The sequence below is a fragment of the Bacillus cereus group sp. Bce041 genome (assembly GCF_052646455.1).
The window spans coordinates 1-57671 of the sequence record NZ_JBQXON010000009.1; the positions used below are offsets into that span (position 1 = coordinate 1).

Here is a 57671-nt window from a genome sequence, read left to right on the forward strand (position 1 = left end):
CAGCGTTCATCCTGAGCCAGGATCAAACTCTCCAATAAAGTTAGTTTGTCTAGCATCTAAAATAAAAATTGACGTTTCACGTTGTTTGTTTCGTTCAGTTTTCAAAGAACTTGTCCGCCGCTTCAGAAGCGACTTCATCATATTAACATCTTAATTTTTCGATGTCAACTAAGTTTTAAAATTTCTTTTTTGTCGTTTTCTGCGTTTCCGCATCAGCGACGTTTATTAATATACCATCACACTTTTTAAATAACAAGTGTTTTTTTTATAAAAATATAAAAAAATTATCTACCCTACTTTCTTCTATAGAAATAACTATTATCCTTACTACTGAAAATAGTTATTCTAATTGTATGCTAATACACTCCGTTCAACCAAATTGTATTTCACAATGCCTTCCCAAATTTTCATTCTCTTCTATATTAAAGCTTATAATCATTATCCTTCTATAAAATAACTATACAAATTAGCCTTAAGAAAAAATCCCGTCTACATTAAACAGCCACTCGCGCGCATTATCCCCTTCCTTCTCATTCAAAAATTTACCCCCTACAAATTAACAACATTCCAATCCTAATACAAACTTAAGGATATTGTTAGAATTTTTTTACATTTAATTAATGAAAAATATCCATTTTTTGTTATATAGTAAGAAAGGACGCACTCAACTATAAATAAACCAATGGAGGAATTATTTTATGGATAGGTTAACAAAGTTTTCATTAAAAAACCGAGCTGCCATTATCATCATGATTTTTCTCATTTCCATACTCGGTGTTTATTCCGGCTCTAAATTACCTATGGAATTTTTACCGAGTATCGACAATCCAGCAATTACCGTCACAACCTTATCTCAAGGACTCGACGCTGAAACGATGACAAAGGATGTAACTGATCCTCTCGAAAAACAATTTCGCAATTTAGAACACGTCGACACCATTACTTCTTCTACATACGAGGGATTATCACGTATCGACATTGCGTATACATCAAAAGCAAACATGAAAGATGCAGCACGCGAAGTCGAAAAAGCCGTCAATACAATTAAATTACCTAAAGATGTAACCAAGCCCGTAGTTAGTCAATTAAACACTTCTATGATTCCACTCGCCCAAATTACTATCCAGAAACAAAACGGTTTTTCAAAAGCAGATGAAAAACAAATTGAAAAAGAAATCGTACCACAACTCGAAAACATTGATGGTGTTGCCAACGTTATGTTTTTCGGAAAATCCACCTCTGAATTATCTATCGTACTTGATCCGAACCAATTAAAAAACAAAAACGTAACATCACAGCAGGTACTAACTGTTTTACAAGGAAAAGAAACTTCTACTCCAGCTGGGGCAATTACTGTTAATCAGGAAGAATACAACCTCCGCGTCATTGGGGACATAAAAAATGTAAATGACATTAAAAACATCACTGTGGCACCCCAAGTGAAATTGCAAGACATTGCTCAAATTGAAATCAAACAACACTACGATACAATCTCACATATAAACGGAGAAGAAGGCACAGGATTAATCATCATGAAAGAACCGAGTAAAAATGCAGTTGCCATTGGAAAAGAGATTGATAAAAAAGTTAAAGAGATAGATAAGGAATATAAAGATCAATTTTCCATTAAACTTTTGGCTTCAACCCATGAACAAGTTGAAAATGCTGTTACTAGCATGGGAAAAGAAGTAATACTTGGAGCAATCGCTGCAACTCTAATTATCTTAATCTTTTTACGTAACTTCCGAACAACACTCATCGCTGTTGTCAGTATTCCATTATCCATTTTATTAACACTCTTTTTACTACATCAATCTAACATTACGCTTAACATTTTAACCCTCGGTGGTTTAGCTGTTGCGGTTGGACGTCTCGTCGATGATAGTATCGTTGTCATCGAGAATATTTTCCGCCGTTTACAAAAAGATTCTTTCTCTAAAGATATCATTCTCGATGCAACGAAAGAAGTCGCAGTCGCAATTACTTCTTCTACTTTAACAACGGTCGCTGTTTTTTTACCTATCGGCCTCGTATCAGGAGCAATCGGAAAATTAATGTTACCTATGGTATTAGCAGTTGTATATTCTATATTATCATCCTTAATCGTTGCACTAACAGTTGTTCCACTTATGGCTTTTTTACTACTCAAAAAAACAAAGCATCGAAAGCCAAGTTCTTCATCACGATATGTCGCTACATTAAAGTGGGCTCTTTCTCATAAATTCATTATTCTACTTACTGCATTTTTATTATTTGTAGGATCAATTGCAGCTTATATATTACTACCGAAAGCAAACATAAAATCTGAAGACGACACAATGTTATCTATTAACATGACATTTCCAGCCGATTATAATGCTGAATCTCAAAAACAAAAAGCATTTGATTTTGAAAAGAAATTACTTTCTAATTCAGATATAACAGACGTTATTTTACGAATGGGATCTAGCGCAGAAGATGCACAATGGGGGCAAACAACTAAAAATAACCTCGCTAGTATATTCGTAGTCTTTAAAAAAGGTTCTGATATTGATCAATATATTAAAGAGTTAAAAAAGGAACATAAAACTTTTGAGCCTGCTGAACTTGATTATATAAAAACAAGTTATTCAAGCTCTGGCGGCGGCAATAACTTACAATTTAACGTAACAGCTACTAACGAAGCGGATTTAAAAGAGGCGGCTACTATCGTTGAAACAAAACTAAAAAGCATGGATGATCTTTCTAAAGTAAAAACAAATTTAGAAGATTCTAAGAAAGAATGGCAAATTCATATTGATCAAACAAAGGCTGAACAACTAGGTTTAACACCAGAAATAGCTGCGCAACAAGTAGCATTCCTTATGAAGAAATCACCTATTGGCGAAATTACAATTAATAATGAAAAAGCTACTATTATGATAGAACACAAAAAAGAAAACATTAATAAACAAGAAGATATTTTAAATACAAACATACTATCACCTATTAATGGACCAATACCTTTAAAAGACATCGCAACTATTTCAGAAAAACAAACACAAACAGAAATTTTCCATAAAGACGGAAAAGAAACAATCCAAATTACAGCCGAAGCTTCAAATGAAGATTTGAGTAAAGTAAACACAGCAGTAAATAAAGCGATGACTGACTTAGATTTACCTGGTGGTGCAAAAGTAAATATCGCAGGAGCTACTGAATCTATGCAAGAGAATTTTACAGATTTATTCAAAATTATGGGGATTGCAATCGGGATTGTATATTTAATTATGGTTATCACCTTCGGGCAAGCACGTGCTCCTTTTGCAATCCTATTCTCCTTACCATTAGCTGCTGTCGGTGGTATTTTAGGATTAATCATTTCACGAACACCTGTTGATGTAAATTCCTTGATCGGCGCATTAATGTTAATCGGGATTGTTGTTACAAACGCTATTGTATTAATAGAAAGAGTCCAACAAAATCGGGAACATGGAATGGAAACTAGAGAAGCCTTACTTGAAGCAGGTTCTACTAGACTACGCCCAATTATTATGACAGCTATTACAACAATCGTTGCTATGCTCCCACTCCTATTTGGCCAATCCCAAGCAGGAAGTATGGTATCAAAAAGTTTAGCCGTCGTTGTCATCGGCGGTTTGGCAGTCTCAACTGCTCTTACATTAGTAGTCGTTCCAGTTATGTATGAACTATTAGATAAAATCGGGAAAAAAAGACGCTCCCGTAGGAAAATAAGCACTTCTACAGAAACACCTGATATTTAAAAACAAAAGGCGTTATCTTCACAAATGAAGATAACGCCTTCTCTCTATTTAGTCATATAATCCATCATTTTTTCCACATATTGCTCTATAGGTTTACTAGAATCCACAATAAGGTATTCATTATTTGAAGGTCTTTTACTACCATTTAACCACTTTTTAAAACCTACTTCCGACTCCACCTTTTCAATTTGACTGATCATACGCTTACGTGTTTGCAGTCTCCTATTAATCTCTTCCATATCATTAAGATAACACTCAATATATTTATATTTCACACCATGTTTATTTGATAGTTCAATCCCTTTTTCAACCATTCCCTCATATAAACACGGACTATCCAATATAACACTATGCCCTTGTTCTAAATAAGAATCAATCAATACCCATTCGGCATCATACGCAAGCCCACCAACAATCGTTGATTCAATTCCTTTTACTTTTAACGATTTTAACAACGCGGATTTCAAAACATCATGATCTATAATTACAGCACCTGTTAATTTCGCTATATACTTAGAAACTGTCGATTTTCCTGACCCAGGAAAACCTGACATTTGCAGAAAAAACAAATTAAAACCCCTCTCTAAATTATATCTGTTCTTCTTTATAATTAATCAAAAATTCAACAATCATTACATCCATTCCTTCTATATTAAAATACAAAAGAACCCCCTACTTATAAATAGAGAGTTCTTCTTTATAATTTATGCCGCTTTTACCTTTTTCGTTGTTTTACTTTTTCTTTTCGTTCCTGTAAAGCGCTTGTGTAATATAGATGCTATCAAGCGTGAAATAACATTGAATAGTAATACCATAATAATTAATACAGCTGCAGATTTTGTCGCAATCAACTTCGCATCTGGAATAACTCCTTCAGAATTTAATTTCCAAATGTGAACCGCTAATGTTTCAGCTGGTCTAAACGGATTTAAAGGATGCGCAGGACTTGAGAAATCCGCTGCTGAATTTAAAATCGGGGATGTTAAACCCGCTGTGTAAATTAATGCTGCCGCTTCCCCAAATATACGACCCGCCGCTAAAATAATCCCTGTAATAATTTGTGGTAATGACGATGGGATAATAATACGAGCGATTGTTTGCCACTTCGTTGCACCTAATCCAAGACTTGCCTCTTTTACATTCTGAGGAACTTCTGAAATCGCATTTTCACAAACACGCGTTAAACCTGGTAAATTTAAAATAGTTAAAGCAAGAGCACCACCCATTACTGTGTATCCCCAACCTGTCATTGTAACGAACACTAACAAACCAAATAAACCAACAACAATAGAAGGTAAAGACGCCATCGTCTCTATACATAGACGAACAAAATTTAAAAAACGTCCTTGTTTTGCGTACTCTGCTAAATATATTCCAGCACCTAATCCAAGAGGAATAGATATAATAAGCGTTATAACAAGCATGTAGAATGAATTGAATAACTGCGGACCAATCCCACCACCAGCTCTTGTATTGCTTGGTTCTCCAAACAAGAAATTAGGATCCCAAAATCCCCATCCCTTTTGTAAAATCTCAAATACTAAGAACACTAGCAAAGCTACAACTAAAGCCGCAACCGCATAAAAGATACCTGTCCAAACTTTATTTACCGTTCTTGCATTCATTATTATCGCTCACCTCTTTGCCCAATCGCTCGAATCACTAAAATAAACAGGAATGAAATAACAAGTAAAATCATCGCTAAAGTCCATAGCGCATTGTTCCAAGCAGTTCCGTTCAATGTATTCGTCATGTCCATTGTTAAAATACCAGTTAACGTCGCTGTCGGACTATATATTCCTTCTGGTAATTTAATCGTATTCCCGATTACCATTTGAACCGCTAACGCTTCACCGAAAGCACGCGCTAAGCCTAAAACAACACCTGTTAAAATCCCTTTTTTCGCAGCAGGAACAATCACTCGGCTAATCGCTTGCCATTTCGTTGATCCTAGACCATAAGAAGCTTCTAAATAATCAAATGGAACAGAACGTATTGCATCAGAAGCGATACTAGCAATAGTAGGTAAAATCATAATACTTAATACAACAATACCTGCAATTAAACTAAAGCCTACTCCCCCAAACGAATCACGTAATAGCGGTACTAAAATCGTAACCCCTAATAATCCGTATACAACCGAAGGAATACCAACTAACAATTCTAGAACAGGCTTCAATACTTTATTTCCAAACTTTGGCGAAATTAAATTCATGAATATAGCAAGAGCTATAGCAATTGGTGCACTAATAATAACCGCACCTAACGAAACCACCGTTGAACCTACAATGAAAATTAAAGCCCCGAAGGATCCTTGATCAGCATTTGGATTCCATTTTGTCGATGTTAACATCTCAGTAAATGAGATACCACTTTGTGTAAAAGATTGAATACCTTTCCCACAAATAAACGCAATAATAGCTAATGTAATTAAAACTATAAAAATACCACAAAACGTAACAAGTGATCTTCCTATATATTCACTTTTCACGTAATTAATTTGTTTTTTCCCCTTCATCACAGGACAGACCCCACTTCACAGATTGAAATGAACAGGACTGGCCTTGCAGCCAGCCCCATAAAATTTTATTACTTATTTAATTTAGACATTGGAATGTAGCCCATATCTTCTACTTGCTTTTCAAAATCTTTACCTTTTACATAATCGATGTAAGCTTTCGTCGCTTCCTTCACTTCACCTTTTGTTACCATATATTCGTAAGACCAGAATGGATATTTACCAGACGCGATGTTTTCAACTTTCGGTTCAGCACCATCAATTTTCACTGTTTGTAGTGCGCCTTTTTTCTCGCCCACCATATAAGACATTGCTAAATAGCTCACCGAACCAGGAGTAGAGTTAATCGCTTGCTCTACTGCACCGTTAGAATCTTGTGTTGTACCAGTTCCATCATTAATTTTCGCGTCTTTCATAATCGTTTTTTCAAATGTAGCACGTGTACCAGATGAAGCTGGACGATTAATTACATTGATTTTTTCATCTTTTCCGCCAACTTCTTTCCAATTTGTTACTTTTCCAGTGAAGATATCTTGTACTTGTTGCATTGTTAAGTTATCAACTTTTACATCTTTATTTACGACAAGAGCGAATGCAATACCCGCTACCTTGTTATCTACTAATTCTTTCGCCTTTTCAGCATCTTTTATTTTATCTCCGGATGGAACATCTGAATTACCAATTTGTACTGCACCAGATGCTACTTGGTTAATCCCAGTTCCACTACCGCCACCTTGAACTTGAATAGAAACTTTTGAATTTTTCTCCATGAATTTCTTTCCAGCTTCCTCCGCAAGAGGTAGAAGAGCTGTAGAACCAGCCGCTGCAATCGTACCTGATAATTCTTGTTTTGTATTATCGCTTCCTTTAGCAGTGTCTTTACTAGTTGTATCTTCTGCTTTCCCACAACCAACTAATGCTCCTGCTACCACTAAAGCTGCTAAAGAAAATTTAATACCTTTTTTCATAACCATGTCTTGTACCCCCATTTGGATTATCACTTTTCGAATTCATTTTCTTTCGAACACAAATTCATTGTAGGACAACAATATTATGTGAGTGTTAAGCAATTTTTAATTTTAAGTAAATGGCGATAATAATCTTTAAAAGCTAGAAATCCCAACATTTATAGTTAAATAATCCAACAAAAACCACACTAACTACGCCGCAATGTAAATATATTCTTAACAATGTAAATTCAATGTAAATGTTTTTCTCTCTTTTTCCCTTTTCGTTAAAGTTACATTTACAATTCCGCTGTATTTTGTAATTTTTATACACCTAATTTATGCACATTAAAAATAATTTCAGTAATATTTTTTAGTACAACTAAATAAATTGGAACAATTCTAAAAATAAATGAATATTTTTAAAGTACTAATTGACAACATAATCCAATGTAGTCTACTATATTACTAACAAAAAGTTTACCTTAGGAAACTTTTTAAACTCAAACTAAAAATATAGAGATGAGGTAACTTTTATGGTATCGGCTAATATAAAACCACTTTCCGAATTTAAAATAGGAGAGTTTGTACAAATTGAGAAGATACAATTAGAAGGAACTATGAAACGACGTTTATTAGATTTGGGATTTATCCCAGGGGCGACGATTAAAGTATTGCAACGCAGTCCACTTGGAGATCCGGTCGCTTATCAAGTGAGCAACACAACTATTGCACTGCGCAAAGAAGAAAGCTCCCTTATTTTCGGGGTATTAATAGGAGATGATTTCAGATGAGCAAACATCGTATCGCTTTAGCTGGTAACCCGAATACAGGGAAAAGTACATTATTTAATACTTTAACAGGCTTAAAACAACATACTGGAAACTGGACGGGAAAAACTGTTTTAAAAGCTGAAGGAGAATATGAACATAACGGAAGTAATTATACATTAATAGATTTACCTGGAACTTACTCACTATACTCAAATTCCGCAGACGAAGAAGTAGCGAGGGATTATATTATATTTGAAAAACCAGAAGTAACTGTAGTTGTTATAGACGCAACTGCTATGGAAAGAAATTTAAATTTAGCACTCCAGGTGATGGAGATGACAAATAATGTAGTCATTTGCATTAACTTAATTGATGAAGCCGAGAAAAAAGGGATTGTTATCGATGAAAAGAAATTAGCAAAATCACTTGGTGTACCTGTCGTTAAAATTTCAGCACGTAACCGAGTAGGTATTGGTCATTTGCTAAATGTTATTGCAAAAGTAGCAAATAAAAAACTAATTCCAGCACCAATTAAAATTACTTACAGCGAAAAAATCGAAAATATGATTCAGGAATTAGAACCACAAATTTATAAAGTGTTCGGTGATACGTATCCAGCACGTTGGATTGCGTTACGTATATTAGATGGAGATAAAAATTTCTTAACTACACTTCAAAAACACCATAATGAACCACTTGTAAGGGAGGTCGTAATTAATGGAATCTCACTCAGCCAGTAAAGCTCTTCCATTAGACTATATTATTCAACATGCACAAACACTTTCAAAAGAAGATATACGAGATGATATAGTCGGAGATATTTACCGAACATCTGCAAGCATATGTAAAGAATCCGTCCAATATACAAATACTGATAAATTATATCGTTCCGAAAAACTAGATAAAATTTTCACATCTCCAATCTGGGGATTCCCAATTATGCTCGGTATTTTATCTATTATTTTTTATCTTACAATTGCAGGCGCTAACGTACCATCTGATATGATTGCCGAATTCTTCGGATGGGCCGAAGGATATTTAACATCTTGGTTCCAAGCTGCGCATGCACCTGAATGGTTACATGGCATTTTAATACTTGGTTTGTTCCGTGGTATCGGTGCTGTTATTAGCGTTATGTTACCACCTATGGCAATCTTTTTCCCTATGTTCGCGCTATTAGAAAACTACGGATACTTACCACGTGTCGCGTTTAATATGGACCGCTTATTCAAACGATCCGGCGCACACGGGAAACAATCTTTAACAATGGCAATGGGATTTGGTTGCAATGCAGCAGCCATTATGTCAACACGTATCATTGAATCACCACGTGAACGTATGCTAGCAATTTTAACGAATAACTTCGTTCCTTGTAACGGTCGCTGGCCTATGTTAATTTTAATGGCTTCACTATTTATGGCTGCTGGTTATACAGGCAGTATGCAAACATTGATTACTGCTGGCGTTGTAGTTGGAATGGTTGTAATTGGTGTTATTATGACATTAACTGTTTCTTGGGTACTATCAAAAACAGCCTTAAAAGGGGTTCCAACTCACTACACACTTGAGTTACCTCCGTACCGCAAGCCAAAAGTTTGGAATACAATTGTTCGCGCAACACTCGATAAATCAATCTACGTTTTAAAACGAGCTATAGTTGTTGCTGCCCCTGCAGCTGCATTAACTTGGTTACTTGCTAACATTTTTATCGGTGACACAAGCTTACTTATGTATTTTGTAAATTTCCTAGATCCATTCGCTAAAATGTTAGGACTTGACGGCTTTATTCTAGCTGCATTCATTCTTGGACTACCCGCTAATGAAATTGTAATCCCAATTTTATTAATGTCTTACTTATCAACTGGGGCCTTAACTGAAATAGATGATTTTAATCAAATTAAAAATCTATTCCTAGAAAATGGTTGGACTTGGTTAACAGCGTTAAACACAATGTTGTTCTCACTTCTTCATTTCCCGTGCGGAACAACACTAGTTAACATATACAAAGAAACAAAAAGTGCAAAATGGACATTCTTATCGTTTGCAATCCCTACCGTTATCGCCATTGTTGTTACATTCCTCTCTACACAATTGGTACATTGGTTAGGGCTTGTATAAAGCAAAGCATACATAGAAGGTATCCCCCTTCACATATGCTTTGCACGAAAGAAACCTGAAATTATTCAGGTTTCTTTTTTTGCACATCAGTATTCCACGGCTGTGCTCCATACGTTGTGAGTTTTTTATGAATAAAATATATAGTTCCTGGAAGAACTGCCATTAATATCGTGCAACTAATTCCTAATCCAGTAAACAACTTTCATCACCTTATTTCACTCTTTTCGGTAAAGCTGAACCTGAATGTTCAATTGTTGGATGAACATGAACAGTAATTTCAGCATTACTAAAGTAATTTTCGCCTTGATCCCAATTCTTACTTATTTTTGTCCATTCTTTATAATTATGTCGCTTATACACTTCCCCTAACTCTAATACATCTACCTTATATTTTTTTTGAACAAGCTTAATCGATTTTTGAATACGCTCCTCCATTTCTTCCGATATATCCTTCTCTAAACGCTTTTCATTCAAAACCTTTTTATGATCACTAAAGTGCAACTCAGCTATTGTACCTTCCAGAAATAAATGAATATTAAATTTCGGTTTTGTAGCATTCGTTGTGGATACTTTAATTTTTCGACGTAACTTATGAATTTCATATGTAATAAGTTGATTCTTTTTACGGATGGTAAAAAAACCTCCAATTTTTTTACCTATTATATAATTCATCCCTACTGTTTCTTCCCCACTCAAATTGCCTACACACTTATTATCCTTTCCACGAAACAATGCTGCACCGTTCATTTGTACTCCTTGTTTTGTTAGTTCCAGAATAGGTAATACAAAACTTCGGTTAGAGATCATCTTTTCCTGCACCTCACCAATTCTTGCAGCCTCAATCATTTGGGCATTTTTCGGAGGGTGTTCAGCTAACATATCAATATACTGCGCCGGTAAATTTTCAGGTTTGGCACTTTGTTTTAAAATAGCTTCGGCATTTTTATTAGAAACGAACAAACGAATATTTCTTCTCATCTCATGATCGCGAATATATACATCTAACGTATTTTGTAAAATGTATGGATGTGAAAGTAATTCTTCAGAGAAAATAATCACCTGTATATGAGGGAAAAATAATGTACGACTAATTTTTTTGGCGATTATTCTTATTTGTTCAAATACACTATCTGCTTTTGCACTAACATTAATATAATTTTCGCTATCCCCACCCCCTTGTCCACCCTGTTGAGACAATTTACTGGGGAGTACCATCTGATAGGTCCCTTTCATAATTGGATTCGCTTTCTTCTCCTTCACAATATCGTAAGCCGCTCCTACTACAAATCCTCTTTCTTCTATCTCTTCTAACTCAGAACACCCACTCATAAATCCAGTTAAAGCCATAACCATTATAATTTTAAGAAGGTGTTTCATTTCCACCATTCCTTCTTTTTATTTTATATACAATCAAAACGAGCAAAGGAGCTAACAAAACAAACCCCATATCTATCCAAGCTAAATAAGTCCCATAACTTGATAAAGTATTCAAACTACTAGGTATCATATTCACCATAAAAATAATAGGGGCACTTACGAAAATAAAAATTTGTTTCTTCACTTTCGGAAACATAGCACAAAACAATAAAGATGCGACGTCATAATACATTGCTGTAGTGTTATAAATAGTAATAATCCAAGTCGTAAAAAAAATCGCATCAAACCTTTCTAAAAATCCTCCACCAATTTCAATTTCTTTCCCTAATTCAATTGTTGGATATGTCAATCCACGTGTTGTCATATAAGTAAAAACACTAATACAAGTTACATAAATTAAAATGTATGACAGCACGTTTACCATCACCGCTTTCGCGACTGCCATTGGCGCTTTTTTCGCTGTCTTATCATTCAGCAAAACCGCATAAAATAACGCTACTTCAAATCCAATAAACGTAAAAATAGAATTTTTAACTCCAACAGCATATTGACTTACTTTCGTTTGAAAAGCTGGTAGTAAATTATTTATTTCCATTAAATTTATATTCAATAAAGAAAGAAGTACTATCGCAATTAAAACAATAGGTAAGAATAAAACATTTAACCTTAATAAGGCTGCTCTTGATCCTGCTATTCCATAAATAACAACTAATAAGAAGAAGAAAGACAGTAGTTGTATTGGTGTATCACTAAATAAATACGTTTGAGAAATAACTGAAATCATTCGCGATTCATATGCTGTCAAAGCAGCAAAAGTTAATACTAAAATACTACTAATTGTGTATGCAACAGGCTTCGTCAAATGCGCACTCGTATATTGAACAAAATTTTGTTTTGGAAATAAGATAGCCACTCTCGTCACAAACCAACCTAAAACTGCGCAGATCAATCCACCCAAAAGCAAGATAATCCAACCGTCCGAAAATAAAGTTTGGTTAGCAATATCTCTTGGCATAGACAATGCCCCTATACCAATAATGGTCGATGATACCGCAAACCCAATTTCACGAGATCCAATCTCTTCATCGCCATACTCAAATGGTTTCACTTATTTTCGCTCCTTTGGACGTATTGTAGAATCTTTTGTTTGTAAGTACTCTGGTCTATCTTTCAACATCGATTTTGGCATGCGAATAAATTCTTCTTTCCAATCTTTATAAAATGCAGGAGCAATTGGAGTTGTATACGGTATACCAACACTTGTTAAATTTGTAATATGAATAGCAAGTGCGATCAGAGCTAGAATGATCCCATACAGCCCAAAAGCCGTTGCAGCTAATACAAAGACGAAAAGTAAAATTCGGAACGTAATCGTAATACTATATACAGGAAGCGAAAACGTAGCAATCGCAGTAACTGCAATAATAATAACTAAAAACGGATTTACAATCCCTGCATTTACCGCAGCTTCTCCAATTACAAGACCTCCTACAATCCCTATCGTTTGTCCCATCGGTTTCGGCAATCGGATTCCAGCTTCTCGTATTAATTCCATAGTCAAGGCCATCATTAACGTTTCAATATATGCAGGAAACGGAACACCTTCCCTCGCACCTGCAATTGAATAAGCCAGTTTAGAAGGAATAAGTCCTTGATGATAAGATACAAGTGCTACATACATAGCTGGTAACAAAACCGCAATTATGCCTGAACCCATACGTAAAAATCTTAATAACGTTCCAATCACCCAGCGCTCGTAATGATCTTCTACAGATTGAAAAATATCAACAAACACAAGTGGTGCAATAAGAGCAAACGGGGATCCGTCTACTAAAATGGCCGCCTTCCCTTTCGCTAATGAGGCTATAATATTATCAGGCCTCTCTGTATTCAAAAACTGTGGAAATGGGGATAAATTATTATCCTGAATTAATTGTTCAATCGTACCTGTTTCCAAAACGACATCTGTCACTATTGATTGAAGACGGCGATCTAACTCTTTTACAATGTGAGGATTAATAATATCTTCTATATATACTAGGGTTACTTCTTTCTGCGATCGCTTCCCCATAATATAAGATTGGAACCTCAACTTTGGATCGCGTAAACTGCGTCGGATTAACATTTTATTCACATTAATATCTTCATTTAATCCAACTCTCGGTCCGCGTATTAAATCTTCTGTCACTGGTGGTTCTAAACTTCGCTTCTCCCAGGCCCTACTATTAATAACGATAGCGGTTTGAATATTATCAATTAATATAACTGTATCTCCCGCTAATATCGCATTCATAATATCTGGAAACTTCGTTTTTACACCCACTTCTGCGATAGAAATAAAACGATCCAATAACGTTTGAACAACAGCTTCCTCATTTATAATTTCTTCGTATTGCAGTGTGCGAATGACATATTTATAAACATTATCCTTATCTGTCAATCCACATAAAAACACAACCGCACAACGTGTAAAACTCCCAGCAAGAGCAACTTCTCTAATTGTTAAATCATTAGGTGAACCTAACTCATCCCTAATTTCTTTCATAACTTCAAATAAGTTACCTTCAAGCTCTAACAATTTCCCCACCTAGCTTCCTTTTCAACAAGTTTTTAGTTAGATTCCGCTAATAGAAGGAAATATATACAAAAAAAGAGCTATCTCTTTTCAAAGATAGCTCTAATAAAGTAAAACTTTAATCAACCCTCACCAATCGGGCTTTTACGGACAGTTTAATCCCCACCTAACTTCTTTGCTTCCGCTGAATTTTGAGGTGGGGGTCTTACTGCCCGTTAATGCAGGATAAACGAATTACTTTTCTACTATTATAGTGTTTTTCTTTATAAATACACCTTTTGTAAATCCACTAACTACAAACATCACAATTATATTAATTAACAATGCGACTATACCTACATTCAAATCTTTTATATACTGCGGGAAACTCGGAAACATCGTGGCTATAGTTGAACCAGATAAGGTAATATATGCGACCACTAATAGCCCAACTCCCATTCCTGCAATCGCCCCTTGCTTCGTAATAATTTGACGTGGAAACAAGCTACATACAAGTGCAGGGAAAAGTTGTGTAACGATACTGTATCCCATTAATAGAAGTGCTCCTATTGTTTCTCCTCCTTTAAATGTAAATAAAACTGCCACGAGCGTTACTACAGGCACAAATAATTTTGCCATCTTAGCAACTTGTCTATCTGAAGCAGACGGGACTATCGTTCGGTAAATATTTTTTGCTAACAGTGTAGAAGCCGCCATAACAAGCATAGACCCTGGAACTAATGCCGTTAATACTCCCGCACTACCAATAATTCCAATAAACCAAGGATCAAAAGTTTGTAAAGCAAGACGGAATAACGAAAGATCTACATCCGCTCCCTTTAACCCAGGAACTTGCAATATAGCAGCAAATCCTGCAAAAAATACGAAAAGTAAAACTAAAGAATACAATGGCATAATTGCTGCATTTTTACGAAATACTTTTTCATTTTTTGCAGAAAAAGCAGAAGCAAATGTATGAGGCCACATATAAAAACCGAGGGCCGTTAATATAATAGTAGAAACAAACCAAGAAATACTCATTCCTTCTTCAGGTAAAGATAAAAATCCCGGTTTCGCTGCCTCTACAGCCTCAAACATCGGCTGAAATCCTCCATAATAATGATACGGCAAATATATACCTAAAAACATAACGATAAACAGTATCATAATATCCTTCAAAGCAGCCGTCCAAGCCGAACCATGTATACCTGAAACCATTACATATATAGTTATAACAATAGCACCGATCCATACTGCAACAACAGGTGACACCCTTCCGTAAGAAGCTTCTGAAACGATAATTCCCAGTCCTTTTAACTGTAAAACAAGATATGGGATGATGGAAACAACACCAACAATCGAAACAATAAGTCCAAGCGCTTTACTTCTATATTTCTTCGCAAAAAAATCTGACTGTGAAACAAGGTTATGCTCTTTCGCATACTTCCAAATGGGTGGCAATAAAAAATACGATAAAAGATAAGCTAAAGCACCATATCCCAAAATATAAAAGGTAGGTGCTCCTTTACTATACGCCCAGCCGCTTCCCCCTAAAAATGTAAACGTCGTATAAATTTCACCTGCCATAAGGAGAAAAACAAAAATAGTGCCAAATCCTCTTCCTCCAACTGACCATTGTTCTAAATTCATATCTTTTCCATGTTGTGCCCGAATCCCTAAAAATAGTGCGAGAAACAAAAATAAAATAATGATAAGTAATGCAGTCATTTTACATCCTCCTTATTAGCAGGATCAAACACGTACACAAGCCCCATACAAAAAGATGTAATAAACACTGATAATAATACCCAAAATAATAAAAATGGCATCCCTAATACGTAAGGAGTAACTGAATTCGCAAATATTGGCCCAACTACTAAACAAAGAACTGGGATAAGCGCTAGAATGTGTATTTTCTTCATCTCATTCTCCTTTACTTATAAAGTTCATAATGGCTGATACAAAGACTTCCACTCCAATCGGTAATGCATCTTCGTCAATCGTAAAACGAGGGTGATGGTGAGGATATATAATACCTTTCTCTTTATTTCCCGCTCCGATAAAAAAGAATGTCCCCGGTGCCTTTTGTAAAAACGCTGAAAAATCTTCTCCAGCCATCGTCGGCTGTAAACGAACAACTCTATCCCTTCCATAAAGTTGTAATGCCGTTTGTTCAATAAGCTCTGTAGCTTCATAATCATTTACAACTGGTCGATATCCATATTCATATGAAAATGTATATTTCGCTCCGTAAGATTCCGTAATATGCTTCACAATCCGCTCAATCTTCTTCTCTGTTTCACCTCGTAATTCATGTCTTAAACTTCTTACTGTCCCTTCAATCTCAGCTTGCTCTGGTATTACATTATGAGTTGTCCCAGCATGAAATTGCGTAACAGATATTACGAGAGAATCTAATGGATTCGTGAGGCGAGATACAATTTGCTGAAGTTGCGAAACGACTTGTGTTCCGATTGCAATACTATCCACCGTTTCATGAGGGATTCCAGCATGTCCACCTTTTCCCTCTATCTTAATTTTAAAAACATCCGGTGCAGCCATTGCAGGACCATAAATAACACCTATTTTCCCAACCTCTAACGACGCCCAAAGGTGAGCACCAATAATATAATCCACACCTTCCATTACACCTGCAGCAACCATCTCCTCTGCACCACCAGGAAAATTCTCTTCAGCATGTTGGAATAGAAAACGAATCTCCCCTTTAATCTTCTCTCTTTCTTCTACCAACTTATGTACAACCCCAAGTAATATCGCTATATGTCCATCATGACCACATGCATGCATTACACCTTTATATGTAGAAATAAAATCAAACTCATTTTCTTCATGAATAGGAAGAGCATCCATATCGGCTCGAATCGCAACTGTTTTGCCCGGATGTTTACCTACTAGCTTTGCCATCACACTATATTTAGTCGGCCGTGACACTTCTAAATATGGGAATTTCCGAAGTATATCGAACACAAACTGCGATGTTTTCTCTTCTTGAAAAGATAACTCTGGATACTTATGAAAATGCCTTCTCCACTCAACTAACTGATTTTTTGACAAAACAAGTTCCTTTGCAACATCCATTTCTCTTCTCCCCTTCTTCACCAAGTTAAATGTTATTATAACGTGAATCGTTAACTTTTAAAAGAATCTTCTGAATTTTCAGTGTTAACAAACCAAAAAGAAAAAGCCATCCCAAAGATGACTTTTTCATTATTATAAAATAGTAATTGCTTGTTTCCCCATTTGCTCCCAAGCTTTCTCAAATTCTGTTCGCGGAACAGCCAAACGTGGATTATTTTTAAGAGGATCATTTACATATACAAAGTTTTGATCATATCCAATTACTACTGCACTATGCTCATAATATGTAATTTTCACTTCGCCTGAACTCGTATTCCATGTTTCAAAACTACTTTCAGCTAGCGGCTTAAACGTCGTATTAATAATGACCCATACCGGAGAGCCAGAACTAATTACTTTATATATATCTTGCATGTCTCTACCTGTTAAATTAATTACTTTTTCAGGAACATATTTTTCTGCTAAATCAAAGATTGGTTTATTGTATACACCATATCCAGGCTCTGCCTTTGTATAAATATTTCCCACAAATCCCTCGTAAGGATTTCCACGCAAACCATTTTGTTCAAATGGAACACGATGAATTTCACTAGCAAGTTGCATCTTATCTACTTGTACACCTTTATATTGCAGCAACATAGCTAAACTTGTCACTTCACACCCTCTGGGCAATTCTGGTAATTGTTTAATAAACGGAACATCTTCAATCATAGCTGCTTCTTTCATTTCAGATAGAAACTCTAAGCGTAGAACTTGCGCCTTTTGCATGATTTTATCTTTTCCTATAAAAAATGCAGCAGCAAGTATAATCCCAAAAACAAAAAGATATTTTAACTTTTTCATTATAAACAAAACTCCATTAATTATTATTTTACAGATACACCTCTTATCATTGTACCCTTCTTCTTACTAGTTTGCTAGAAAGATCATGTGAATTATCGCTCATAGAATTAATTATAAAAATTCTAATTATTTTTAATAAAAAGAAAAATAAATATACATTTACAGAATATTTTGCTAAAATCAAAATTGTTAACATAGTGAAGATATCACCATGTTAACAAACATTCTTAGAGTATTTAGTCATAGTTCGTTTTTTTACATACTCCATTCATTTCATAGCAAATAAACCGAGTGTGTGTTGCATCCCCCACTAATGATTAAAAACTCAGAATAAAACGAAGTTCACACATTCAAGAAAATACGGGGTGAGGGGCATATGAATCAACAAATTGAACAAACAGATTTAAAACGAACAATGAAAAGTAGACACCTATTTATGATTGCACTCGGCGGTGTTATCGGAACCGGGTTATTTATGGGATCTGGTCAAATTGTCCATAATGCCGGACCTGGTGGTGCTATTCTCGCATTTTTAGTCGGTGGATTTGTTATGTATTTAACGATGTTATGTCTTGGTGAATTATCCGTCGCTATGCCAGAAGCAGGTTCATTCCAAAGTTATGCAAGCAAATTCATTTCACCTGGTTTTGGATTTGTTGTCGGTTGGATGTATTGGTTAAATTGGGCTGTTACAGTTGGCGTAGAGTTAACAACTGTAAGTATTTTAATGAAACGCTGGTTTCCAGACGTTTCTTCCTGGATTTGGTGCGTTACATTTGCAGCAGCACTCTTCCTCGTAAACGCTTTATCAGCAAAAGCATATGCAGAAGCAGAGTTTTGGTTCGCAAGTGTAAAAGTCGCAACAATTGTTATTTTCATCGTACTTGGCGGCGCTGTTATGTTCGGTCTACTAGACTTTAATGGAAAGCCAGCTCCAATGCTTCATAATTTCACTGAAAATGGCGGGCTATTTCCAAATGGTGCATTAGCTGTTCTTCTTACGATGATTACAGTAAATTACTCCTTCCAAGGAACAGAATTAATCGGAATCGCTTCAGGCGAAAGTGAAAATCCTGAAAAAACAATTCCAAAAGCAATTAAAAACACAATTTGGCGAACTCTCTTCTTCTTCGTCTTAGCGATATCAGTTGTTGTAGGTTTACTCCCATGGCAAGAGGCTAATCTAGTCGAAAGTCCCTTTGTACTTGTATTTGATGTAGCCGGTGTCCCATATGCAGCAGACATTATGAACTTTGTTATTATTACAGCTGTATTATCCGTTGCTAACTCTGGTCTCTACGCAAATTCTCGTATGCTGTGGGCGATGGCAAAACAAGGAATGGCAAGTCCAGCATTTACGAAATTAACTAAAAAAGGTGTACCGCTAAATGCATTAATTTTCAGCCTAATTTTCGCTAGCCTGTCCTTACTAACAAGTGTATTTGCGGCAGATACTGTCTTTCTAGTTTTAACATCTATTGCAGCAATGGCTGCCGTTGTCGTTTGGATGTCAATCGCCGCTTCACAGTTTTTCTTCCGTAGAAATTTCGTGAAAAACGGTGGCAACATAAATGATTTAAAATATCGTACACCGCTCTATCCACTAGTTCCAATCGTAGCGTTTTCGCTGAATTTCATTACATTTGTTAGTTTGGCTTTCATTCCAGATCAAAGAATTGCTCTTTATTGTGGCATTCCATTTATGATTATTTGTTACATTTTATATCAAGTTAAATATAAAAAAATTGTCACACTTGAACAGCCACGAACTGTCATACAAGAAATAAACTAAATATACAAAATATTCAGCTATCTTTCTTATGATAAGATAGCTTTTTTCTATTTCTTGGATATCCTGGTATAACTTTATTTATCTTAAAATTTTCACAATCACGTTTTTCTCTGGAAAATAGTTTACAATGTAATCAAGTTACAAATGATATTCACCTTAAAAAGTGTGCATTTGTGTCTATTTTTTAACAATATATCAAAAACTATTGCCTTCTATAAATTAATAGGTTTATATTGTTTTATTGGCATAGTTTCAATCCAAGGAGAAAGGAGATTTTCAATCGTGCAACTAAAGAAAGCGTTTTGGAAGTTGGCTTCGCTTCTTCCGTTATCATTACTTCTGTTCCTCGGTGGCTGTGATAAAAAACTCGCAGTATTAAATCCGCAAGGACCTGTTGCAAAAGCACAGTATGATTTAATTGTTTGGTCATTCTTGCTTATGTCATTAATTATCGCAATTGTATTCATTCTGTTTACAGTCATCTTGATTCGTTATCGTGAAAAACCAGAGAATATGGACTATGAGCCACCTGAACAACACGGTAACACATTACTAGAAATTATTTGGACGCTTGTTCCTGTTATTATCGTTATCGCATTATCGATTCCAACAGTAAAAGCAACTTATGCTTCGGAAGAGGTTCCGAAAGAGTCCAAACATATTAAACCAGTTGAAATTTATGTTACATCTGCAAACTGGAAATGGTTATTCAGTTACCCAGAGGAAAAAATTGAAACCGTTAACTATTTAAACATCCCAGCTGGTGTACCAATTCAATTCAAACTGACTTCTGTCGGCCCAATGAATGCTTTCTGGGTACCAGAACTTGGTGGTATGAAGTACACAATGGATGGCATGATTATGGATCTTTATTTACAAGCTGATAAGCCAGGTTCTTACCTAGGCCGTAGTGCGAACTTCTCTGGTGAAGGATTCACACACATGGAGTTCGAAGTTGAAGCAAAAACTAAAGAGAAATATGACAAGTGGGTTAAAGAAGTACAAGAAACTGCTCCTAAACTAACAGAAGCTAAGTACAACGAAATTGTTAAACCTGGTGTAGTTGGTCGTATGACATTCTCTAGTCACCACTTAAGTTATGTAGATCCAAAATCACTTGAATATTGTGATTACAACTACTACAAAAACAAAAAATAATAGCTATTATTCCAACAGATTGGAGTGAACACAGTGAAGCTTGATGAATTCTTTGTCACAGGTGACCCGATTATTTACGGTGCAGACGCTTCTATCGTTCTTGTGACATTAGCAATCATTTTCGTACTAACAAAGTATAAAAAATGGAAATGGCTTTGGGACGAATGGTTAACAACTGTTGACCATAAAAAAATCGGAGCTATGTATATTATTTCTGCGGTTATCATGTTATTCCGTGGTGGTATGGATGGTTTAATGATCCGTGCACAGTTAACATTCCCAGAAACAACTTATTTAAACGCTGAACACTATAACGGGATCTTTACAACACATGGTACAGTAATGATTCTTTTCATGGCAATGCCATTCGTTATGGGATTAATGAACCTTGTAGTACCATTACAAATTGGTGCTCGTGATGTTGCATATCCGTTCTTAAATGCTTTAAGTTTCTGGTTATTCTTTGTCGGAGCAATGTTATTCAACATCGCTTTCGTAATCGGTGGTTCTCCAGACGCCGGGTGGACTTCTTACTTCCCAATGGCAGGTACAGAGTTTACTTCGGGCGTAGGAAATAACTACTACGCAATTGCATTACAGATTTCAGGTCTCGGTACGCTAATGACCGGTATTAACTTCCTTGTTACTATCTTAAAAATGCGTACACCTGGTATGACTTTAATGAGAATGCCAATGTTTACTTGGTCAATCTTAATTACAACAATTATCATTATTTTCGCTTTCCCAGTATTAACAGTTGCTCTTGCATTAATGACATTTGACCGTCTATTCGATGCTCACTTCTTTACGATGGCGAGCGGCGGTATGCCAATGTTATGGGCCAACCTGTTCTGGGTATGGGGTCACCCTGAAGTATATATCGTTATTTTACCGGCATTCGGTATTTTCTCTGAAATCATTAGTACATTCTCACGTAAACGTCTATTCGGTTACAGTGCAATGGTATACTCAATGGTTGCAATTTCTTTACTAAGTTTCGTCGTATGGCTTCACCACTTCTTCACGATGGGTGCAGGTCCAGCGGTTAACTCATTCTTCTCGATTTCGACAATGGCGATTTCGATTCCAACCGGGGTTAAGATCTTTAACTGGTTGTTTACACTGTATAAAGGACGTATTCGTTTTACAGTTCCAATGCTTTGGTCATTGGCATTTATTCCAAACTTCGTAGTCGGTGGGGTTACAGGGGTTATGCTTGGAATGGCAGCAGCTGATTATCAATACCATAACAGCTACTTCCTAATCGCTCACTTCCACTACGTATTAATCGCAGGTACAGTATTCGCTATGCTTGCTGGATTCACATTCTGGTATCCAAAAATGACTGGTCATATGTTAAATGAACGCCTAGGTAAATGGACATTCTGGATCTTTATGAGCGGATTCAACATCTGTTTCTTCCCAATGTACTTCTTAGGTTTAGACGGTATGACTCGTCGTATGTACACTTACTCTGAAAGTCTTGGATGGGGATGGCTAAACCAAATCGCATCTGTTGGTGCGGTAATGATGGGTATCGGCTTCCTACTTCTTTGCTACAACGTAATTTGGAGTGCACGTCACGGTGAACGTGACACAACTGGAGATCCATGGGATGGTCGTACACTTGAATGGGCAACTCACTCTCCTGTACAACATTACAACTTCGCGAAGCTTCCTGAAATTAAAGAAGCTGATGCTTTCTGGTACATGAAAAAACGCGGAGAAACAGTTACACCAGCAGCAGAAGATATTAAACCAATTCACATGCCAAGTAACTCTGGTGTGCCTATTATTGCGTCTGGATTCTTCGGTCTTGCAGGTTTCGCATTAGTATTTAGCTGGTTCTGGCTTGCAGCAATCGGTGGTATTGGTATTTTAGCTTGCTTAATCTATCGTTCATTCGATTATGATGAAGGCTACTATATCAGTGTTGATGAAATTAAAAAAACAGAACATATAGCATGAGAGGTGAAATGACATGGCGGCTTTAGATAAAAGCTTACCTTTGGAATATCAATCCGAACAAAGCAGATTGAATATCCTAGGATTCTGGATTTTTCTTGGGGCTGAAATTATGCTGTTCGCAACACTTTTCGCCTCTTATCTAGTCCTTGCTGGTCGTACGGCAGATGGCCCAACACCAGCGCAATTGTTTGAACTTAAAACGCTTTTAATTCAAACATTACTACTTTTAACAAGTAGTTTTACATGCGGTATCGTAATTCATGAAATGCGTAAGCATAACCAAAAAGCGATGCTTGGATGGTTCGTCCTTACATTACTTTTAGGTGCAGGTTTCCTATTCTTCGAGATCGAAGAGTTCATTATGTACATTGGTGAAGGCGCAACAATTCAAACAAGTGCTTTCTTATCTGGATTCTTCGTTCTTCTTGGAACGCATGGAGCCCACGTAACAGGCGGTATCATTTGGGCAATTTGTGTTATTATCCAAATTTTAAAACGAGGTTTAACACCAGTTACAGCTCGTAAAGTATTCATTATCAGCTTATACTGGCATTTCCTTGATCTTGTCTGGGTCTTTATTTACACACTAGTTTACTTGAACGGGATGGTGGCGTAAATGGCTCAAAACAACAATCAAGCAAACGGACATGCGCATAGCGGATTCCCTTGGTCACACGTTTTCGGATTTATTTTATCGCTTGCATTAACGTTTCTAGCGTTATACGTGGCACTTTACACAACATTGCCACTTTCAACAGTCTTAACAACTATTATCATAATGGCTGTTGCGCAAGCATTGTTACAATTAATTATGTTCATGCATTTAAAAGAAGGAGAAGGAAGAGTTCAAATTCTTACAATGATATACAGTTTCTTCGTTGCAACTGCAACAGTTGGTTTAACTGTATGGATCTTCTTCTCAATGTAATGTACATGAAAAAGACTGCTGAGATTCCTCAGCAGTCTTTTTTTATCCCCTCTATTACATCCACATTACGGAATTAACAGCATAATCATGAAAAATATACTTATTATGACAAATGTTAAGAAAAGTCTTTCTTTATGAAATCGAATCCATATGCGTTGCTTTTCTACCTATTATATGGCTAAATAGGTACTATATTTATTTGAAGGGAGAGAACGCAATGGAACATCATACTTCTGTTCTATCACTTATGGTTGTCGTTGCAATCGCGTTTTTCGTTCCCCTTTTGTTACAACGCTTTAAATTAAAAGCACTTCCTGTGGTCGTTGCAGAAATTATTGCAGGAATCTTTGTAGGTAAAAGTGGGTTTAATATTATTGAGCCAGATATATGGCTTCAAGTTTTATCAACATTAGGATTTATCTTCCTCATGTTCTTAAGCGGTTTAGAAATTGATTTTTCTATCTTTAAACAAAAAGGGAAAAAAAATACGACAAACGAACCAAATACATTTCAGGCAGCAAGCATTATCTTCTTATTTATTTTCATCTTATCTTATGCCCTATCATTACTATTCGTATGGCTAGGATTCGTAGATAATGCAATGTTCATGACTTTAATTATTTCAACTATTTCTTTAGGTGTTGTTGTACCAACATTAAAAGAGAATAACTTAGGAAAAACAGCAATTGGGCAAATCATTTTATTAGTCGCTGTTATTGCGGATTTAGTTACAATGATTTTACTCGCTGTATTCGTCGGATTAAATTCCGAAAGCGGCCAAAGCATGTGGCTTCTTCTTCTTCTATTCGGCGCTGGTATTGTTATTTACTTCGTTGCAAAACGTTTTAAAAACATTCCATACTTAGATAGTTTAAAAGCTGGTAGTGTACAAATTGATACACGAGCTGTTTTTGCACTCATTTTAATCTTAGTTGGGTTATCGGAATCTGTTGGAGCAGAAAATATTTTAGGCGCCTTCTTAGCAGGTGTACTTGTATCGTTATTATCACCAAATGAAGATATGGTGGAAAAACTTGATTCTATCGGCTACGGTTTCTTCATCCCTATTTTCTTCGTAATGGTTGGTGTAAATCTAGAGGTGTGGTCTATTTTCAAAGAACCTTCTAGCATGCTAATGATCCCAATCTTAATTGTAGGACTCTTTATTTCAAAACTCTTACCATCACTCGTCTTAAGAAAATGGTATCCACGTAATATCGTACTTGGAAGTGCAATTTTATTAACATCGACACTTTCTTTAGTTATTGCGGCTGCACAAATTGGTGAAAAACTGGAGATCATCAGTCCAAGTTTATCTGCCTCTCTTATTTTAAGCGCAGTTATTACTTGTATTTTTGCACCTATATTGTTTAAAAAAATGTTCCCAAAAGTAGAAACACCAAAACCAAAAGTAGCTATTATTGGCGCGAGCAGAATTACCCTTCCGTTATCACTAGATTTAAAACGAGAAGATTATGACGTAACGCTATATATGATGCGTCAAAACAAAATAAATGATGAAGAAGCGAAATCGCACGACTTCCCTATCGTGAAATTGGATGACATCACAATCGCATCATTAACTGAACAAACAGCATTTGATGCAGATCGCGTCGTTGTTGCAACAAGTGATGATGAACAAAACTTATTATTGGCAGAACATGCAAAAGAGCTAGGTGTTGAACATGTTATTGCAAGTGTAGAAGATCCACTTCTACAAGAAAAAGCAACGCAAGAACATATCGCTGTATTCTCAACAATTAACTCTACACGTATTTTATTACGTGCGCTTATTGATAAACCTAGTCTCGTTCGCTTAATTACAACAGCAAACGAAACAGTCCGTGAAGTTGAACTACGGAGCAATAAATATAACGGCGTTGCACTTCGTCGCCTTCCGTTTTTAGGTGATGTACTAGTCATTCAAATTTATCGTGGAAATAAAGCATTAATCCCACATGGAGATACAAGACTACAACACGGTGATACATTACTTGTAACAGGCTCAAAAGAACATATCGATACACTAAAAAACATATTAGAATAAAAAAATGCCCCTCACATAATTGAGGGGCATTTTTTCCATTTCATATGGTAAAATGTTACTATCACATATTATGGGGATGGATTACATTATGTCTATTATAACTTTAGCTCTCTTATTATTAGCCGAAATACTCGTTGCCATTATTCTCATCGGTGTTAGTATTGAGATTTGTAGTTACGGATGGAAAAAATCGAATGGAATAAAATATTCTTGCCTCCTACTTTCACTCCTTCTTGGAACTGCTAGCATACTCGGACTTCTCGCCGCACCTGCCTATTTCTTTATACAATTAACAGAAAAAGCGTTATAAGAAAGGATGTTAATATGATTACCGTGAAAAATATTGAGGGATCTGAAACTTACGTATTACGTCAAAAAATTTTACGCCCCAATCAAACATTAGCAGATTGTAAATACCCTTCCGATTATGAAACAGACACCTTCCACTTAGGCGCATTTATAAACGATGAACTAATTAGTATCGCTTCCTTCTCAAAAGAAATATATCCCGACTTACCAACGGGTATTCATTATCGTCTACGAGGAATGGCAACATTACCTGCATTTCGAAACAACCGTGCTGGAAGCTCCTTAATTCAGAAGGCGGAACAAATCTTGCAAGAACGCCAAGCAAATATATTATGGTGTAATGGCCGAATTACTGTAGCTGACTATTACAAACACTTAGGCTTTCAGGAATATGGTGAAATCTTTGAAATTGAACCGATTGGCCTTCATAAAGTACTATATAAAAGAATATGAGAAAAGCTTTCCTCAATATGGGAAAGCCTTTCTTATATTTCAATCTTCTCTTTTTATTTTTTTCATATATATGTATATAAACAAACTTGGAACTAAAAAACAAGCAAACATAATAAGTCCTGTCATACTAATTTCCTTTATCGAAATATCTGGTGTTACAACGATACAAATAGCTAAAATCCCAATAATAATACCTACCGGAATGAATAATAGCTTCATAAAATAACGACGCGACACTCCGCCCGTATGCTCATACACTTCCACTGAATTTTTCAGATTTAAAAAGTTAATAATTATTATCCCGCCCATAAATACCATTAATAAATCCGAAACACTTTCATATCCTGCCCCTTGCAAGACATAGCGGTAAAAGACGATAGCTAGTATGACGATATTTTGTAAGATGAAAGCTAATCTAATATGTTTTAACCCTTCAATCATTAAACGTTCATCTTTCACGATTTTCATCCTACCACTCCTTTTCCTCCCAAAACAAATCATTCAACGTTTTATCTACTGCATAACAAATTTTTAAACATAAATCTAAAGATGGATTGTATTTCCCCTTCTCAATTAAACTAATCGTTTGCCTTGTAACGCCTACTTTTTCTGCTAATTGTTGCTGTGTTAAATCTAATTGAACACGCGCGACTTTTATTTTACTTACAGCCATTCATGTTCCTGCTACTAAAAATATAGACAAATGTATATTCTTAGAGTATTCCTGCTTCTACGTGCCCTGCCTCGCTAATCACTTGCTACTACAGTTTGCTGTGACACTTCACAGGCGTAAATTCCGATGTAGCCCACCGTACATATATACAATCTATTTACGTTATTATTGTATATTTTTTTGCTTGTAAAAGGTTGATTGACGCATTTAAATCTCTATCTATTACATTGCCACATTCACATGTATATACTCGGTCAGACAGCTTTAAATCCGACTTTTTTTGACCGCAACATGAACACATTTTAGAAGATGGATAGAATCTGTCCACTTGCCGTAGTTCAATTCCATATTCCCTACATTTCATTAATAACCATGTTTTAAAAGCATAAAAACATTGTTGCGCTACAGCTTTAGATAGATGTTTGTTCTTCATCATACCTTTCACATTCAAATCTTCTACTACAATAAACGTTGGCTTGGTTTTCACCACATCATTTACAATAGACTTTACATACGCTAATCGAATATTTGCTAGCCTAGCATGTAGTTGTTGCACCCTAAGAATATTTTTGTTTATATTCGCTCTTTTATTAGTAACAGGTTGTTCACCTCTCTTTCTTATATTTTCAAATTTGCGTGATAAAGAGCGTTGTTCACGTTTTAACCGTTTTTCTATCTTTTTTACTTGTACTGTTTTATTTATATTTTTGTGAGTTTTTCCATCGCTACGTACAGCGAAGTCTTTAATTCCCAAATCAATTCCTAGACCTACTGTATTGAGAGTTGCATTTGGTTTTACCTCTTTCACTTCACAGAGTATAGACACATAGTATCTTCCTGCTCTTTGATATACTGTACCACTTTTTACAGTTGTATTTTTTGAAATATATCCATACTCTTTTAACCTTATCCAACCAATTGTAGGGACTTTTACTCTATGTCTTTCTACTGTCCAATCTGTTTTGTTGTTTTTCGGAAAGTAGCACTTCACATCTTGCTTCTTCTTTTTTTTATATCGTGGAAACTTAGATAAACCTTTAAAAAACCGCTTAAAAGCTTTATCTCCATTCATAATCGCTTGTTTTACCGCTTTGCTCGACACTTCTTTAATCCACTGGTCACACTCTTTTGTATGAATGTTGTTTAACCATTTGGAAAAGTCATAACCACTAAGAAATTTCCCCTCCGACTCATATACCTCTTTATTTTTAGAGATATACAGGTTATATACATATCGACACACCCCAATAGTTTGACGGATTTTACTAATTTGTTCAGTTGTCGGTTTGATTTCTATTAAATATGCTCTTTTCATAAGTCTTCATCCTCCGACATTTTCTTTTTGTATTTTCTCAACCCATATATTCTACAGCTAAATACATGAATGATAGATATTAAATCCTGAACAAGTTCTTCTTGAATACCCATATATTTCTTATACTGTTCTTCTGTATAATATCTTCTTCCTTTTGGGTTTCGGTAAGCAGGTAAAACACCTTGATTGTCCCACCTTTGCAATGTCTTAACAGAGACATTAAGCATTTCTGAAAATTCTTTCGGTTTATATTGTTTCATAATTACTTTTCACTATATATGCCTACTTTTGTCTATGTTTTTGTTTACTGTTTCTTTCTCCTCCACCCTTATTATAATATATATTCCAATAAGTAATTTATATTTTACATTACTAATTTAAGTTTCACTTTATTATACACAAAAAAGGAGCCCCTCATAAGAAGCCCCCTCTCCTATATTATAAGAATAAATGACATCCAAATAAAATTGTAAATAAGTATAGTAACGGATGCACTTCCATCCCTTTCCCTTTCACAATTTTCAAGACTGGATACACTAAAAATCCAATTGCAATTCCATTCGCAATACTAGATGTTAACGGAATACCTATAAAAATTAAAAATGCTGGTAACGCATCTTCAAATTCATTCCAATTAATATCTCGAATGCTTTGTGCCATTAAACTACCTACTATAATTAATGAAGGAGCTGTAATAGCGGCTACACTTGATAAAGAAGCAATAACAGGACTAAAAAATGCCGTTATAATTGTTAGACCAACAACTACAATCCCTGTTAACCCAGTTTTACCACCTGCAGCAATACCTGCTGACGATTCAATCGTCGCTGCTGTTGGGCTTGTTCCAAAGATAGAACCTGTAGTCCCGCCAATTGCATCTGCAATAAACGCTTTACCAAAACGCTTCTCTGTATTGTCTGTAATTAAACCTGCTTGTTTAATTAAACCAAGTAATGCACCTGTTGTATCGAATAAAAGTACAAGTAAAAATGAAAATACAACGCCGTATAATCCGTATTCAATTACATTTGAAAAGGCATTGATTGGGTTTGAAACGATGATACCCTCTGGTAAATGAGGCATCGCCACAATTTTATCAGCAAACTTCAATTGCCCTGTAAAGAAGGCAATAATTCCTGTCACAATCATACTAATAAATAATGCACCGCTCACACGCAATGTCATTAATACCGCCGCTAATATTAAACCAATTAAAGTTAAAATAACAGCTGGAGAATGAAAATCACCAATCGTAACTAAATTAGACGGATGATCCACGATAATTCCAGAAAGGCGCAATCCAATAAAAGCAATAAATAGTCCAATTCCACCTGCAATTGCATGCTTTAAACTATCAGGAATTGCTAAAATTAACTTTTGCCTAAACGAAGTAAAAGATAATAAAAGAAAAATAATCCCCGTTACAAATACAGCTGAAAAGGCAACTACATATGTAATCCCTTCTGCCTTCTGTACAACAGAATAAGCAAAATATGCATTCATTCCCATAGCTGGAGCAATAACAATCGGGTAATTCGCGAAAATCGCCATACCTACTGTTCCAACAACGGTTGCAATAATTGTTGCTGTAAACGCTTGGTCAAATGGTACACCTGCATCAGATAATATTTTTGGATTGATGACAAGAATATACGCAAATGTAAAAAAAGTTGTGATGCCAGCTAAAAACTCTTGCTTCACAGAAGTGTTATATTTTTGTAATTGAAACATGCTTATGTACCCTTCCTACACCTGAATTATTATCACACATTCTTTTTCTTACTAGTATGTGAGAAAATATAATACTTAATCTTAACAATCAATAAAAAGAAGAGTCAATATATTCCCTAATAGTTAGAATTTTAAGTTTAAGTCTGACAAGTACAGATGTAGTACAGTTCATTATGATTATTTTTGTAGCATAACAGATAGAAATGTTTTATAATTTGAAATAGTTAAATATTTAGTAAACGCATTCAAATATCGTTCACTCTACAAGGGGGATTCTTCTTATGCAGCACACAAACAAATCTGGAACTTTAAATCGTGGTTTAAAAGAACGACATATTACTTTAATGTCACTGGGCTCAGCTATTGGCGTTGGGCTATTTTTAGGATCCGCTTCCGCCATTAAACTAGCAGGTCCTTCTATTTTGCTAGGCTATATGATTGCCGGTCTCGTTATTTTTTTCATTATGCGAGCGCTTGGGGAAATGGCAATTGAACAACCTGTTGCTGGTTCTTTTAGTAAATATGCATATGATTATATTGGACCACTCGCTGGTTATATTACTGGTTGGAATTACTGGTTCTTATGGGTTGTTACTTGTATGGCTGAAATTACAGCAGCTGGTATTTACATGCAGTACTGGTTCCCAGATATCCCGCGCTGGACTTGGGCATTACTTGCTCTATTATTAATGAGCGCTTTTAACTTCTTATCGGTAAAAGTATTTGGAGAACTTGAGTTTTGGTTTGCTCTCATTAAAATTGTCACAATTATCTGTATGATAGTAGTCGGAGCTGGTATTATTTTATTCGGATTCGGAAACGGTGGTATCGCTACTGGTATTTCAAATCTTTGGTCACATGGTGGCTGGTTCCCAAATGGATTTTCTGGGTTACTACTCTCCATGCAGATGGTACTATTCGCTTATTTAGGCGTTGAATTAATCGGTGTTACAGCTGGTGAGGCTCAAAATCCGAAGAAAACACTCGCAAAGGCAATCGATAACGTATTTTGGAGAATTCTACTCTTTTACGTTGGGGCATTATTCGTTATGATGGCAATTTATCCATGGAACGAACTTGGTGAGAAAGGCAGTCCATTCGTATTAACATTCCAACAAATTGGTATCGCAAAAGCAGCAGGTATTATTAACTTTGTCGTATTAACAGCAGCTCTTTCTTCTTGTAACGGTGGTTTATTTAGTACAGGCCGTATGCTATATACATTAGCTCAGCAGAAAAAAGCTCCTGAAAGATTTGGTCGTTTAAATAAAAATGGCATTCCAAGCCAAGGAATTGTAGCAACTGCTATCGTTTTACTAATTGGTGTTATATTAAACTATCTCGTACCTGCAAAGGTATTTACATGGCTTACTAGCATTTCAACTTTCGGTGCAATTTGGACTTGGGGAATTATATTAGTCGCTCAAATTAAATTCCGTAAAAGCTTGCCTACTCAAAATAAACAAAAGTTATCGTATAAAATGCCTTTATACCCATTAAGCTCATATTTCTCACTCGTTTTCCTTGTATTAGTATTAGGTATAATGGCGTATTCAGAAGATACACGAATTGCATTGATTGTCGGCCCAATTTGGCTTATCGGCTTAGCAATCGTATATTACATGAAAGGGTTTCATAAGATTGATGAAACACCTAACTCAAAAATTAGTTAAGCAAAACATCCCTTCCTTATTACTTGGAAGGGATGTTTTTATATCTATATAAATATTTCTCAACAAAATTCACGGTATTTTTACAATTTTTTAATATTTTTTATGTTTTCCGTCTTTATTTTTACAGAAAAATAAATTACATTATTAAAGCACATATATTTATTATTAGGGGGATTCTTCTATGAAGAATAAAAAATGGATTACATTTTCTTTAGCAACAGCAATTACACTAAGTATAGGGACCTCGTTCATATCGTCTACTTATGCCGAAAGCTCTGTAGACCCAGCTCCTGAAATTGCTGCAAAAGTTGTAAATCAAAACAATGGGAAGAAAGTATTATTCGATAATACACACGGTCAAACTGCTGGGACAGCTGACTGGGTTATTGACGGCGGCTTTTCTGACTTCGGAAACGGCATTGCAAAAAACGGATATCACGTAAAGGAACTTCGTAAATCAACACCTATTACGTACGAAGACTTAAAAGATTACAATGTATTTATCGTTCCAGAAGCTAATATTCCTTACAAAAAATCTGAGCAGGACGCTATGTTACAATATGTAAAAAATGGTGGTAGTATCTTCTTTATTGCTGATCATTACAATGCAGATCGTAATAAAAATCGCTGGGACTCTTCTGAAGTATTTAATGGATATAGACGCGGTGCTTGGGATAATCCAGCAAAAGGAATGTCTAATGAAGAAGCTAATTCACAAGCTATGCAAGGAGTAGAAAGCTCTGATTGGCTCTCTGACAACTTCGGTATTCGCTTCCGCTACAATGCACTTGGTGATGTTTCAGCGAAAACAATTGTATCGCCTGAACAATCTTTCGGAATTACAAAAGGTGTTTCGTCTGTAGCAATGCATGCTGGTTCTACTCTAGCAATTACAAACCCAAAACTAGCAAAAGGACTTGTTTACCTTCCAGAAAATCCATCAAAATGGAATAACGCTGTTGATAGTGGCGTTTATAATGGCGGTGGTATTGCAGAAGGCCCATATGCTGCTATCGCAAAAGTAGGACTTGGAAAAGCTGCCTTTATTGGTGACTCTTCTCCTGTTGAAGATGCTACGCCAAAATACGTTCGTGAAGATTCTGGCCAAACAAAGAAAACTTACGATGGTTATAAAGAAGAAAACGATGCGATTTTATTAGAAAACATCGTAAATTGGTTATCAAATAAAGAGACATTTACAAGTTTAGATCAAGTAAATGGTTTACAACTTGATTCACCTACAGCTCTACAAACATTTGAACAGCCAAGCTTATCAACAGAACCACAACCTGAACCTTGGAGTGCACCAAATGCAGGTTATCAATGGTTTAATACAAATACTTTTAAACCAGGTTCATACGGTTATAACGGTGCGGTAACAACAAGCGACTACGTCGTTACACACCCTAGCATTCTACCAAACAATGAAATTTTCCAAATGAAGATTCAAGTAAATAACTTACTACCTAATACAACGTATAACAACTATTCTTTAGGTATCTTCACTACTGGTGGAACACAAGTGGCTAAAGTACAAAATGCAAACGGCACTTGGCCATCTACTTTCGGATATAGTAGTGCATTTTCTTTCACAACAAACAGCTTAGGCTCTGCTGAGAAAGTTGTAAATGTACAGATTGATTCAAATACAACTGGACAAGCAACGCTTCGTCTACGCCAAAATACAACAACGAAATATAATGAAACTGTAACGATTAATAAGAAATAATAAAAAAGGCAATCCATACATGGATTGCCTTCTTCTCACTTCTCTTCCTTCGAGAAAAACATTCTTGAAATAACGATACCTATACTACCGACGATTAGGAATAACACTGCCCTAATCATCATCGATACCTCTGGTAAGTCAAGTAAGAATAACTTCCCTACCGTTACGACTAAAACGACTAAACCAGCATATAATATTTCATTCATATTTCTATTTCTTCCAAACCAAACCGCAAATAATGCATATACCATCCATAATAACGATACTGATACACTAATTACGCTTCCATCTGCAGATAAAACTTCACCGATTCTCGTAATTGTAATAAATACAATTATCATAAACCAATAGAGCACTATAGAATACATATATTTGCCGAAGCTCGCTAATACTTCTTTCGCTTCTCTCATGCAATAATAGAACGTTCCTATTAAAATAAGATGAGCAACAAAGCCTGCCGAAATAAATTGATCAAACGGGCTAAAAATAGTCTGTATCATTCCAATTGCGTAAACCGTCGCACTAACATACAATTTTATCTGTTGTTTTACTTTAATAGAAGTGACCATGCCGAGGAAACCTTGTAACAATAGTACAATCGCTGCATTCACTAAACTATACTCATATAAAATTGCTAAACTAAATGCTCCCATTGCGAAACCAAATAAGAGATTTGTAAATGTAGAATGTCTATTTTTCCTATATTCACATACGAACATAGCGGCATGCACGAGTGCACTAATAATTAATCCCCATGTTGTAAAATCAGGTATTTTTGAAATAGCTAGTATAAAGAACACTGCATTCGCACTAAATATCGCCAAACGTGGTTCTAGTATAAAACTTCTCTCCGTAAACATATGCCAAAATAATAGTAAATGAATCAAACCATATACAATCGTTAACTGTATTTGCAAGTTCTCTACTAACATTGACATAACAGCAAAGAAAACGAAAAGGACAATGGCAGCAACAGCGTAAGAAATCATATATAAGTATTTATAACGATTTTTCAACGCATACCATAATAAACTAAGTGTTAATACTGTCTCATATCCAAAGAAAATATAAGGATTAGGAGTCGTACTATTTAACAAGAATGGTACGAAGAACGCACCGACCGCTACGAAAATAGTGAGATATTCCGATTGATATCTTTTCGCTAAATAAATCCCTAAAATAACCCATGCAATATTACAGAGAAACGCGACACTTGCCGGAATAAATCCATATAAATAATGTGCTGCAAACGTCGTTAGAACAATCCCGGTAATACTTCCTCCAGCTAATACTAATCCTAACGCTTGCCGCTCTCTTTTAATTTGAATATCTCCTATATAATACAACCCGATAGATAATGCGATACCAAACACAATTCGTATCGCTGGTGTTAATAAACCAGCATCTACCCCTGCTTTAAATAACCAGATCACTCCAAGCAACATAATACCGACAAATACACGCGGTAACCACGTCTGACAAAACTTAATAATATTAAATGGCTCTGGTTTAAAAGCCGATATATCTACTTGTTTTAACTCAGGTTCTTGCAAAGGCTCTTTTATCTTAACTATTTCTTCTTTTGGCTTTTCCTCCATTACCGTTTCAATATATTCTTTCTTGTTCTTACTAACATGTTGCTGAGCGTTTTCTACTTCTATTTCCCTCTGCTTTACTTTTAATTCAGCAAGTGCTTCTTGAATTGTTTCAATTGCCGTTTCGAGTGCTTCTATTTTCTTATCCAAATCCTTCTTCATACGCTCCCCCCTTATTCGTAACTCTCATTGAACCTATATATTACCAATTATCTTTATCATACTCTTAGTCTATTCATTTTCAATAGTATTTTTCCAAAAAAAGAAAGGTGTCTTCCCAAAATAGGAAAACACCTTTTTACTCATTTATTCTTATTTAGAAAAATGCTAACGATAAAACCAAGACACATGCCTACAATAGCTGGAACAATCCACCCAACACCTTCTGTATAAAACGGGATGTATTTTAATGCTGACGTCCACTGATTCATCATTACATTTTTATTTAAAATGTCAATTGCACTAAATATCGCTACAACCAAAACAGTTACTGCATATACGTATGCATACTTTCCAATATACTGATGGAATAACCCTAGAATAATAAGCGTTAACGCAATTGGATAAATAAATCCAAGAATTGGTACTGATACTTTTAAAATTTGCGTTAACCCTAAATTAGCTAAAATCATACTAACAACGCTTACTATAAATGCCCACAATTTATAAGATACTTTCGGAAATGCACTCGCAAAAAATTGACTACAAGACGTAACAAGTCCAATTGAAACACATAAACACGCGATAGTAAAAATAAGACCTAATAAAACGACTCCGCCCTGTCCAAATAATGTAATCATAACTTGTGCTAACACTTTCGCACCGTTATCAAATGTTCCTAATGAGCCACTAATTGCCCCCACATATCCAAGGATGACATAAATAATAGATAATAATAGTCCTGCCCCAATTCCAGCAATACTCATATATTTCGCTAAACCTTTATCATCTTCAATACCCTTTGCACGTAATGCATTTGCAATAACAATTCCAAAAATTAAAGCAGCTAACGCATCCATTGTTAAATATCCATCTAAAAACCCTTGAAACATAGGAGCTTGGCCATAGTTCCCTATTGGTTCTTTCATATCTCCTACTGTTGTAAACATACTCTTTATAAAAATGAGTGCAATCATACATAATAATAATGGCGTCAAGACTTTTCCAAACAACCCCATTAATTTAGATGGGGATAAACTTAACCAGTAAACAATACTAAAGAAAATAACTGTGTAAAACAATAATAATCCGTTTCCTGCTTCAGGGAATAACTGACCTGGCCCCATTTCAAAAGCTAAACTTCCCGCACGGGGTATACCAAGCCCAGGTCCAATAAATACATACACGATACATGGAAAAATAATTGCAAATGAAGAATGAACCCTACCCGCTAACGTTTGAAAACTTCCTGCTTTTGCAATAGAGATAACACCTAATATAGGAAGACCTGTTGCTGATATAATAAACCCTACTAATGAAATCCAAACATGTTCTCCTGCTTCATACCCAAGGAAAGGTGGAAATATCAGATTCCCTGCTCCAAAGAACATAGAGAATAACATAAGGCTAATAAGTAAAATTTCTTTTTTCTGTAACAATTTCATTTCTTTCTCCTTCTTTAATTTCATCTTTTATGAAATCAATTTCACATATAAAAAAGTACAATAACCCGCTTCCTTACAAAGAAAACATAGTCCATAGTCTATCACAAAAGAAACACCCATTCTATAGCTATTCCTCTTTTCCAATTTCTTCTGAAAAATCAACCTTTATTGACTTATAATAGTTAATAAAGTAAAATATTAAATGTACAAAATTATTAACTTTGTTTTTGTTTGTGTCAGGAGGAAAATAACATGGAATCAGCGATACAACTAGAAAGAGAACAACAAAGAAAAAAGAAACATCCTCCAGGTTTATACTTACTCTTCTTTACAGAAATGTGGGAAAGATTTAGTTACTATGGATTACGAGGATTATTAACATTATATTTAACGACAGCTTTAGTAAGCGGTGGTCTTGGGTTTAGTCCCGCATGGGCACTCTCTATTTACGGATTTTATACTGGGGCCTGTTATTTCACACCAATGATTGGTGGATACTTAACAGACCGTTTTCTAGGTAGACGAAAAGCAATCACAATTGGTGGTATAACAATGGCAATCGGTAACCTTACACTATTTGCCTTGCAAAACCAATTAGGCCTATACCTCGGATTAGCGCTTATTATTATCGGTAACGGATTCTTCAAACCGAACATCTCTACACTGGTTGGAGAATTATACGAAGAGAACGATCCAAAACGTGATAGTGCATTTACCATTTTCTATATGGGTATTAACGTCGGTTCATTTTTAGCTCCACTCGTTTGCGGATTTTTATCAGAAAATTTATTCAAAACAACAGTTGATGGCGTTGTACATTACGGATTCCGTTACGGTTTCTTAGCCGCTTCAATCGGAATGATCATTGGACAAATTTTATTTACAACACTATCAAATCGCTTCCTTGGTAATATCGGTAAAAAACCAACTCGCGATTTACAAACAGCTGCTGGACAACCATCAGTAGGAGATACACCATTAACAAAAAAAGAAAAACAACGTACCGCAGTTATCGTCATTTTAACATGCTTCGTTGTCTTCTTCTGGGCTGGCTTTGAACAAGCTGGTAGCTCATTAACATTATATACAAACAAATTTGTAGACCGCTCTGTGTTCGGATGGGAAGTTCCAACATCTTGGTTCCAATCGGTCAATCCATTATTTATTATTTTACTTGCTCCAGTCATTTCTGCATTATGGGCAAAACTTGCAACTCGCAAGCAGGGTGATTTAAAAATCCCAACTAAAATGGGACTTGGTATGATTTTGCTCGGTATTGGTTATATCATTCTCGTTATCGCTACATTAAAAACAGGTAGTGATGAACATAACATTACAGAAAAAGCAAACTTACTGTTTATCGTCTTTACGTATCTTTTCCATACGTTAGGTGAGCTATTCTTATCACCTGTCGGACTATCAATGGTTAGTGCGCTTGCTCCGGTAAAATTAGCATCTTTACTAATGGGTGTATGGCTAGCAAGTTCAGGTATCGCCAACATTTTAGGCGGACAACTTGCAAGCTTCACAACTTCACTTGGATACGCTGAAGTATTCACAGTTATTGGCGCTGTGGCAATTGTACTAGGTTGTGTTTTATTATTAATTTCTAAGAAATTAGTGAAATGGATGGATTAAAAAAGATGAGGAATTTCTCCTCATCTTTTTTTATGCTGTTTTACCTTTTTCAATTGCTTGTTCGTACAGCTCTTTATGTTCTTTATATTCACTTGGTACGAAACTCTTATAGAAGAATGAGAACCAGCTGTCTCCCTTTTTATACCCTTCTTCTCGAATTTCCGCTGCTTTTTTATTCGATTTAAATCCTTCAGTAAACCATTTCTTTAACAATTCATTTCTTTCATACTTAGCAGGAACTTTTAAATCATAGTTTTCAAATGCATACTTATAGCCAGCCTTTTCTACTACCTTTTTTGTAGACTTATAGCCTTTTTCATACGCTGTTTCATATGCCTTCACGTATACTTCTTTCTCTCTATTTCCAGGATTCTTTTCAGCTAGTTCTTTCCCTGTCTTTTCCCCTAACTCAGCTTGCTCTTTTTCAATTTTTTCTGTTCTTTCTTTATTCCCTACTTTGAATCCGTCTGCAAAGTTTACCTTAAACTCTGGAGCAACTTGACTATCGTCCATCGTCTCTTGTGCTAACCCTTGTTCTTTTCCTTTTTCAAAATGCGTTTTCTTCTGCTCTTCTAAAGACCATACGGCTGCATAAGTCGCTTTAAACGCTTGTTTATATGCATCAGATTTTCCAGCTACATGCACTTCTGCATCATTTTTTCCTGCTTTAAAATCAGTTTCTCCATTCTTTTGACCTTCAAGTTGACCTTTTTCCATATCAGCTTGGCGCTGCGCTTCCTCTTGCTTACGTGCCTCTTCAGCTTTTCTTTGTTCCTCGGCTACACGTTGTCTCTCTTCTTCAGCTTTACGCTGTGCTTCTGCATTACGTTGTTTTTCCGCCTCGGTATTGCGCTGTGCTTCTGCTTGTCTCTCAGCTTCTACAGCACTATTATTATTCTGGCTAGGAGCTGGGCTCGTTGCGCCACTACTAGAAGCTGGTTTATTGTGATAATGATATTCCCCGTACTGTAATCCCCATTTCTCACAATTTGTACGACACGTATGTCCGCCATTAGCATCTGTACGCCCTGGATGTGCATAAGCTGAAATTGGAGCTACCAATAACGCTATACTCGTTGTTAAAAGAAGTTTCTTCACCTGTTGTCTCACTCTTGTTCCTCCCAAAATATAGAATCCTAACTTTATTATACATAAATAGAATAATATTTGAATACAAACCAAAATATTCTATTATTTCTCAACATTAGTAAAAAAGAAGGTGAACTCTTTAAAGAGTTCACCTTCTTTTTTACTTCTTCGCCTTCGTTCCTACTAAATCACCAGCAACAACATAACGCTTAGAATTATCCTTTACAGATACACATGTAATAAGCGTTATCTCATCTTTCCCATGATCCTCTACAACTTCCCACTTATCAGGAGTCACTTCAGATACACCAGTAACCGCATACTCATATTCATTTTCATTGTCATACAAATAAATTTTATCGCCTTTTTTCAAAGAAGCTATATCACTAAATAAAACACCTTTTTTAGACATGTTATGTCCTGCTAATGCGTAATTTCCTTTTCCCATAACTTGATTCTCTTTTACTGTCGCTGCACCTGATAATAAGTTTTTTTCAGTAGAAGCTTTTAAAACAGGCAGTTCTACTGAAACACTTGGAACCGAAATACGACCAATTACTTGTTTCTTATCTAATGATGCATTCGCTACTTCCGCCAAGTCTGGTTGATTAATTTTGGAAGCATCTACAAATTCCGTCTCATGCTTTTCATAATCCATCTTTTGAACAGCCTGCACATTTTCAGTCTGTTTCTTTTCAGCCTGATATCCATCATAAAATGGCTTTCCAATTAACACGCCACCTACAACAAATAGCAGAATTGCTACTATACTATAAATTCTTTGCTTATTCATACACAGTTCCTTTCCCTTACAAAATCTTACTCTATATAAAATGATAAAATAATATCGCTATATGTACAAGTATTAGCTTAAAAAGAAAATAGAAAATAGAATATATAATGGGTATCCAGGAAGATATTCATTAATAATAGGCGAAAAAGTTAAAAATCCAACTGCACAAGGTAACACAAACCATAACGATACAAATGTTGTTCGACAAGCTTTATCCGTAATCGCTTTTTCACGTTCATCTTCTAGCGGAAATAATAATGGATACATCCAAAAAGATAAATTCTTATATTTTTTCTTTTGAATTCTATAAAAAATTGTAACTATAATTGCTCCAATAAATAATAAAATGAATGGTACTCCATTAAACCATACTTCAAATGGGAATTTCTCGTTTTTAATTATATCTGCTAACTCTGTAATGACACTATAAAATTCAACAAATGTCCAGCATGCTAAAGCAGTATAAAGCACGTTTATGATATAAGAAAAAACAATTCTATTCATCCTCTTCCCCCTCCTTATTTAAAACAAACACGTCTTCCATCTTTAACTGAAACACATCACAAATCGTAAGTGCTAATAACAACGAAGGAACGTAATCCCCTTTTTCAATTGCAGCAATTGTTTGTCTCGTTACTCCAACCTTTTCTGCTAATACACTTTGCGTAAAGTTAAAACGAGCTCTTAATTCTTTTACTCTGTTTAAAATGGTCAAATTTACCACCTCTCACCATTATTGTATGCTATCCTTAACAAAATGTAAACTCAACTTAACATTATTATTATAAAAAAATCCAACTCTACGTATTGTAAAGTTGGATTACTTGTTAGTTTAAAATTTTAACTTTAACTGTTCTTCTACCCCAGTCATTAGCTTGAGCTGAATTTGGCATTAATAGATCAATGATATGCCCTTTTATTGCACTACCAGTATCTCCAGCAATTGCTGTTCCATATCCTTCTACATATACAGTAGAACCTAATGGGATAACAGATGGATCTACAGCAATTAATTTCATGTTTGGATTTGCAGTTAAATTATGTCCTAACTTAGATTTTACAGTTTCACCCGGTTTATAGCCGTTTTCAGATGGGTCAGCTGTATAAGCGGTTGCTGTTACGTAAAATTCTTTTCCACCTTGAGTTGGTTTCGTATCAGGCTTAGACTCTGTTTCTGTATTTTTTGCTACAGGTTCAGCTGGTTTACTAGCTTTTTCCTGCTTTTGCTTTTCAGCAATTTCTGCTTGTGCTTTCGCTAAAGCTTCTTGCTCTGCTTTTGCAGCCGCTTCTGCTTTTGCACGCTCTTCCGCTGCGATTCTTGCTGCTTCTTGCTCACGAGCAATCGTTTCTTGTACTGTCTTCATATTTGATTCAATTTTAGCTTTCTCTTCCGCTGCTAAATTAAGTTGACTTGCAACTTCATTATATTTAGCTTGAACTGTTTGTAAGTTATCTTGACGTTTTTTCAAGTTATCTTGCAGTTCAGCTTGCGCTTTTGCTAATTTTTGTTTGTCTACTACTAAAGATGCTTCTTTTTCGTCAATTGTTTTCTTATCTTCTTCAATTTGACGAAGATCTTGTTCTTGTAGACGTAAAATTTCTTTATCAGCTTCTAGAATAGTAGAAACTGCGTTCATACGTTGTAAGAAGTCTGCAAAGTTTTTTGACTCTACTACAACTTCTACTACTAAACTTGTATTTGAACTGTTTTGAACAGAAACCATACGTTTTCTCATAATATCTTTACGAGCAAGGACTTTATCCTCCAAAACGACAATTTCTTGCTTTTTTTGCTCAATCTGCTTATGTGTTTCATCAATTTTACGTTGAATAGCAGCTTGATCCTCTTTATTTTTTGCAATTGTATTATTTAAATTATGTAGTTCGTTTTCGATACCTTTAATTTCTTTACTAACAGCTTGCTTTTCTTGCTCTTTCTTTTGCATTTCTGCATCGTTTTGTTGCAATTGCTGTTGCATGTTGTTAAGTTTCTCGTCGTTTGACTCTGCTTTAACAGCGACTGTACTAGAAAGACCGATAATTCCTGCTAATACTAGACAGCTGATTCGCTTAAAATAGTTCATAATCCGACTCCCTTCTTATACAGTTATACATGATTTATTTTACAGTTTGTTTACAAAACGATTAAATACAGTTTATTTTTCGTGACGAAAAAAAGAGAATTATGAATAAAATGTAATAGATTCTTAAATATTTAACAATTCCTATATTTAAAAAATACAAAAGATGCTAAAATCCAAATATAGAGAAAATATAACTTTCGAAGGCGGTTGAAATAAATACATGTTTACTCAAAAAAAATCACTCCAACATACAATTGCTCAATTAGAAGAGCGTATACAAGAATTAGAAGCAGAATTAAAACAAAAAGATATTGAAAAGCAAGAGACTATTTCTACTATCCACGATCGTGTACAAAGCGTTGTCCAAGAGCATCAACTTGTAAATAACCAACACAATACACTTCAAAGCTTAGTTCAACAATTAAGTTCATGTTTCGAAAATGTTTCAACACGTACGACACATTCCAATGAGTTAAATAATGAAATGTTACAAAAGGAACAAAGCTTAATTCAGTCTATTGCAGAAATTATTGACTGCTCTAATGAAGGAAAAGAATCCGTTCACCGCTTACTTATTGTAATTAATAAATTAGGTGAACAATCTCAACGCACGTCTAATAGTATGAATCATCTAAGCGAACGCTCAAAGGAAATCGAGCAAATTGTAGAAGTCATTCAAAACATTGCAGCACAAACAAATTTACTTGCTTTAAATGCGAGTATTGAAGCCGCGCGTGCTGGAGAGCATGGTAAGGGATTCGCTGTCGTTGCCAATGAAGTAAGAAAACTAGCGGAAAGTACAGCAGAAAGTACAAAAAACATCGGCAACTTAACGAAAAAAATTCAGGAAGAAATTGAAAAAGCATATGATAACACAAAAGATAATTTACATTTAGTTGATGAAGGTGTAGAAATGAGCGCCGATACAAATGCTAGAATTGAAAATATTTTAGTTATGATTCAAACGTTACAAAATGGTGCTACAAATGTTATTAAGGCTATCGAAAACCAAAAGTCTTGTAATAATGATATATTACGAGAATTCGCTAACACGCAACAAATGTTCCAAAAATTAAATACTACTATTATGAATCATATTCATGATGCTGAAAAAGTCGATGTTCAATTGTCTAAAAGTCTTCAAGAAACAGTAACTTCTTAATTAAAAATAAAAATCCCTTATACTGCTATAAGGGATTTTTATTTTATTTCGAATATTTATTTCTTTTCAATATTCATCCATATCTTTGTTATAATGGAAAAGTTGTTTCTTTCAACTAATAAACAAGGAGGTTATTATGGAACAATTTTACTACGTTTTAAAATATTTAATTCTCGGTCTGTTCCAAGGACTAACAGAACCAATTCCGATTTCTTCAAGTGGTCATCTCGTTTTAGCACAACATTTGCTAGGACTAAAAATAGAAGGGTTTAGCTTCGAACTACTTGTTAATTCAGCTTCATTATTAGCTGTATTACTTATTTATAGAAATGATTTAATTCGTCTAACGAAGAATGGTCTCTCTTATATATTTACAAGAGCAGAAGACGCAAAATCAGATTTCTTCTTTATTATTTATCTTGTTATTGCAACCATTCCAGCAGGTGTTATTGGTGTTTTATTTAAAGATTACATCGATCAGTACTTAAAAGGTGTGAAGATGGTTGGGATTTCCCTTCTTATTACTGCTGTCGGCCTTTGGATTATTAGAAATTTACGCGGTCGTAAAAATGATGGCGACCTTTCTATGAAAGATGCAATCATCGTCGGATTAGCACAAGCTTGCGCACTGATTCCCGGAATAAGCCGATCTGGTGCCACAATCGTAGCAGCAATGTTACTTGGTATGAAGCAAGAAACAGCACTTCGCTTCTCATTCTTACTATACATTCCTGTTAGCTTAGGTGGCTTATTGTTAAGCATTACAGACATTGCAAATGATCCAAATCTAGACACATTATTCGTACCATATGTCGTTGCATTCATCGCAACATTTATCATGACGTATATTTCACTAAAATGGTTTATGAACATTATGGCAAAAGGAAATTTAAAATATTTCTCTTTCTATTGTATTATCGTAGGTGTACTTACTCTTATTTTCTTATAAAGTAAAACTTACAAATTGAAAGCGAGTCATCTAGTGTAATAGAATGACTCGCTTTTTTATACCTCTATTAAGTTAAAATCTATTATTTACTTAGAATTTTCTGAATAGTATAATATTATTTAAGTTTACTATTACAGTAATTCTATCTTTCCTACTATTATCGTAAAAGAGGTGTTTATATGTTTATAGTTACTAAACTCATTCACATTAAGTACGAATATGAAAATGAGCTACTTTATGGGCTTAAACAATATTATCCTTCCCCTGGAACGAACGGTTGTATTAACATAGAGTTTTCACATATTCATCGTACAAATGATAAGGCAGAATATATGATTCGTCTGTTATGGAAAACACAACAAGATTACCATACATGGCTTTCTCAAAGAGAAGGCCATGTAACTTTGAAGCACAAAATACAAGGCTATATACTTTCTTCCAAATCAAATGCTACCTATGTGCATTAACCCTTCTCTTTTTATTCCTTACGAGGGGCAAAATGATAAAGTGAAACTTTAATCAGCCCTCATCAATCGGGCTGTTCACAAATAACAAGATAAGGACCCTCTTACTTTTCATACTGTAAAAGGGCTTCTCTTATGCATACACTTTCTTCTCTTGACAATACAAACGAATAACATGTTTATTTTGTTGAAATACATCATGCGTCAGACGAATAATAATAAAGTTTCTTTTTGTTTGATCATCATGAACAAAAATCTGTTCTCCCTCCTGAAAACGCCATGCACTTTCAAAAGTCGTAATATGATCCCCACTTACAGAAAAAAGTTCATATCGCATCTCTTGTACCCTCTCTCAACTTACATAATCATAATATCCTCATATTAAATTTATTATAACTTAATTCCTATAAAATTAGTAATTATTTCTATTTCGAAAGATTTTAACTTTGTATTTAAATATTTTTAGCGCTATAATGATAAACGAATTTTCATTGAAAGGAGTTTTACTTTGACTGCATATTTATTTCCAGTAAAAACAGCATTTATTTTATTCCCCTTTTTAGCAATGTTTCTTTTAATCCCTTTTTTAATATTTAATTATCGAAAATACGGTTATTTAAATAAATGGCGCTCATTTATTTTATACTCATTATTACTTTACTTATTAAATGCCTATTTTCTTGTTATTTTGCCGTTACCACAAACGTTTGATACTTGTAGCCTACAACCAGCTAATACACAACACATGCAACTCTCACCATTTTATTTCATACAAGAGATTAGTAGTCATACATCGGCAGTTTTAACAAAACCAGCTACTTATTTCTACTTATTAAAAGAGTCTGCGTTTTTACAAGTTGCATTTAATGTTCTATTAACTGTTCCATTCGGTATTTACTTACGTTATTATTTCCGACGTAGTTTCTTACAAACAATTTGCATTTCCTTTTTCCTTTCACTATTTTTCGAGCTAACACAAGTGACTGGATTATACGGTATATACAATTGTGCATACCGATTATTTGATATCGATGATTTGTTTTTAAATACATTAGGTGGCGTAATTGGTTTTATCATTGCACCAATATTTACGTACTTCCTTCCGAAGACAAACGAGTTAGATAGTCATATTGATTTGGAAACGAAACCAGTCGGATTCATTCGTCGCCTTATCGCGATGCAAATTGATTGGATTTTCTTATCTATCGTCGTACCTGTCGTTAAAAACAAAGGAAATTCTTTCTTCGTTTCTAATATGCAATCTTACACGAATATGTATGAACTCATTTTCATTACGTGTTCAATCCTTATTTATTTTATTCTTATTCCATACTTTACAAATGGAAAAACAATTGGGAAAGCATTGCTTCGCATTCATCTGAAAGGAAAATCAGATCGTATTACATTAAAAGAACTATTTATTCGCTACGGTATATTTTATTTTGCGTTAGGCGGAATCAATTATATTCTTTCTAGTAGCTCTATGTTAAATCATACAGAACCTTTAGTATTACTCGTTACATTGTTATTCCTATTTATCATTAACGGCCTATTCATTATTCATGTTTTACTGCATGTATTTAGCCGTGATAAACTACTATTTTATGAACATATTAGTCATACAAGAAATGCAATTACACTAAAAAAAGCTGACAAATAATTATTTGTCAGCTTTTTTATATACATAATGTGAAAATTTAATCAGTGGGGGTCTTACTGCCCGGCAAATAGCGGGATAAATAACTTTTCTGCATAAGGATTAAAAAACATTCCAAGTTCATCTAGAGACTTCCTCGCCTGTAAAAACGAATGAAACTCTGGATATATATCTTGTAATTGCTCATACGATAATGTATGCATTTTCCCCCAATGCGGACGCCCTTCATACTTCAGAAAAATTTTTTCCACTTCGCCAAAGTAAGCAGCATATTTCATACCTTTATACATATGAACAGCGATATACGCTGAATCTCTTCCATAGGCTGGACTAAGCCATATATCATCACCTTTCACATAGCGGCATTCGATCGGGAAGTGCACCTTATACTTTTTCTTTTCAATAAGATTTGAGATTTCTTCTACAACCGTCCTCATATACTTTGAAGGAATGCTATACTCCATTTCATAAAATGGTACCGTACGTGATGTAGCAAATACTTCATAGCTCGGGCCAATTATTTTTGTGTTTGGTACAGCTTTAGCTGATAATCGACTCACTCCTTTACTTATAGAAGGAAACCATTTACACCCTTTAGATAGTAAAGAGAACATCCTATTTTCAAGTAACTCCACCTTTAATTTATGCCATTTCAAATCACTGCCTGTATTCGTTGTTTCGTTCGTAAGTTTTACTTGTACTTCATCAGAATAAGGAAAAACGAAAAATTCAAAATGACGATGCTTCTTATATTCTTCTAGTTTGTTCATTACAGTGGATAATGACTGTTTTTCACTTTCATAAACGAGTGAATACGCTGGAATAACCTTTAATTTTATCTTTACAATGATACCTAACATTCCAAGTGACAACTGAAACGCTCTCCAATATTCTACGTTCTCAGTTTCCGAACAAACTATACTCTCACCATTAGATAAAACTGCCGTAATCTCTATAACTTGTGTTGATAAACTCCCAAAGGTAATACCCGTTCCATGAGTCCCCGTACTAATCGCTCCTGCAATAGATTGTGAATCAATATCCCCTAAATTTTCTTGCGCATAGCCTTTTTCCTCAAGTAACTTCCCTAAATCATATAACTTTGTTCCTGCCCATACTTCAGCAACCATCTTCTCTGCATCAATATTCACAATACCCTTCAATTCATCTAAAGAAACTAAAACTTCTTCCGTTTGCACAAGGGGGGTAAACGAGTGTCCTGAACCGACAACACGAATTTTCTTTCCCTTTTTTCGCGCAAGCCCCACAACTTCTACTACATCTTGTATACTTTCTGGATACATCGTATAATGCGGCGTTCCTTCTACATTCCCTGTCCAATTTCTCCACTTTTTCCCCTTTATAGAAAGCATTGGCCATCCCCCCGATATGTTGAATACTCCCCAACAATCTCTCCTTTTTTAACACGATACAAAAAAGGAAAGCGCTCACATAATTCACCAGCCTTACTATGACGAAACAAAATGGACTCTCCTATATCCACTCGTTCCTCGCCGCTATAAAAAATTGGCGTTTGTACCTCGCCAGCACCTTCTAAAGCTAATAGTTTTGCACCCTTCGGTCTCCAAACTTCAGGCTCTTTATCTTTTCCAACTGCTCCTGAAGCAATATATCCACCACCTAGGCAAGTGTAAATAAACTGGACTGGTTTACGCACAACTGGTAATGCAAATCCGACCGCTGGATAAAATTTCACCTCTTTATAATAATCAAACAGCTTCGGAGAATAAAAAGCAGAACCTACTGTAATCTCTGAAACTGAATTATCTTTCTCAGTTGTTTTTATACTTCCTGTTCCGCCTCCATTTACAAACCTTAGCTCAATACCAATGTTTTGTATTGCTTTTACAATATGTTCTCTTCTTTTTTTCACTTCTAGCACTGATTTCTGCTTTAAATACGAAATTACTTTACTTTTCAACCATTGATTCGGTATATGATCTCCCACCCCAGCAATTTGAGCTTCATAACCCATTACACCATCTAACATTAAATATGATGACCTTCTCACCTTTTCTACTACTTTCAACGCATCCTGCACATTTTTTACTGGGGATCTTTGTACACCAAAATGAAATTGAAAGAAACGACTACTCATATCAATATCCAAACAAACACGAAAACATCCTTTAGATTTCTCAGCAATGTTTTCTAAATACACAATATGCTCTTCACAATCCACCATACAAGTTATAATGAAACCTTTCTTTGTTAGCAAACTAATTTCATACAGAGCTCTTTCATCGTAAGCAGGATATCCAAGCAATAAATCATTAAATCCTTGTTCTATTAAAAATAAAATCTCTCTAGGTGAAAAGCACATAACACCTTGAAATCGATCATTTGCAGCTAAAATCTTTTGCATAATTGGAACAGAGCGTAACGATTTACTCGCTATACGAATCTTCTTATTTCCACTTAACTCTATAATCGATTGAATATTTCTATCTAAAGCCATTTCATCCAAAAATGCACACGGTAATGGAACTTCTTTAAAAATTCCTCGATCCACATTTTTCTCTCCTCTTCTCAATATGTCTTATACATATTGGAAAGAAAGTGTGATTTTCCTGTTTGCAAATAAAAAAAGTTTCTTCTTTACGAAGAAACTTTTTGAAACTACTTCATAGAAATAGTCGCCTCTACTGGATAATGATCAGAGTAATCATTATACGTATATTTTTGGAACCATGATGTAACAGTCCATTGTGGAGGTTTCGGCTGTAACACCTTATTCTCTATATATGATGGGTTCGCATGGTCTTTACTTGCAATAATATAATCTAAATACTCAGCAGGACTATCAGGGAAATTATATTTTGCAATACTGTTTGTCGTTGCGTCCCAAGTCGCTGTATGTCCAGTATAAGATGGTACAGAAGCGTTCAATGTTTTAAACATAGATGCATACTCTGAATCATTCTTGTTCTCTGCATTAATTTTATTTACGTTCATATCACCACCAATTAACACATATTCATTATTTGGTATATTTTTATTTTTAATAAAGTCTTGAATTTCTTTTAATTGGTCTGTACGTACAGATGCAGGTGAAGTTTTTCCGCACATACTATCTTCCGCTTGCAAATGCGTACCAATCACATGAACGAAGCGATCATTTTTCTTAATTTTCGTGTATACAAATCCTTTATTAGATAAATTATCTGGCCCGCATCCTTTTGCAAATACATATTGAATCTTTTCAGCGATTGGCCATTTGCTCACAATCGCAACGCCACCATCTTCAGGAGTTGAAGATGAATAGTTTCCCAACGTTTTATCCCATTCACTTCCACTACTACGACCTAATACTGCTGTTTGATTTGGATATTCTTTCTTCAAATTCCCTAATAAACGATCTGAAGCGCTATTATCAAACACTTCATTTAATATAACTACATCTTGATTCTTTATATAATCTGCCGCCCCGATTAAATCAGCACGCTCAGTTTGTCCCCAGTTCGGATATAAGTTTGTTGATAGCATATATACATTATGCGTCATCACTTTTAATGTATCATTTTGATTTGTAGATACTTCTGCTTGAGCTGACGTTCCGCTATATAAAGCTCCTAAACCAACACCTAAGCTAAGTACACCTTTTAGCAATTTACCTTTCACGTTTCATACCTCCATGTATTGTATAGTGATAAAAAGGCCAAATACTCTATTCTGAGATTTGACCTTTTTTAAATACTTAACGATTTCCGTACGTATCAAACCAAAGCTGAATATATCCAGCAGTAACACGTTGTGCATCCATTAAACGCTTACCTGTCATTGGTGTAACTTCAGCGCGCCATTTATCTGCATATTCTTGTGATACAGCAGCTCTCACGAACCAATCTTTCGTATTATCATTTACAATGCCAGCGTAATCTTGTTTCGCAACTACTGCCGCTCCATGAATCCAATCTTCTGGATTCGTACCTTTCCAGTTCCAATATCCATTTCCATCCGTTACTTTATAATTATCTTTTATCGTATCTACAAAGTTTTCATATTTAGAATGGAATCCTTGTGGATAAGAAAGGTTCGTAAAGTTTGCCGCATGCATCGGTTGGTTTACATCCCCTAAATAATGAAGAGATAATCCTAAATAGAAGAACGCTTGTTTCATATCTTTATTTTTATAAGACTCACCAGCTAATTTAAAATATTTAGCTCCTGTTTCCTTTGCTTGCTTTGCATACGGAATATAAGTTTTCCCATTGTCAGGGTCATAGAAATGTGAAGCAAATGTGCTATTATCATAATAAGGATTTTCATAGTCAGCAGCATAAATACCGTTCTCTAACTCAGTACGCCATTCATTTAATAGTGCAACTCGATCTTGTTTTACAAGTGTTGTATTACGAGACATAATATCAATTGCACGGTTTACAATCCATAAATGAGAATTCACGCCTTCTTTATGTTTATCTTCAGCAGACCAGCGCGGAATAACTCCAAATCTCTGTCCCCCATCATTTTCATGAGCAAATGCAACACTTTGTAATGGAGCAACTAATGTAATAGCTGCCGCTAAAGCAAGTACTTTCTTTTTCATATAAAATCCTCCATTTTATAATTGAATTATTGTAAACATTTTGTTAGGATCCTATGATGTCGTCCGGTTAACCTATGACTAGAATATCCCACCTTTCACGAAATTTCTATCACTAAATTAAAATATGCAAATGTTCATATCATTATAACTTTATACACAGTGAATATAATGAATGAATACACTTTCATTTTAATAAACTATTATTAAGGCTTGTCTAAACTAATGTAAAAAAAGAGTAAAGCATACACATGCTTTACTCTTTTTTTCTATTCGATAATATACTTGGCAATTGTACATTAACTGCCAACTTATGTATAAATCCAAACACTAATCCGATCCCTATAAATATGTATAATATCGTAAATATCTTTCCGAAGTCAGTTTTGGGACTAAATTGTCCATCACCGACAGTAGTCAGCGTCATAACGCTAAAATATAAAGCATCCAGAGGACGTAACCCCTCCACTGTACTATAAAAGATTGTACCAGATATTAATGTCAAAATTGTTAATACGAATAACACTTGAAATTCTTTATCTTTCCATGCTCGCAAACAAGCTTTTAGCATCCGTTTCAATGTCAACATAAATGAAAGCATTAGACTTCCCCTTCCAAACAAAATACCTTTAGTTACAGGAAAGTCTATCACCTTTCAGTATAGAAAAAAAGTAGCCCTCTTCTATTTCTAGAAAAGGGCTACTCTATTCGATTCTATCTTATTTAGGTGAAACAAGAATTTTCACTTGTGTTTTATCTTTTACAAGTGCTTCAAATCCTTCTTCAACAACTTGATCCACTGTAATTTTTTTCGTAATTAATTTCTCTGCTTGAATTTGACCGGAGCTAATCAATTTAATAACAGCTGGGAAGATGTGACGGTATCCTAAAATACCAATAACTTCTTTTTCTTTTAATACTAAGTTATTTGGAGTAATTGTTGCGTCTTTTTCCCATACACTAACAATTACAGTTTGTCCTTCGAAGCTTGTACTTTCAATCGCTTGGCGTAGTACAACTTCAACACCTGTTACTTCAAAGCTAACATTTACACCTAAACCATTTGTTAAGTTACGAATTTCAGCTAACACATCTTGAGTTGCTGGATTTAATACATAATCCGCACCTGCTAATTTCGCTAACTCTTGACGTTCTTTAGAAAGTTCAACTGCAATAACAGGAGTTGCTCCTGCTGCTTTAGCTGCTTGGATAACAAGAAGTCCAATTGGACCGCAACCAAATACCGCTACAGCTTCCCCTTCTTTTAATTTACTTTGACGTACTGCATGAACTGCTACTGCTGCTGGTTCTACAAGCGCACCTTGTTCATACGTCATTTCATCTGGAATGTGATGAACCATATCTTCTGGTACTACTGTATATTCAGAGAAACCGCCGCCTTCTCCGCCAAGACCGTGGAAAACAAGTTGTTCACAAACATTGTAATGTCCATGTTTACAAGCTTCACATTTACCACAAGAATAAATTGGCTCTACAACAACGCGGTCTCCCACTTTATGAGATGTAACTCCTTCACCAATCTCTATTACCTCACCACTAAACTCATGACCTAAAATAACAGGTGCTTTCACATGTGTTAATGGATGTTCTTCTGTTGGAATAAAAATAGGCCCTGCTAAATATTCATGCAAGTCTGTCCCACAAATACCACACCATTTAACTTTGATTTTCACTGTTCCTGGTTTTACTGTTGGTTCTGGTACTTCTTCTACTCGTACATCACGTTGATTATGCCAAAGTAGTGCTTTCATTTTATACATCCCTCTCTATGTATATACTTAACCTGGTGAAGTTTACAATTCTATTATAATACTTCTATCCATATATTTCAAAAAAACAATCACATCCCCACTAATTTTTTACAAATAACGTTCAATATTTTGTCACTTTGTACTTTTTTCCACATCTGTTAATTCAATTTCATTGCAGGTGAAATTAGCATTGTGCCATAATAGCATAGGAGAGGTGAATATCGCTTGAAATATTTTATTTACTTTATCGTTATCGTGGCATTTTTAGATACATTTTCACAATTACCTATTATGAGTACTTTCGCTCAAAGCCTTGGAGGAACTCCTCTTATTATCGGGCTAGTTGTCGGTATGTACTCATTCGCTAATATGATCGGTAATATTATTGCTGGAGCCGCTGTCGATAAATTTGGTGCAAAAAAAATCCTTTATATAAGCATGGGAATTACGAGTTTCATAGTCTTGTTATACACCGTTGTTCAAAGTGGTGAACAACTATTAGTTGTGCGCTTTATGCATGGATTTAGTGATGGCTTTTTAATTCCTGCTGCCTTTACATTTTTATCAAAACAAACAAATGCAAAAAGACAAGGAAAAGCAATGGCTCTATCTGGTGCTGCTGTTGGAACAGCCGCAATCGTAGGACCTGCTTTCAGCGGTATTATGAAAGCAACAGCTGGCGTAGAGTGGGTCTTCATTACTATTTCTATTTTAATGGCTCTTGGTACGATCGTATCTCTATTCTTCTTACCAAATAACGTATCAAGAAAAGATACATCAAGAACGCAAATGATGAACAAAGAAGATATGGTTGAACTTTTAAAATCAGAACCGTTATTACAAGCATATATTGGTGCTTTCACATTAATGTTTTCACAAGGAATTGTCACTTATATGTTACCAGTAAAAGTTGAGGCATTAGCGCTTAAAGCATCTACAACAGGCATGATGTTAAGTGTATTTGGTATAACTGCTATCCTCTTCTTCTTGCTTCCAACAAATCGTATTTATGATCGATTTAATCGTTCGAAACTAATGCTAATCGGAATTGCAGTTATGGCATTCGCATTATCTTTACTTGGATTATTTGCTACAAAAGGTATGCTCTTTATCGTAATGATGATTTATGGAATTGGATTCGCAATCCTCTTTCCGTCTATTAACGCTTTACTTGTTGAAAATACTACAGACGATAATCGCGGAAAGGCATTCGGATTATTTTATGCCTTCTTCTCATTAGGAGTTGTTGCTGGCTCCTTTACAGTCGGCGCAATCGGAGCATCACCTAGCATCAGCTTCATTATCGGGACAGCATTTTTATTAACATTTGCTGGGATGATTTATGTAAGAAGCAAAGTAAAAAAGACAATGATGGGATAATCCATCGTTGTCTTTTTTAAAATGCATATTTATATAATCCATAATACAATGGAAGCGTTGGAATAATGCCAATTAATTTAAATATAAAAGGTAATGGCTCATCTCGCTCTTCATATAAACGAAAAACAAAAACTGCAGTTAAAGTCCAACTGACGCTAAACAAGAAGATACATTTCCAAACAATCGAGGTTAATATTTGTATATCAAATACAAAACCAAAGAGCCCTATCGAATAGAACTCTTTTTGCCCAATATATTACTTTTGTGTATAACCAAATAACAATGTAAATAAATTGAGCCGTAAAGGCAATAATACATCTCTTCTTTTAAACAGAAAGTTTATAAATACTGACGATACTTCGACAATTTCCTCGGAAATATTTCCTTTCCCCACATAATTTGATACAGTACACATGAATAAACACTTGTATTACATAAAGTGAAACTTTAATCAGTGGGGGTTTTGTTCCTCCCCACTGATTATTAGTTGAACCAATCGGGCTTTTACGGGCAGTTGATCTCCCAACTAACTTCTTTATTTCCACTGAATTTTGAGGTGGGGATCTTACTGACCGTTAATGCGGGATAAACTAAAATAATAACTTACTGTACAAATTAAAAAGCACACTCTTCATATGAAGAATGTGCTTTTATGTTATTAACGTTTAATCCAAACAGCGCCTGCCGATTTATCTTCTGCCTGTCCAACAACTTGGAATTTAAGTCCAAGGTTTGGAACTTTTCTTCCTGCGTCTGCAATTTGCTTGTTACTATATACTTTTGAATCATCAAAAGTTGTAACACCTTGTAATCCAGAATAGTTAAACTGACCACGTGTTAATGAATTTACACTCCATGCTGGTGTTTTATCAAATGAAAATGCTGCATCTGCAATTTGCATGCCTGTATTACCGTATGCTGGTTTTCCGTTTAAATTACCAACTAGCGCTTCTGGATGAGAATCTACAACACCAAGGAATCCTTCACCTGGATGCACCCCAACCCAGTTATCTTTGAAACTATCATCTGCATACCAAACGACAAGACCTGTATTATACACTGGACCTTTTCCTGCTTTTAAACCATTATCTGATCCCGCATAATTTCTCCACTCTAAGTAGTAATAATGAGCTTTCTTCTCTGTCCCATCAGAAACAACAAAACCATTTAAATTCATTTTAGACTGTCCTTCTGCATCATCAGAAAATACAACTTGTCCATCAACAGTTACATTTACATTGTCCATCGCAAAACCTTTATATGTTACAGCCGGATCTGTAATATAGTCGAATTGTAGTTTCACTTTTTTGCCTTTAAATTGACTTAAATCATATGATTTATCAATCCATTTCCCATCTGTTGTATCTTTATCTCCTTGGACTACTTTTTCCCCAAGTCTATCAATTAATGTTTTCGTTCCATCTTCTGTTACTACATGTACTTCGACGAAATCGCACTCTGCTTCTAACTCATAATTTGCTTTATAATCGAATTTTGCATTTGTTCCCTTTGTTAAATCAAAGAATGGTGTCTCTAACGTTGTATGCATATCATCGCCTCTTGTACTATAATATGCATGCTTTCCAAACTCCGGTTTAATCGTTTCAACACTTTTACCTGGTAAGTTAACACGTACAACGCCTGGACGATTTGATTTCGTAACACTTTGATCAATATAGGTAGGAACTCCCACACCACTCTTAATTTTATCGTAATCTACTTCTAATATTTTTGCCCAGTTGCCACCCATATTCTTTTGTAAGAAGTCTTTATTTTGTGGTGAAAAACTAGTCGGCTCTGTTCCTGCGATTTTCCCTGTCCAACTACCTCCACTCATTAATGACCAAGCTTCGACTGGTGAACCATTTCCAGTATATTTCGTGTCATATTCATCTGGTAATCCAAGATCATGTCCAAATTCATGTGCAAACACACCTACAGCTCCGTCTTCTGGTTCAATTGTGTAATCATGTGCTGCTACTTTACCACCAAAGTAATCTACCTTTGATTTCGTACCTTCAATCGCTACTGGATCTACTGCTAATTTTGAACGATGTGACCAGATCGCATCATCACCTAATTTACCGCCACCAGCTTCTTGACCAACACCAGCATGGATTACCATTAAATGATCAATTACACCGTCAGGTTCATTTTGATTCCCGTCCCCGTTTGTATCATATCTATCAAATTGATCAAACTGAGATAAATCTAGTCCTTTCTCAGCAGCTGCATGCAAAGCTTCTTTCACTAAATCACGTGCACCCTTTGGACCTTTATTATCGTGACCGCTGCTACCATCAGCTCCATAATCAGATGCTTTTCCTGGAACAGTTAGCCACTCCGTTACATATCCATCTGTCGTATAACTACCACCAGACTGCTCTTCATAGTATTGTTTAAACGTTTTTACTTTTGAACCATCAAATAAAGTATACGGCTCATTACCGAACAACATCTTTTGATAATGTTCTCTACTAAAGTCTTTCGAATACATATAACCTGGTGTTTGATCAATATTATTATGTTTATAATCACTAAATTCAACGAGTAACACTAATACTTTATCCGATCGAACAGATCCCTTATATGGAGCTTGCTTTGCTTTTGAAGTTGGAACTTGCCCATTCAATTGCTTTTTATTTGGTTCTGGCTTTTGCTCAAGGCTAACATTTTTTTCAGCCTTTTTTACATTTTCCTTTTCTTCCATCTTTTTCTCTTTTACTTTTTTTGTGAAATCAGATGTTTCTTGTGAGTGAGCATCTGGAAGAATTTCTTTATTCGCCTGATCTCCTTGTTTCTTTTCAATATATTGCTCAACAGCTTTTTTCGTCTCTTCTTTAGAAGATGCTGGATTAATTGTTCCTCTTTCTTTCAGAGCTTCCGCTAAACGATCTTCTTGAATTAAATTGTAATCAATTGGTGTTGTAGATACACTATCTTTCTCTTTTGCTACCGTTTCTGCATATGCTAACGGAGCACTCATTACAGATGTACATCCGATAATTGCCGCAATTGCTAATGATGACAACACTTTAAATGGTGCTTTTCTTCTCATTCCATTTCTCCCCTTTATAAAACTTAAAATTCAGATAAATCGGTGCATTTTTGTCCAAATCTCTGTTTACTACCCTCCCTATATAAAAAGACATAATTCTATAAACATTAA

51 protein-coding genes and 2 pseudogenes are annotated in these 57671 nt (G+C 35.2%); 20 read left to right on the forward strand and 33 right to left on the reverse strand.

The features are described 5' to 3' along the window. Positions 1-698 precede the first annotated feature (698 nt). The gene (locus tag ACUN13_RS22805; protein WP_088345294.1) at positions 699-3743 is read left to right on the forward strand and encodes an efflux RND transporter permease subunit; all 3045 of its coding nucleotides are present in this window, start codon (positions 699-701) and stop codon (positions 3741-3743) included. Positions 3744-3787: 44 nt separating this feature from the next. Here ACUN13_RS22805 and ACUN13_RS22810 read toward each other — a convergent pair whose 3' ends face one another. The 4 genes from ACUN13_RS22810 to ACUN13_RS22825 all read right to left on the reverse strand — a co-directional run bounded on the left by ACUN13_RS22810 (position 3788) and on the right by ACUN13_RS22825 (position 7235). Then, positions 3788-4312, reverse strand: coding sequence for an AAA family ATPase (locus ACUN13_RS22810; protein WP_000465755.1), 525 nt, complete (start codon positions 4310-4312; stop codon positions 3788-3790). 135 nt (positions 4313-4447) lie between these two features. Continuing rightward, the gene (gene pstA, locus ACUN13_RS22815; RefSeq protein WP_000994141.1) at positions 4448-5368 is read right to left on the reverse strand and encodes a phosphate ABC transporter permease PstA; all 921 of its coding nucleotides are present in this window, start codon (positions 5366-5368) and stop codon (positions 4448-4450) included. 2 nt (positions 5369-5370) lie between these two features. Next, complete coding sequence (gene pstC / locus ACUN13_RS22820) at positions 5371-6261, reverse strand: phosphate ABC transporter permease subunit PstC (RefSeq protein ID WP_000676676.1); 891 nt, start codon at positions 6259-6261, stop codon at positions 5371-5373. A 71-nt stretch (positions 6262-6332) separates the two neighbouring features. Continuing rightward, positions 6333-7235, reverse strand: a complete 903-nt coding sequence (locus ACUN13_RS22825; protein WP_142292937.1) for a phosphate ABC transporter substrate-binding protein PstS family protein — start codon at positions 7233-7235, stop codon at positions 6333-6335. Positions 7236-7744: 509 nt separating this feature from the next. Here ACUN13_RS22825 and ACUN13_RS22830 point away from each other — a divergent pair. The 3 genes from ACUN13_RS22830 to ACUN13_RS22840 are packed head-to-tail and all read left to right on the forward strand — an operon-like array spanning position 7745 to position 10099. Then, on the forward strand, positions 7745-8002 hold the full coding sequence (locus ACUN13_RS22830; RefSeq protein ID WP_000252982.1) for a FeoA family protein: 258 nt from the start codon (positions 7745-7747) through the stop codon (positions 8000-8002). Then, entirely contained in the window at positions 7999-8721 is a 723-nt protein-coding gene (locus tag ACUN13_RS22835) for a FeoB small GTPase domain-containing protein (protein WP_065223112.1), read from the forward strand. Before ACUN13_RS22830 ends, ACUN13_RS22835 begins: the two co-directional genes overlap by 4 nt. Beyond that, a complete protein-coding gene (locus ACUN13_RS22840; RefSeq protein WP_049107273.1) occupies positions 8699-10099 on the forward strand; it encodes a nucleoside recognition domain-containing protein in 1401 nt (466 codons plus the stop codon). Before ACUN13_RS22835 ends, ACUN13_RS22840 begins: the two co-directional genes overlap by 23 nt. A gap of 61 nt (positions 10100-10160) precedes the next feature. Here the strand turns inward: ACUN13_RS22840 and ACUN13_RS22845 are convergent, their stop codons facing one another. The 8 genes from ACUN13_RS22845 to ACUN13_RS22880 all read right to left on the reverse strand — a co-directional run bounded on the left by ACUN13_RS22845 (position 10161) and on the right by ACUN13_RS22880 (position 17972). Then, positions 10161-10298, reverse strand: a complete 138-nt coding sequence (locus ACUN13_RS22845) for a hypothetical protein (protein ID WP_000493997.1) — start codon at positions 10296-10298, stop codon at positions 10161-10163. A gap of 11 nt (positions 10299-10309) precedes the next feature. After that, positions 10310-11476, reverse strand: a complete 1167-nt coding sequence (gene gerLC, locus ACUN13_RS22850; RefSeq protein ID WP_049107274.1) for a spore germination protein GerLC — start codon at positions 11474-11476, stop codon at positions 10310-10312. Continuing rightward, on the reverse strand, positions 11460-12584 hold the full coding sequence (gerLB, locus tag ACUN13_RS22855) for a spore germination protein GerLB (protein ID WP_000802009.1): 1125 nt from the start codon (positions 12582-12584) through the stop codon (positions 11460-11462). The genes gerLC and gerLB overlap by 17 nt, the downstream gene beginning before the upstream one ends. Continuing rightward, positions 12585-14063: a spore germination protein GerLA gene (gene gerLA, locus ACUN13_RS22860; protein WP_002023287.1), complete on the reverse strand. Its 1479-nt coding sequence runs from the start codon at positions 14061-14063 to the stop codon at positions 12585-12587. Positions 14064-14285: 222 nt separating this feature from the next. Next, positions 14286-15758, reverse strand: coding sequence for a sodium:solute symporter family protein (locus ACUN13_RS22865; RefSeq protein WP_000125937.1), 1473 nt, complete (start codon positions 15756-15758; stop codon positions 14286-14288). Further along, complete coding sequence (locus ACUN13_RS22870) at positions 15755-15952, reverse strand: DUF3311 domain-containing protein (RefSeq protein ID WP_000719833.1); 198 nt, start codon at positions 15950-15952, stop codon at positions 15755-15757. The genes ACUN13_RS22865 and ACUN13_RS22870 overlap by 4 nt, the downstream gene beginning before the upstream one ends. 1 nt (position 15953) lies before the next feature. Beyond that, positions 15954-17129 carry an amidohydrolase gene (locus ACUN13_RS22875; RefSeq protein ID WP_000382128.1) on the reverse strand — a complete coding sequence of 392 codons (1176 nt, stop codon included), beginning with the start codon at positions 17127-17129 and terminating at the stop codon, positions 15954-15956. Between the two features lie 132 nt (positions 17130-17261). Further along, positions 17262-17972, reverse strand: coding sequence for a C39 family peptidase (locus ACUN13_RS22880; RefSeq protein ID WP_000734490.1), 711 nt, complete (start codon positions 17970-17972; stop codon positions 17262-17264). A 376-nt stretch (positions 17973-18348) separates the two neighbouring features. Here ACUN13_RS22880 and ACUN13_RS22885 point away from each other — a divergent pair, with 376 nt between their 5' ends. The 8 genes from ACUN13_RS22885 to ACUN13_RS22920 all read left to right on the forward strand — a co-directional run bounded on the left by ACUN13_RS22885 (position 18349) and on the right by ACUN13_RS22920 (position 26627). Beyond that, positions 18349-19764, forward strand: coding sequence for an amino acid permease (locus tag ACUN13_RS22885; protein WP_001075757.1), 1416 nt, complete (start codon positions 18349-18351; stop codon positions 19762-19764). Between the two features lie 282 nt (positions 19765-20046). Continuing rightward, the gene (locus ACUN13_RS22890) at positions 20047-20922 is read left to right on the forward strand and encodes a cytochrome aa3 quinol oxidase subunit II (protein ID WP_001176165.1); all 876 of its coding nucleotides are present in this window, start codon (positions 20047-20049) and stop codon (positions 20920-20922) included. Positions 20923-20955: 33 nt separating this feature from the next. Then, positions 20956-22890 (forward strand): cytochrome aa3 quinol oxidase subunit I, encoded by a 1935-nt coding sequence (gene qoxB / locus ACUN13_RS22895; RefSeq protein ID WP_000762366.1) that lies wholly within the window; start codon positions 20956-20958, stop codon positions 22888-22890. A gap of 13 nt (positions 22891-22903) precedes the next feature. Beyond that, positions 22904-23506, forward strand: a complete 603-nt coding sequence (gene qoxC, locus ACUN13_RS22900) for a cytochrome aa3 quinol oxidase subunit III (protein ID WP_000729317.1) — start codon at positions 22904-22906, stop codon at positions 23504-23506. After that, entirely contained in the window at positions 23507-23818 is a 312-nt protein-coding gene (gene qoxD, locus ACUN13_RS22905) for a cytochrome aa3 quinol oxidase subunit IV (protein ID WP_000068425.1), read from the forward strand. A gap of 217 nt (positions 23819-24035) precedes the next feature. Further along, a complete protein-coding gene (locus ACUN13_RS22910; protein ID WP_000399965.1) occupies positions 24036-25865 on the forward strand; it encodes a monovalent cation:proton antiporter family protein in 1830 nt (609 codons plus the stop codon). Between the two features lie 52 nt (positions 25866-25917). Beyond that, a complete protein-coding gene (locus tag ACUN13_RS22915) occupies positions 25918-26175 on the forward strand; it encodes a DUF4022 family protein (RefSeq protein WP_000926991.1) in 258 nt (85 codons plus the stop codon). A 14-nt stretch (positions 26176-26189) separates the two neighbouring features. Further along, complete coding sequence (locus ACUN13_RS22920; protein WP_000633767.1) at positions 26190-26627, forward strand: GNAT family N-acetyltransferase; 438 nt, start codon at positions 26190-26192, stop codon at positions 26625-26627. Positions 26628-26666: 39 nt separating this feature from the next. On the opposite strand, the gene ACUN13_RS22925 is transcribed toward ACUN13_RS22920, so the two are convergent. The 5 genes from ACUN13_RS22925 to ACUN13_RS22945 form a co-directional block, all read right to left on the reverse strand. Further along, complete coding sequence (locus tag ACUN13_RS22925; RefSeq protein ID WP_000706629.1) at positions 26667-27095, reverse strand: hypothetical protein; 429 nt, start codon at positions 27093-27095, stop codon at positions 26667-26669. 1 nt (position 27096) lies between these two features. Next, positions 27097-27300: a helix-turn-helix transcriptional regulator gene (locus tag ACUN13_RS22930; RefSeq protein WP_000301183.1), complete on the reverse strand. Its 204-nt coding sequence runs from the start codon at positions 27298-27300 to the stop codon at positions 27097-27099. Positions 27301-27457: 157 nt separating this feature from the next. Continuing rightward, entirely contained in the window at positions 27458-28615 is a 1158-nt protein-coding gene (locus tag ACUN13_RS22935) for an RNA-guided endonuclease TnpB family protein (RefSeq protein ID WP_025687755.1), read from the reverse strand. Further along, the gene (locus ACUN13_RS22940) at positions 28612-28875 is read right to left on the reverse strand and encodes a MerR family transcriptional regulator (RefSeq protein ID WP_000816201.1); all 264 of its coding nucleotides are present in this window, start codon (positions 28873-28875) and stop codon (positions 28612-28614) included. Before ACUN13_RS22940 ends, ACUN13_RS22935 begins: the two co-directional genes overlap by 4 nt. A 178-nt stretch (positions 28876-29053) precedes the next feature. Next, on the reverse strand, positions 29054-30346 hold the full coding sequence (locus tag ACUN13_RS22945; RefSeq protein WP_025687854.1) for an NCS2 family permease: 1293 nt from the start codon (positions 30344-30346) through the stop codon (positions 29054-29056). A gap of 281 nt (positions 30347-30627) precedes the next feature. Here ACUN13_RS22945 and ACUN13_RS22950 point away from each other — a divergent pair, with 281 nt between their 5' ends. Next, positions 30628-32019 carry an amino acid permease gene (locus ACUN13_RS22950; protein WP_001164897.1) on the forward strand — a complete coding sequence of 464 codons (1392 nt, stop codon included), beginning with the start codon at positions 30628-30630 and terminating at the stop codon, positions 32017-32019. Between the two features lie 181 nt (positions 32020-32200). After that, the gene (locus ACUN13_RS22955; RefSeq protein ID WP_000791522.1) at positions 32201-33748 is read left to right on the forward strand and encodes a hypothetical protein; all 1548 of its coding nucleotides are present in this window, start codon (positions 32201-32203) and stop codon (positions 33746-33748) included. Positions 33749-33783: 35 nt separating this feature from the next. Here the strand turns inward: ACUN13_RS22955 and ACUN13_RS22960 are convergent, their stop codons facing one another. Together ACUN13_RS22960 and brnQ1 are read right to left on the reverse strand one after the other, a co-directional pair. Further along, positions 33784-35505, reverse strand: coding sequence for a DUF2339 domain-containing protein (locus ACUN13_RS22960; protein WP_000710919.1), 1722 nt, complete (start codon positions 35503-35505; stop codon positions 33784-33786). Between the two features lie 140 nt (positions 35506-35645). Then, entirely contained in the window at positions 35646-36947 is a 1302-nt protein-coding gene (gene brnQ1 / locus ACUN13_RS22965; protein ID WP_000771689.1) for a branched-chain amino acid transport system II carrier protein BrnQ1, read from the reverse strand. Between the two features lie 252 nt (positions 36948-37199). Between brnQ1 and ACUN13_RS22970 the strand changes: the two genes are divergently transcribed. Continuing rightward, the gene (locus tag ACUN13_RS22970; protein WP_000443143.1) at positions 37200-38585 is read left to right on the forward strand and encodes a peptide MFS transporter; all 1386 of its coding nucleotides are present in this window, start codon (positions 37200-37202) and stop codon (positions 38583-38585) included. Positions 38586-38615: 30 nt separating this feature from the next. Here ACUN13_RS22970 and ACUN13_RS22975 read toward each other — a convergent pair whose 3' ends face one another. The 5 genes from ACUN13_RS22975 to ACUN13_RS22995 form a co-directional block, all read right to left on the reverse strand. Beyond that, positions 38616-39695: a YHYH domain-containing protein gene (locus tag ACUN13_RS22975; protein WP_088345286.1), complete on the reverse strand. Its 1080-nt coding sequence runs from the start codon at positions 39693-39695 to the stop codon at positions 38616-38618. 139 nt (positions 39696-39834) lie between these two features. Continuing rightward, positions 39835-40467, reverse strand: a complete 633-nt coding sequence (locus ACUN13_RS22980) for a class A sortase (RefSeq protein ID WP_445423982.1) — start codon at positions 40465-40467, stop codon at positions 39835-39837. Between the two features lie 72 nt (positions 40468-40539). Then, positions 40540-40971 carry a DUF2178 domain-containing protein gene (locus ACUN13_RS22985; protein ID WP_088345284.1) on the reverse strand — a complete coding sequence of 144 codons (432 nt, stop codon included), beginning with the start codon at positions 40969-40971 and terminating at the stop codon, positions 40540-40542. Continuing rightward, entirely contained in the window at positions 40964-41182 is a 219-nt protein-coding gene (locus ACUN13_RS22990; protein WP_000154019.1) for a helix-turn-helix transcriptional regulator, read from the reverse strand. Before ACUN13_RS22990 ends, ACUN13_RS22985 begins: the two co-directional genes overlap by 8 nt. Before the next feature lie 112 nt (positions 41183-41294). Beyond that, positions 41295-42551, reverse strand: a complete 1257-nt coding sequence (locus ACUN13_RS22995; protein ID WP_001105783.1) for a 3D domain-containing protein — start codon at positions 42549-42551, stop codon at positions 41295-41297. A gap of 631 nt (positions 42552-43182) precedes the next feature. Between ACUN13_RS22995 and ACUN13_RS23000 the strand changes: the two are divergent. From ACUN13_RS23000 to ACUN13_RS23010, 3 genes and pseudogenes are all read left to right on the forward strand, one after another. Further along, a pseudogene (locus ACUN13_RS23000) lies at positions 43183-43713 on the forward strand (methyl-accepting chemotaxis protein); the annotation flags it as partial. 136 nt (positions 43714-43849) lie between these two features. Beyond that, positions 43850-44662: an undecaprenyl-diphosphate phosphatase gene (locus tag ACUN13_RS23005; protein WP_000434794.1), complete on the forward strand. Its 813-nt coding sequence runs from the start codon at positions 43850-43852 to the stop codon at positions 44660-44662. Between the two features lie 179 nt (positions 44663-44841). Next, positions 44842-45129 (forward strand): hypothetical protein, encoded by a 288-nt coding sequence (locus ACUN13_RS23010; protein ID WP_088345281.1) that lies wholly within the window; start codon positions 44842-44844, stop codon positions 45127-45129. 130 nt (positions 45130-45259) lie between these two features. Here the strand turns inward: ACUN13_RS23010 and ACUN13_RS23015 are convergent, their stop codons facing one another. Next, positions 45260-45463 (reverse strand): hypothetical protein, encoded by a 204-nt coding sequence (locus ACUN13_RS23015; protein WP_001268332.1) that lies wholly within the window; start codon positions 45461-45463, stop codon positions 45260-45262. 171 nt (positions 45464-45634) lie between these two features. Here ACUN13_RS23015 and ACUN13_RS23020 point away from each other — a divergent pair, with 171 nt between their 5' ends. Further along, the gene (locus ACUN13_RS23020; protein ID WP_000128025.1) at positions 45635-46786 is read left to right on the forward strand and encodes a VanZ family protein; all 1152 of its coding nucleotides are present in this window, start codon (positions 45635-45637) and stop codon (positions 46784-46786) included. 53 nt (positions 46787-46839) lie between these two features. Here ACUN13_RS23020 and ACUN13_RS23025 read toward each other — a convergent pair whose 3' ends face one another. From ACUN13_RS23025 to bdhA, 6 genes are all read right to left on the reverse strand, one after another. Continuing rightward, on the reverse strand, positions 46840-48156 hold the full coding sequence (locus tag ACUN13_RS23025; protein ID WP_000948912.1) for a D-arabinono-1,4-lactone oxidase: 1317 nt from the start codon (positions 48154-48156) through the stop codon (positions 46840-46842). Next, complete coding sequence (locus ACUN13_RS23030; protein ID WP_025687254.1) at positions 48144-49316, reverse strand: amino acid deaminase/aldolase; 1173 nt, start codon at positions 49314-49316, stop codon at positions 48144-48146. Before ACUN13_RS23030 ends, ACUN13_RS23025 begins: the two co-directional genes overlap by 13 nt. 107 nt (positions 49317-49423) lie before the next feature. Further along, positions 49424-50425 (reverse strand): sphingomyelinase C, encoded by a 1002-nt coding sequence (gene sph, locus ACUN13_RS23035; RefSeq protein WP_445423983.1) that lies wholly within the window; start codon positions 50423-50425, stop codon positions 49424-49426. A 76-nt stretch (positions 50426-50501) separates the two neighbouring features. Then, positions 50502-51353: a phospholipase CerA gene (cerA, locus tag ACUN13_RS23040; protein ID WP_000730997.1), complete on the reverse strand. Its 852-nt coding sequence runs from the start codon at positions 51351-51353 to the stop codon at positions 50502-50504. A 253-nt stretch (positions 51354-51606) separates the two neighbouring features. Then, positions 51607-51951: a potassium channel family protein gene (locus ACUN13_RS23045; RefSeq protein ID WP_000948241.1), complete on the reverse strand. Its 345-nt coding sequence runs from the start codon at positions 51949-51951 to the stop codon at positions 51607-51609. 118 nt (positions 51952-52069) lie between these two features. Continuing rightward, entirely contained in the window at positions 52070-53122 is a 1053-nt protein-coding gene (bdhA, locus tag ACUN13_RS23050; RefSeq protein WP_000645827.1) for a (R,R)-butanediol dehydrogenase, read from the reverse strand. 225 nt (positions 53123-53347) lie between these two features. Between bdhA and ACUN13_RS23055 the strand changes: the two genes are divergently transcribed. After that, positions 53348-54502, forward strand: a complete 1155-nt coding sequence (locus tag ACUN13_RS23055; RefSeq protein WP_000873271.1) for an MFS transporter — start codon at positions 53348-53350, stop codon at positions 54500-54502. 16 nt (positions 54503-54518) lie between these two features. On the opposite strand, the pseudogene ACUN13_RS23060 reads toward ACUN13_RS23055, so the two are convergent. Then, positions 54519-54731 (reverse strand): annotated as a pseudogene (locus tag ACUN13_RS23060) (hypothetical protein); the annotation flags it as partial. 429 nt (positions 54732-55160) lie between these two features. Continuing rightward, on the reverse strand, positions 55161-57560 hold the full coding sequence (gene inhA2, locus ACUN13_RS23065; protein ID WP_001252987.1) for a M6 family metalloprotease immune inhibitor InhA2: 2400 nt from the start codon (positions 57558-57560) through the stop codon (positions 55161-55163). Positions 57561-57671 lie beyond the last annotated feature (111 nt).

Excerpts from the sequence above, each read along its gene's own strand:
- qoxD (WP_000068425.1), top strand. The coding sequence starts at position 23,507 with ATGGCTCAAAACAACAATCAAGCAAACGGACATGCGCATAGCGGATTC.
- ACUN13_RS22995 (WP_001105783.1), bottom strand. The coding sequence starts at position 42,551 with ATGAACTATTTTAAGCGAATCAGCTGTCTAGTATTAGCAGGAATTATC.
- ACUN13_RS22935 (WP_025687755.1), bottom strand. The coding sequence starts at position 28,615 with ATGAAAAGAGCATATTTAATAGAAATCAAACCGACAACTGAACAAATT.
- ACUN13_RS23015 (WP_001268332.1), bottom strand. The coding sequence starts at position 45,463 with ATGCGATATGAACTTTTTTCTGTAAGTGGGGATCATATTACGACTTTT.
- ACUN13_RS22865 (WP_000125937.1), bottom strand. The coding sequence starts at position 15,758 with ATGACTGCATTACTTATCATTATTTTATTTTTGTTTCTCGCACTATTT.
- ACUN13_RS23025 (WP_000948912.1), bottom strand. The coding sequence starts at position 48,156 with ATGCTTTCTATAAAGGGGAAAAAGTGGAGAAATTGGACAGGGAATGTA.
- gerLC (WP_049107274.1), bottom strand. The coding sequence starts at position 11,476 with ATGAAACACCTTCTTAAAATTATAATGGTTATGGCTTTAACTGGATTT.
- ACUN13_RS22880 (WP_000734490.1), bottom strand. The coding sequence starts at position 17,972 with ATGAAAAAGTTAAAATATCTTTTTGTTTTTGGGATTATACTTGCTGCT.
- ACUN13_RS22870 (WP_000719833.1), bottom strand. The coding sequence starts at position 15,952 with ATGAAGAAAATACACATTCTAGCGCTTATCCCAGTTCTTTGTTTAGTA.
- ACUN13_RS23005 (WP_000434794.1), top strand. The coding sequence starts at position 43,850 with ATGGAACAATTTTACTACGTTTTAAAATATTTAATTCTCGGTCTGTTC.
- brnQ1 (WP_000771689.1), bottom strand. The coding sequence starts at position 36,947 with ATGAAATTGTTACAGAAAAAAGAAATTTTACTTATTAGCCTTATGTTA.
- pstA (WP_000994141.1), bottom strand. The coding sequence starts at position 5,368 with ATGAATGCAAGAACGGTAAATAAAGTTTGGACAGGTATCTTTTATGCG.
- ACUN13_RS22970 (WP_000443143.1), top strand. The coding sequence starts at position 37,200 with ATGGAATCAGCGATACAACTAGAAAGAGAACAACAAAGAAAAAAGAAA.
- ACUN13_RS22925 (WP_000706629.1), bottom strand. The coding sequence starts at position 27,095 with ATGAAAATCGTGAAAGATGAACGTTTAATGATTGAAGGGTTAAAACAT.
- ACUN13_RS22940 (WP_000816201.1), bottom strand. The coding sequence starts at position 28,875 with ATGAAACAATATAAACCGAAAGAATTTTCAGAAATGCTTAATGTCTCT.
- inhA2 (WP_001252987.1), bottom strand. The coding sequence starts at position 57,560 with ATGAGAAGAAAAGCACCATTTAAAGTGTTGTCATCATTAGCAATTGCG.
- ACUN13_RS22985 (WP_088345284.1), bottom strand. The coding sequence starts at position 40,971 with ATGAATAGAATTGTTTTTTCTTATATCATAAACGTGCTTTATACTGCT.
- ACUN13_RS22875 (WP_000382128.1), bottom strand. The coding sequence starts at position 17,129 with ATGGATGTTGCAAAGGAACTTGTTTTGTCAAAAAATCAGTTAGTTGAG.
- ACUN13_RS22830 (WP_000252982.1), top strand. The coding sequence starts at position 7,745 with ATGGTATCGGCTAATATAAAACCACTTTCCGAATTTAAAATAGGAGAG.
- ACUN13_RS22840 (WP_049107273.1), top strand. The coding sequence starts at position 8,699 with ATGGAATCTCACTCAGCCAGTAAAGCTCTTCCATTAGACTATATTATT.
- ACUN13_RS22980 (WP_445423982.1), bottom strand. The coding sequence starts at position 40,467 with ATGAATAAGCAAAGAATTTATAGTATAGTAGCAATTCTGCTATTTGTT.
- ACUN13_RS22955 (WP_000791522.1), top strand. The coding sequence starts at position 32,201 with ATGAAGAATAAAAAATGGATTACATTTTCTTTAGCAACAGCAATTACA.
- ACUN13_RS22960 (WP_000710919.1), bottom strand. The coding sequence starts at position 35,505 with ATGAAGAAGGATTTGGATAAGAAAATAGAAGCACTCGAAACGGCAATT.
- ACUN13_RS22945 (WP_025687854.1), bottom strand. The coding sequence starts at position 30,346 with ATGTTTCAATTACAAAAATATAACACTTCTGTGAAGCAAGAGTTTTTA.
- ACUN13_RS22915 (WP_000926991.1), top strand. The coding sequence starts at position 25,918 with ATGTTACTATCACATATTATGGGGATGGATTACATTATGTCTATTATA.
- qoxC (WP_000729317.1), top strand. The coding sequence starts at position 22,904 with ATGGCGGCTTTAGATAAAAGCTTACCTTTGGAATATCAATCCGAACAA.
- ACUN13_RS22835 (WP_065223112.1), top strand. The coding sequence starts at position 7,999 with ATGAGCAAACATCGTATCGCTTTAGCTGGTAACCCGAATACAGGGAAA.
- ACUN13_RS23045 (WP_000948241.1), bottom strand. The coding sequence starts at position 51,951 with ATGCTTTCATTTATGTTGACATTGAAACGGATGCTAAAAGCTTGTTTG.
- ACUN13_RS22950 (WP_001164897.1), top strand. The coding sequence starts at position 30,628 with ATGCAGCACACAAACAAATCTGGAACTTTAAATCGTGGTTTAAAAGAA.
- ACUN13_RS22920 (WP_000633767.1), top strand. The coding sequence starts at position 26,190 with ATGATTACCGTGAAAAATATTGAGGGATCTGAAACTTACGTATTACGT.
- pstC (WP_000676676.1), bottom strand. The coding sequence starts at position 6,261 with ATGAAGGGGAAAAAACAAATTAATTACGTGAAAAGTGAATATATAGGA.
- ACUN13_RS22910 (WP_000399965.1), top strand. The coding sequence starts at position 24,036 with ATGGAACATCATACTTCTGTTCTATCACTTATGGTTGTCGTTGCAATC.
- ACUN13_RS22825 (WP_142292937.1), bottom strand. The coding sequence starts at position 7,235 with ATGGTTATGAAAAAAGGTATTAAATTTTCTTTAGCAGCTTTAGTGGTA.
- cerA (WP_000730997.1), bottom strand. The coding sequence starts at position 51,353 with ATGAAAAAGAAAGTACTTGCTTTAGCGGCAGCTATTACATTAGTTGCT.
- ACUN13_RS23010 (WP_088345281.1), top strand. The coding sequence starts at position 44,842 with ATGTTTATAGTTACTAAACTCATTCACATTAAGTACGAATATGAAAAT.
- ACUN13_RS22885 (WP_001075757.1), top strand. The coding sequence starts at position 18,349 with ATGAATCAACAAATTGAACAAACAGATTTAAAACGAACAATGAAAAGT.
- bdhA (WP_000645827.1), bottom strand. The coding sequence starts at position 53,122 with ATGAAAGCACTACTTTGGCATAATCAACGTGATGTACGAGTAGAAGAA.
- ACUN13_RS22805 (WP_088345294.1), top strand. The coding sequence starts at position 699 with ATGGATAGGTTAACAAAGTTTTCATTAAAAAACCGAGCTGCCATTATC.
- ACUN13_RS22930 (WP_000301183.1), bottom strand. The coding sequence starts at position 27,300 with ATGGCTGTAAGTAAAATAAAAGTCGCGCGTGTTCAATTAGATTTAACA.